Annotated in this window: 54 protein-coding genes and 1 pseudogene (1 of these 55 cut by a window edge); 39 read left to right on the top strand and 16 right to left on the bottom strand. The window is 60.7% G+C overall.

Annotated elements, in window-relative coordinates; genetic code table 11:
- The first annotated feature begins 22 nt into the window (after positions 1-22).
- The 5 genes from DTW90_RS07690 (at position 23) to DTW90_RS07710 (ending at position 5,886) form a co-directional block, all read left to right on the top strand.
- A complete protein-coding gene (locus DTW90_RS07690; RefSeq protein ID WP_149337475.1) occupies positions 23-1,132 on the top strand; it encodes a class I SAM-dependent methyltransferase in 1,110 nt (369 codons plus the stop codon).
- Positions 1,129-1,986 (top strand): RNA methyltransferase, encoded by an 858-nt coding sequence (locus tag DTW90_RS07695; protein ID WP_149337476.1) that lies wholly within the window; start codon positions 1,129-1,131, stop codon positions 1,984-1,986. The genes DTW90_RS07690 and DTW90_RS07695 overlap by 4 nt, the downstream gene beginning before the upstream one ends.
- Complete coding sequence (gene lspA, locus DTW90_RS07700; RefSeq protein WP_132520632.1) at positions 1,983-2,495, top strand: signal peptidase II; 513 nt, start codon at positions 1,983-1,985, stop codon at positions 2,493-2,495. The genes DTW90_RS07695 and lspA overlap by 4 nt, the downstream gene beginning before the upstream one ends.
- Before the next feature lie 55 nt (positions 2,496-2,550).
- Positions 2,551-4,884, top strand: coding sequence for an ATP-binding protein (locus DTW90_RS07705; protein ID WP_149337478.1), 2,334 nt, complete (start codon positions 2,551-2,553; stop codon positions 4,882-4,884).
- A 123-nt stretch (positions 4,885-5,007) separates the two neighbouring features.
- Entirely contained in the window at positions 5,008-5,886 is an 879-nt protein-coding gene (locus DTW90_RS07710; RefSeq protein ID WP_132520638.1) for a GNAT family N-acetyltransferase, read from the top strand.
- A gap of 54 nt (positions 5,887-5,940) precedes the next feature.
- Here DTW90_RS07710 and DTW90_RS07715 read toward each other — a convergent pair whose 3' ends face one another.
- Complete coding sequence (locus DTW90_RS07715; RefSeq protein ID WP_149337479.1) at positions 5,941-7,350, bottom strand: adenylate/guanylate cyclase domain-containing protein; 1,410 nt, start codon at positions 7,348-7,350, stop codon at positions 5,941-5,943.
- Positions 7,351-7,505: 155 nt separating this feature from the next.
- Here DTW90_RS07715 and DTW90_RS07720 point away from each other — a divergent pair, with 155 nt between their 5' ends.
- Positions 7,506-7,814 carry a type II toxin-antitoxin system RelB/DinJ family antitoxin gene (locus tag DTW90_RS07720; RefSeq protein ID WP_149337481.1) on the top strand — a complete coding sequence of 103 codons (309 nt, stop codon included), beginning with the start codon at positions 7,506-7,508 and terminating at the stop codon, positions 7,812-7,814.
- Positions 7,811-8,104 carry a type II toxin-antitoxin system RelE/ParE family toxin gene (locus tag DTW90_RS07725; RefSeq protein ID WP_149337482.1) on the top strand — a complete coding sequence of 98 codons (294 nt, stop codon included), beginning with the start codon at positions 7,811-7,813 and terminating at the stop codon, positions 8,102-8,104. Before DTW90_RS07720 ends, DTW90_RS07725 begins: the two co-directional genes overlap by 4 nt.
- 91 nt (positions 8,105-8,195) lie before the next feature.
- On the opposite strand, the gene DTW90_RS07730 is transcribed toward DTW90_RS07725, so the two are convergent.
- Positions 8,196-10,484 carry an NADP-dependent malic enzyme gene (locus tag DTW90_RS07730; protein ID WP_149337483.1) on the bottom strand — a complete coding sequence of 763 codons (2,289 nt, stop codon included), beginning with the start codon at positions 10,482-10,484 and terminating at the stop codon, positions 8,196-8,198.
- 321 nt (positions 10,485-10,805) lie between these two features.
- On the opposite strand from DTW90_RS07730, the gene mutS reads away from it, so the two are divergent.
- The 4 genes from mutS (at position 10,806) to murJ (ending at position 18,506) form a co-directional block, all read left to right on the top strand.
- On the top strand, positions 10,806-13,535 hold the full coding sequence (mutS, locus tag DTW90_RS07735; protein ID WP_132521628.1) for a DNA mismatch repair protein MutS: 2,730 nt from the start codon (positions 10,806-10,808) through the stop codon (positions 13,533-13,535).
- 17 nt (positions 13,536-13,552) lie between these two features.
- Complete coding sequence (locus DTW90_RS07740) at positions 13,553-13,846, top strand: hypothetical protein (RefSeq protein ID WP_132520650.1); 294 nt, start codon at positions 13,553-13,555, stop codon at positions 13,844-13,846.
- A 158-nt stretch (positions 13,847-14,004) separates the two neighbouring features.
- Positions 14,005-16,908, top strand: a complete 2,904-nt coding sequence (locus DTW90_RS07745) for a [protein-PII] uridylyltransferase (RefSeq protein ID WP_149337484.1) — start codon at positions 14,005-14,007, stop codon at positions 16,906-16,908.
- Positions 16,905-18,506 (top strand): murein biosynthesis integral membrane protein MurJ, encoded by a 1,602-nt coding sequence (gene murJ, locus DTW90_RS07750; protein ID WP_149337486.1) that lies wholly within the window; start codon positions 16,905-16,907, stop codon positions 18,504-18,506. Before DTW90_RS07745 ends, murJ begins: the two co-directional genes overlap by 4 nt.
- A 23-nt stretch (positions 18,507-18,529) precedes the next feature.
- On the opposite strand, the pseudogene DTW90_RS07755 reads toward murJ, so the two are convergent.
- A pseudogene (locus tag DTW90_RS07755) lies at positions 18,530-18,904 on the bottom strand (DUF882 domain-containing protein); the annotation flags it as partial.
- A gap of 502 nt (positions 18,905-19,406) precedes the next feature.
- Between DTW90_RS07755 and DTW90_RS07760 the strand changes: the two are divergent.
- The 17 genes from DTW90_RS07760 (at position 19,407) to DTW90_RS07840 (ending at position 34,061) form a co-directional block, all read left to right on the top strand.
- Positions 19,407-19,802 carry a VOC family protein gene (locus tag DTW90_RS07760; protein ID WP_149337487.1) on the top strand — a complete coding sequence of 132 codons (396 nt, stop codon included), beginning with the start codon at positions 19,407-19,409 and terminating at the stop codon, positions 19,800-19,802.
- A gap of 111 nt (positions 19,803-19,913) precedes the next feature.
- Positions 19,914-20,981, top strand: a complete 1,068-nt coding sequence (trpS, locus tag DTW90_RS07765; protein WP_149337489.1) for a tryptophan--tRNA ligase — start codon at positions 19,914-19,916, stop codon at positions 20,979-20,981.
- A gap of 248 nt (positions 20,982-21,229) precedes the next feature.
- Positions 21,230-21,721: a universal stress protein gene (locus tag DTW90_RS07770; RefSeq protein WP_132520665.1), complete on the top strand. Its 492-nt coding sequence runs from the start codon at positions 21,230-21,232 to the stop codon at positions 21,719-21,721.
- Between the two features lie 119 nt (positions 21,722-21,840).
- The gene (locus DTW90_RS07775; RefSeq protein WP_132520668.1) at positions 21,841-22,407 is read left to right on the top strand and encodes a NifU family protein; all 567 of its coding nucleotides are present in this window, start codon (positions 21,841-21,843) and stop codon (positions 22,405-22,407) included.
- A 101-nt stretch (positions 22,408-22,508) separates the two neighbouring features.
- Positions 22,509-23,165 (top strand): tRNA (adenosine(37)-N6)-threonylcarbamoyltransferase complex dimerization subunit type 1 TsaB, encoded by a 657-nt coding sequence (tsaB, locus tag DTW90_RS07780; RefSeq protein WP_149337490.1) that lies wholly within the window; start codon positions 22,509-22,511, stop codon positions 23,163-23,165.
- Positions 23,166-23,167: 2 nt separating this feature from the next.
- A complete protein-coding gene (locus DTW90_RS07785) occupies positions 23,168-23,662 on the top strand; it encodes an N-acetyltransferase (protein ID WP_149337492.1) in 495 nt (164 codons plus the stop codon).
- A 39-nt stretch (positions 23,663-23,701) separates the two neighbouring features.
- Positions 23,702-24,130 carry a Fur family transcriptional regulator gene (locus DTW90_RS07790; protein WP_149337493.1) on the top strand — a complete coding sequence of 143 codons (429 nt, stop codon included), beginning with the start codon at positions 23,702-23,704 and terminating at the stop codon, positions 24,128-24,130.
- 30 nt (positions 24,131-24,160) lie between these two features.
- Positions 24,161-24,958 (top strand): lysophospholipid acyltransferase family protein, encoded by a 798-nt coding sequence (locus DTW90_RS07795; protein ID WP_149337495.1) that lies wholly within the window; start codon positions 24,161-24,163, stop codon positions 24,956-24,958.
- 49 nt (positions 24,959-25,007) lie between these two features.
- Positions 25,008-26,405 carry a tRNA (N6-isopentenyl adenosine(37)-C2)-methylthiotransferase MiaB gene (miaB, locus tag DTW90_RS07800; RefSeq protein WP_149337497.1) on the top strand — a complete coding sequence of 466 codons (1,398 nt, stop codon included), beginning with the start codon at positions 25,008-25,010 and terminating at the stop codon, positions 26,403-26,405.
- A 29-nt stretch (positions 26,406-26,434) separates the two neighbouring features.
- On the top strand, positions 26,435-27,493 hold the full coding sequence (locus DTW90_RS07805) for a PhoH family protein (RefSeq protein WP_149337498.1): 1,059 nt from the start codon (positions 26,435-26,437) through the stop codon (positions 27,491-27,493).
- The gene (gene ybeY, locus DTW90_RS07810) at positions 27,493-28,002 is read left to right on the top strand and encodes an rRNA maturation RNase YbeY (RefSeq protein WP_149337500.1); all 510 of its coding nucleotides are present in this window, start codon (positions 27,493-27,495) and stop codon (positions 28,000-28,002) included. Before DTW90_RS07805 ends, ybeY begins: the two co-directional genes overlap by 1 nt.
- 5 nt (positions 28,003-28,007) lie before the next feature.
- Positions 28,008-29,186, top strand: coding sequence for a hemolysin family protein (locus DTW90_RS07815; RefSeq protein ID WP_149337501.1), 1,179 nt, complete (start codon positions 28,008-28,010; stop codon positions 29,184-29,186).
- Between the two features lie 91 nt (positions 29,187-29,277).
- Positions 29,278-30,879 carry an apolipoprotein N-acyltransferase gene (gene lnt, locus DTW90_RS07820; protein WP_132520695.1) on the top strand — a complete coding sequence of 534 codons (1,602 nt, stop codon included), beginning with the start codon at positions 29,278-29,280 and terminating at the stop codon, positions 30,877-30,879.
- Positions 30,880-31,034: 155 nt separating this feature from the next.
- The gene (locus DTW90_RS07825) at positions 31,035-31,454 is read left to right on the top strand and encodes a helix-turn-helix domain-containing protein (RefSeq protein WP_132520698.1); all 420 of its coding nucleotides are present in this window, start codon (positions 31,035-31,037) and stop codon (positions 31,452-31,454) included.
- A gap of 178 nt (positions 31,455-31,632) precedes the next feature.
- On the top strand, positions 31,633-32,886 hold the full coding sequence (gene metK, locus DTW90_RS07830; RefSeq protein ID WP_132520701.1) for a methionine adenosyltransferase: 1,254 nt from the start codon (positions 31,633-31,635) through the stop codon (positions 32,884-32,886).
- The gene (locus DTW90_RS07835) at positions 32,883-33,584 is read left to right on the top strand and encodes a tRNA (guanosine(46)-N(7))-methyltransferase TrmB (protein ID WP_132520704.1); all 702 of its coding nucleotides are present in this window, start codon (positions 32,883-32,885) and stop codon (positions 33,582-33,584) included. Before metK ends, DTW90_RS07835 begins: the two co-directional genes overlap by 4 nt.
- A 63-nt stretch (positions 33,585-33,647) precedes the next feature.
- The gene (locus DTW90_RS07840; RefSeq protein ID WP_132520707.1) at positions 33,648-34,061 is read left to right on the top strand and encodes a hypothetical protein; all 414 of its coding nucleotides are present in this window, start codon (positions 33,648-33,650) and stop codon (positions 34,059-34,061) included.
- A gap of 39 nt (positions 34,062-34,100) precedes the next feature.
- On the opposite strand, the gene DTW90_RS07845 is transcribed toward DTW90_RS07840, so the two are convergent.
- Together DTW90_RS07845 and DTW90_RS07850 are read right to left on the bottom strand one after the other, a co-directional pair.
- Positions 34,101-34,358, bottom strand: a complete 258-nt coding sequence (locus DTW90_RS07845) for a DUF1150 family protein (protein WP_132520710.1) — start codon at positions 34,356-34,358, stop codon at positions 34,101-34,103.
- A 46-nt stretch (positions 34,359-34,404) separates the two neighbouring features.
- Positions 34,405-34,836, bottom strand: a complete 432-nt coding sequence (locus tag DTW90_RS07850; protein WP_132520713.1) for an Hsp20 family protein — start codon at positions 34,834-34,836, stop codon at positions 34,405-34,407.
- Between the two features lie 373 nt (positions 34,837-35,209).
- Here DTW90_RS07850 and DTW90_RS07855 point away from each other — a divergent pair, with 373 nt between their 5' ends.
- A complete protein-coding gene (locus DTW90_RS07855) occupies positions 35,210-36,154 on the top strand; it encodes a nucleoside hydrolase (protein WP_132520716.1) in 945 nt (314 codons plus the stop codon).
- Positions 36,155-36,237: 83 nt separating this feature from the next.
- Here DTW90_RS07855 and DTW90_RS07860 read toward each other — a convergent pair whose 3' ends face one another.
- From DTW90_RS07860 to DTW90_RS07870, 3 genes are all read right to left on the bottom strand, one after another.
- Complete coding sequence (locus DTW90_RS07860; protein WP_132520719.1) at positions 36,238-38,580, bottom strand: methyl-accepting chemotaxis protein; 2,343 nt, start codon at positions 38,578-38,580, stop codon at positions 36,238-36,240.
- Positions 38,581-38,827: 247 nt separating this feature from the next.
- Positions 38,828-39,727, bottom strand: coding sequence for a ribokinase (locus DTW90_RS07865; RefSeq protein WP_149337502.1), 900 nt, complete (start codon positions 39,725-39,727; stop codon positions 38,828-38,830).
- Positions 39,728-39,775: 48 nt separating this feature from the next.
- Entirely contained in the window at positions 39,776-40,930 is a 1,155-nt protein-coding gene (locus tag DTW90_RS07870; protein WP_149338380.1) for a DNA recombination protein RmuC, read from the bottom strand.
- A 261-nt stretch (positions 40,931-41,191) separates the two neighbouring features.
- Between DTW90_RS07870 and DTW90_RS07875 the strand changes: the two genes are divergently transcribed.
- The 6 genes from DTW90_RS07875 to truA all read left to right on the top strand — a co-directional run bounded on the left by DTW90_RS07875 (position 41,192) and on the right by truA (position 45,808).
- Complete coding sequence (locus DTW90_RS07875; RefSeq protein WP_149337504.1) at positions 41,192-42,694, top strand: globin-coupled sensor protein; 1,503 nt, start codon at positions 41,192-41,194, stop codon at positions 42,692-42,694.
- Positions 42,695-42,773: 79 nt separating this feature from the next.
- The gene (def, locus tag DTW90_RS07880; protein WP_149337506.1) at positions 42,774-43,289 is read left to right on the top strand and encodes a peptide deformylase; all 516 of its coding nucleotides are present in this window, start codon (positions 42,774-42,776) and stop codon (positions 43,287-43,289) included.
- Between the two features lie 65 nt (positions 43,290-43,354).
- Complete coding sequence (locus tag DTW90_RS07885) at positions 43,355-43,642, top strand: plasmid stabilization protein (RefSeq protein ID WP_149337507.1); 288 nt, start codon at positions 43,355-43,357, stop codon at positions 43,640-43,642.
- Positions 43,639-44,061: a type II toxin-antitoxin system VapC family toxin gene (locus DTW90_RS07890; RefSeq protein ID WP_149337509.1), complete on the top strand. Its 423-nt coding sequence runs from the start codon at positions 43,639-43,641 to the stop codon at positions 44,059-44,061. The genes DTW90_RS07885 and DTW90_RS07890 overlap by 4 nt, the downstream gene beginning before the upstream one ends.
- A 20-nt stretch (positions 44,062-44,081) precedes the next feature.
- Positions 44,082-45,017, top strand: coding sequence for a methionyl-tRNA formyltransferase (fmt, locus tag DTW90_RS07895; RefSeq protein WP_149337511.1), 936 nt, complete (start codon positions 44,082-44,084; stop codon positions 45,015-45,017).
- Positions 45,017-45,808: a tRNA pseudouridine(38-40) synthase TruA gene (gene truA, locus DTW90_RS07900; protein ID WP_149337513.1), complete on the top strand. Its 792-nt coding sequence runs from the start codon at positions 45,017-45,019 to the stop codon at positions 45,806-45,808. The genes fmt and truA overlap by 1 nt, the downstream gene beginning before the upstream one ends.
- Positions 45,809-45,815: 7 nt before the next feature.
- On the opposite strand, the gene DTW90_RS07905 is transcribed toward truA, so the two are convergent.
- The 3 genes from DTW90_RS07905 to dapD form a co-directional block, all read right to left on the bottom strand.
- The gene (locus DTW90_RS07905) at positions 45,816-46,415 is read right to left on the bottom strand and encodes a hypothetical protein (protein ID WP_132520744.1); all 600 of its coding nucleotides are present in this window, start codon (positions 46,413-46,415) and stop codon (positions 45,816-45,818) included.
- Positions 46,402-47,592, bottom strand: a complete 1,191-nt coding sequence (dapE, locus tag DTW90_RS07910) for a succinyl-diaminopimelate desuccinylase (RefSeq protein ID WP_149337515.1) — start codon at positions 47,590-47,592, stop codon at positions 46,402-46,404. The genes DTW90_RS07905 and dapE overlap by 14 nt, the downstream gene beginning before the upstream one ends.
- Before the next feature lie 141 nt (positions 47,593-47,733).
- Complete coding sequence (gene dapD, locus DTW90_RS07915; protein ID WP_149337517.1) at positions 47,734-48,591, bottom strand: 2,3,4,5-tetrahydropyridine-2,6-dicarboxylate N-succinyltransferase; 858 nt, start codon at positions 48,589-48,591, stop codon at positions 47,734-47,736.
- 219 nt (positions 48,592-48,810) lie between these two features.
- Here dapD and DTW90_RS07920 point away from each other — a divergent pair, with 219 nt between their 5' ends.
- Positions 48,811-49,710: an LOG family protein gene (locus tag DTW90_RS07920; RefSeq protein ID WP_132520752.1), complete on the top strand. Its 900-nt coding sequence runs from the start codon at positions 48,811-48,813 to the stop codon at positions 49,708-49,710.
- Positions 49,711-49,781: 71 nt separating this feature from the next.
- On the opposite strand, the gene DTW90_RS07925 is transcribed toward DTW90_RS07920, so the two are convergent.
- Positions 49,782-50,429: a calcium-binding protein gene (locus tag DTW90_RS07925; RefSeq protein ID WP_149337519.1), complete on the bottom strand. Its 648-nt coding sequence runs from the start codon at positions 50,427-50,429 to the stop codon at positions 49,782-49,784.
- Positions 50,430-50,536: 107 nt separating this feature from the next.
- Positions 50,537-51,241 carry a pyrimidine 5'-nucleotidase gene (locus DTW90_RS07930; protein ID WP_149337521.1) on the bottom strand — a complete coding sequence of 235 codons (705 nt, stop codon included), beginning with the start codon at positions 51,239-51,241 and terminating at the stop codon, positions 50,537-50,539.
- Positions 51,242-51,375: 134 nt separating this feature from the next.
- Between DTW90_RS07930 and DTW90_RS07935 the strand changes: the two genes are divergently transcribed.
- Positions 51,376-52,140 carry an isocitrate lyase/phosphoenolpyruvate mutase family protein gene (locus tag DTW90_RS07935; RefSeq protein WP_149337523.1) on the top strand — a complete coding sequence of 255 codons (765 nt, stop codon included), beginning with the start codon at positions 51,376-51,378 and terminating at the stop codon, positions 52,138-52,140.
- A 16-nt stretch (positions 52,141-52,156) separates the two neighbouring features.
- Here the strand turns inward: DTW90_RS07935 and DTW90_RS07940 are convergent, their stop codons facing one another.
- The 3 genes from DTW90_RS07940 to argB form a co-directional block, all read right to left on the bottom strand.
- Positions 52,157-52,495: a DUF2147 domain-containing protein gene (locus tag DTW90_RS07940; RefSeq protein WP_149337525.1), complete on the bottom strand. Its 339-nt coding sequence runs from the start codon at positions 52,493-52,495 to the stop codon at positions 52,157-52,159.
- A gap of 70 nt (positions 52,496-52,565) precedes the next feature.
- Entirely contained in the window at positions 52,566-54,125 is a 1,560-nt protein-coding gene (locus DTW90_RS07945) for a DHA2 family efflux MFS transporter permease subunit (protein ID WP_149337527.1), read from the bottom strand.
- Positions 54,126-54,356: 231 nt separating this feature from the next.
- The gene (argB, locus tag DTW90_RS07950; RefSeq protein WP_132520770.1) at positions 54,357-55,244 is read right to left on the bottom strand and encodes an acetylglutamate kinase; all 888 of its coding nucleotides are present in this window, start codon (positions 55,242-55,244) and stop codon (positions 54,357-54,359) included.
- A gap of 173 nt (positions 55,245-55,417) precedes the next feature.
- On the opposite strand from argB, the gene DTW90_RS07955 reads away from it, so the two are divergent.
- Together DTW90_RS07955 and DTW90_RS07960 are read left to right on the top strand one after the other, a co-directional pair.
- Complete coding sequence (locus tag DTW90_RS07955; RefSeq protein WP_149337528.1) at positions 55,418-55,957, top strand: sigma-70 family RNA polymerase sigma factor; 540 nt, start codon at positions 55,418-55,420, stop codon at positions 55,955-55,957.
- Positions 55,954-56,660: the 5' portion of an anti-sigma factor gene (locus tag DTW90_RS07960; RefSeq protein WP_132520776.1), read on the top strand. It continues 1 nt past the right edge of the window; only the first 707 of its 708 coding nucleotides appear in the window; its start codon is at positions 55,954-55,956; the stop codon is cut by the window's right edge — 2 of its three bases fall inside, at positions 56,659-56,660. Before DTW90_RS07955 ends, DTW90_RS07960 begins: the two co-directional genes overlap by 4 nt.

Raw genomic sequence — 56,660 nt, forward strand, 5'->3', positions numbered from 1 at the left:
TTATTTGGACACGGAAGAGAACGTGAAACAGAAAGAACGCCGGCCGGGACAGAGAAATGCGGCTGCTCCCAGTGGCGGGCGGCGCACGGACGACCGTCAGAAGCGCCCGATCAAACCGGCAGCATCAACCGTCTCTGCGGGGAATACCAAGCCGGCTCCGGTTCGGGAAGCGGCGGCCCCCGCAGCGCCTGAGCGGCCTTTGATCGCCCGCACCGGCGAGCGGCCTGCCGAACGCGTGCCGATCATTCTGGAATCCCTCGGCGCCGGCGACTTTCATCTGATCGACAGCGGCAACGGCCTGAAGCTCGAACAATATGGACCCTACCGCATTGTTCGCCCCGAGGGGCAGGCGCTATGGCAGCCGTCGTTGCCCACCCATGCCTGGGAAAATGTCGATGCTGTCTTCACCGGCGACACCGACGAGGAAGGAACGGGGCGCTGGCGCTTTCCGAAGGCGGCGCTCGGCCAGACCTGGCCGCTGCATCTGCTCGGCGTCGATTTGCACGGCCGCTTCACCTCCTTCCGCCATGTCGGCGTCTTCCCTGAGCAGATCGTCCACTGGACCTGGATGAAAGATCAGGTCGAGAAGGCCGGCCGGCCGCTGAAGGTGCTGAACCTCTTTGGCTATACCGGCGTCGCCTCGCTGGTGGCGGCTGCCGCCGGCGCCGAAGTCACCCATGTCGATGCCTCCAAGAAGGCGATCGGCTGGGCGCGCGAGAACCAGGCGCTCGGCCGCATGGAGAAGCTGCCGATCCGCTGGATCTGCGAGGACGCGATGAAGTTCATCCTGAGGGAGGAACGACGTGGCAGTACCTATGACATCATCCTGACCGATCCGCCGAAATTCGGCCGCGGCCCGAACGGCGAAGTCTGGCATCTCTTCGAGCACCTACCGCTGATGCTGGATATCTGCCGCGAGATCCTGTCGCCGAAGGCGCTCGGCCTCGTCTTGACCGCCTATTCGATCCGCGCCAGCTTCTATTCGATCCACGAGCTGATGCGCGAGACCATGCGTGGCCGTGTTGGCGCCGTGGAATCGGGCGAGCTGGTCATCCGCGAAGCAGGCCTTGATGGAAAGACGCCGGGCAAGGCGCTCTCCACGTCTCTCTTTTCCCGTTGGGTGCCGAAATGAACGAATTCCAGGAGCGCGGTCCGCGCCGGGTGGGGCAGGTGAAGGAAGTTACCTCCCTTGCCAACCCGATCATTAAAGACATCAAGGCGCTGACATCGAAGAAGACGCGCGAAGAGACCGGCACCTTCATGGCCGAGGGCCTGAAGCTGGTCATCGATGCGCTGGAGCTCGGCTGGACCATCCGTACGCTCGTCTACGCCAAGGCAGCCAAGGGCAAGCCGCTGGTCGAGCAGGTCGCCGCAAAGACGGTGGCCTCGGGCGGACTGGTGCTGGAAGTGAGCGAAAAGGTCATTTCCTCGATCACCCGTCGCGACAATCCGCAGATGGTGGTCGGCATCTTCGACCAGCGCTGGACGACGCTGCGAGACATCCATCCGAAGCCGGGCGAAACCTGGGTGGCGCTCGACCGCGTCCGTGATCCCGGCAATCTCGGTACGATTATCCGAACCGCCGATGCGGCCGGCGCCTCCGGCGTCATCCTCGTCGGCGAGGCGACTGATCCCTTTTCGCTGGAAACCGTGCGCGCCACCATGGGATCGGTCTTTGCCGTCCCGGTCGCAAGGGCGACGGCAGAAGAGTTCCTCGCCTGGAAGAAGAGCGCCGGGGTGTCGGTCGTCGCCACCCATCTCGCCGGCGCGGTCGATTACCGGACTATCGACTACAAGAAGAAGCCCGTCGTCCTTCTGATGGGCAACGAGCAATCCGGCTTGCCCGACATGCTTGCGAAAGAGGCGGATGCGCTTGCCCGCATCCCGCAATCCGGCCGCGCCGACAGCCTCAACCTGGCAGTCGCGACAGCAGTGATGCTGTTTGAGGCCCGCCGCCACATCCTGACGCTCAGCGAGACCAGATGACCGAACTTCCGTCCACCGAGCCGCGCAAATCAGCATTGTTTTCCCGGCCGCTGCCGATCCTGATCTTCATCGTCATCGCCGTCATTCTCGACCAGGCGATCAAGATCGCGGTCGACCGCTTTCTGCCGCTGCAGGAGGCTGTTCCGGTCATTCCCATGCTGGCGCTTTACCGGACCTATAATGTTGGCGTCGCCTTCTCGATGCTGTCGGGCATGGACGGCTGGTTCATCGTCGGCATGCGCCTTGTCATCGTCGTTTTCGTGCTCTGGCTATGGCACCGCACGTCGAAGGACCGCTGGCTCGCCCATCTCGGCTTTGCGTTGATCATATCAGGTGCGCTCGGCAACCTTGTCGATCGTTTTCTCTACGGCCATGTGATCGACTATGTCCTGTTCCACACCGAGACATGGTCCTTTGCCGTTTTCAATCTCGCCGACAGCTTGATTTCGGTAGGCGCAGCGGCAGTCATTTTGGATGAGCTGCTGCTGCCAAAAAAGGCCAAAGGATAAAGTTTTAACGATATCTGGAAGGCATTTGGAAGGGTGCTCATGTTAGAGGGCTCACATGAGCGCTCTCGGAAATCTGCAGGACAGGCTGGCGTCCACCTTTGGTGACGGCGCGCGCAGATCTGGTGTCCCGCGGATCGATGCGCCTCCGCTTGCGCCGGAAAATCTGGCCGATGGCCATATCCCTGAAAATGCTGAAAATTCGCCGGTCCAGGCCAGATCGCCCCGACTTCCGGAACGGCTTCATCGCTATTGGCTGAGCGGTGGCGGTCTTGTCGCGGGCGTCCTGATGCTCTCCATCGGCTATGCCGGTGGCCCGCTGGCCCTGGCTGCCTTTCTCGTCCTTGTGGCCGTCGCAATCGCCGCGACCGATTTTATCCGACACAGCCAAGGCACGGCAGGCCGCGTTCATTCGTCGCAGCCGAAAACCTACAGCGAGCATCAGTATGACCGGCAGTGGGAGCAGGACGAACGCGCCATGCTTCTTGCGACAATACACGACCAGCTCGGCGACATCGCCGTGACACGAAACATGGATCGCCGCATCGTCCGCGCCAACACGGTCTTCCGGCAGATGACGGGCAGGCCCCATCCGGAAGGCATGAGCTGCGAAGAGTTGGGTCTCGCCTTCCGACCAGGCACCGAGCCCAATCGCTATGATGTCGAGATGTCCACGCCGCTCGGCCAACGCATCTTTGCCTGGCATGACGTCATGATCCGCGATCCGGCCTCCGGCGACCTGATGGTGCAGAGCATCGCCCGCGATGTCACCGACGAACGCCTGACGGCCCACGCCCGCGAGGAAGCCCGCCTGAAGGCGGAATACATCAATGCCGCCAAGTCCCGGCTTCTTGCGACTGTCAGCCATGAGATCCGAACCCCGCTGTCGGGCATTCTCGGCATGAGTCACCTGCTCAGCCAGACGAACCTCACCGCCGAGCAGGGCAATTATCTGGCGGGCATTCGCCAGTCCGGAAACGCGCTGGTGCAGTTGGTCGAGGACCTTCTCGATTTTTCGACGATCGAGGTCGGTCGGTTCGAGCTCCGCCCTCGCGCGGAACCCCTGCGCCAGCTGATCGAAAGCGTCGTCGAGATGCTGTCTCATCGGGCACATGAAAAAGGCATAGAGGTCGGAACGACTGTGTCCGCCGACGTCCCCGAACTCATGAATTTCGACCCCGCACGCCTCAGGCAAGTGCTGTTCAACGTCATCGGCAATGCAGTCAAGTTCACGCATCAGGGCGGTGTACTGATCCGAGCTGGCCTCGATGGAGCCGACCTGCTGATAACGGTAAGGGACAGCGGCCCAGGCATGACGCCGGCTGTACAGGCCCGGATATTCGGCGAGTATGAACAGGCCGGCGACGCGATCGAAAGAAGCGGAGGGACGGGCCTTGGCCTGCCCATCTCAGCCCGCATCATCAAGGAATTCGGCGGCTCGCTGACAGTGACCAGCGAAAAAGGCAAGGGCAGCGAATTTACGATCCGATTCCCCCTAAGCGTATCGCCGGAACACCGCAGTTCGAGCCGTCGTGGCCTGCTGAAGGGAACGCGCGTGCTGCTGCTTGCGCCGGATGGCCCTGCGAGCATCGGCATCGCCAGCACGATCCGCACGCTCGGCGGTCATTGCCAGCGGCTTGAACCGGGCGACATCGGCGGCTTTTCGCTGAGCGCGGTGGGCAAGGCGGACGAGCTGCCGACTGACATCATCGTCGATCACCGTATGGCTCCCTATTTCTTCCGCGAATTTTCGGACCGCGTCCAGATCGCGGCACCCGATCTGCGCAAGATCTTTCTTGTCAATCCCGAGGAACGCGCGATCCGGCCGCTTGATCTCTTCGATGCCTGGCTCATCCGACCGCTTCGTGAACAGTCGCTGATCGATGTGCTCAGCGGCCGCATGCGGGGCATGGAAAAGCGGGATGCGATCAACGACAACCAGCGTGGTTTCGGCCCGGCAGTACCGGAGGTGAAGCCCCCGGCCGGCCTCCGTATCGTTCTTGGCGAGGACGATCCCGTCAACGCCATGCTGGTGCGCGCAACGCTCGTGAAGGCGGGGCACAATGTCCAGCTTGTCGGGGATTTCGAAACCCTTCTCGGCATTGCAGCCGAGATGGGCGAGGACCGGCCGGATCTGATGGTCACGGATCTGTCCATGCCCGGCGGAGAAGGGCTGGATGTGCTTGCTCGGATACGCGCCGGTGAACGCCGCGACGGCCTGCCGGCCCTGCCGATTCTCGTGCTGACCGCCGACCATCGCCAGGAGACTCACAATAAGGCTCTCCTCAACGGAGCCGATGCCGTACTCGCCAAACCGGTCGATCCGGAGCGTCTGGTGACCGAGGTTCAGAGACTTGCAACCCGCGCTTTGGAGGCCGCTTCCGTCCACTGAAAACCGGCTTTGTGGAAGGTTTTGAACAGGCACGGTTCTTGCATTTCGCATTGCACCATGTCACTTTCCTGTCGTATACATTTGCTTAATGGCGTGTAACCCAACCCGTAGAGGGGAACCGCCATGTCTATCGAAATGTTGAATCGCGAAATTCAGGGCGAAGCAGTTCAGACGTCGAATAAAACCAGTGTGCCCGTGAGCGGCGATGTGTTTGGACGCATCGGCAATCTTGAGACGCGCCTTGCCCGTACGGAGCGCGAGATCGATGCCGCGCAGGCCGTGCGCTTTCGCGTGTTCGTCGAAGAGATGAATGCTCAGTTGCCGGCAGATGCGATGCGCCGCGGGCGCGACGTCGATGCCTATGATTCGATCTGTGATCATCTGCTGGTGCTCGACCGTTCGCTCGAAGGCGATTCGGAAGACCAGATCGTCGGCACCTATCGTCTGCTGCGCCAGGAAGTGGCCATGGCGAACGGCGGCTTCTATTCTGCTTCGGAATTCGCCATCGACGGGTTGCTCGCCCGTCACCCGGAAAAGCGCTTCATGGAGCTCGGGCGCTCCTGCGTACTGCCTGCCTATCGCAATAAGCGCACCGTCGAGCTGCTGTGGCAGGGTAACTGGGCCTACTCGCTGAAGCACGGCATGAGCGCCATGTTCGGTTGCGCTTCCTTCCCGGGTATCCAGCCGGAACAGCATGCGCTCGCCTTGTCCTTCCTGCATCACAATGTGCTTGCAAAGGACGAATGGACCGTTGGCGCGCTTCCGAATCTTGCCCGCACCATGGACCTGATGCCTGTGGAGGCAGTCAATTCCAAGAAGGCGTTGATGGCGCTGCCGCCGCTCATCAAGGGTTATCTGCGCCTCGGCGCGATGGTCGGCTCCGGCGCCGTCGTCGATCAAGCCTTCAACACGACAGACGTCCTCATCGTTCTGCCGATATCAAGCATTTCCGATCGCTATGTGAACTACTACGGCGCCGACGCTGGCCGTTTCGCCAGCTGATTTGCATCCCTGAAGGCTTTGAAACGTCTTCAGGGAGCCATTGCGCGGCTTTCATCACGGGATAGCAAAAACATCGATCTGGTTCGTGATGCCGCGAAGGGCGACATTGTGCGATACCGGCTTCAGGCCGTGCGTGCTCAATAGCTCTGCCGCCTGGGGATATCCAAGCACGGAACCGGTTGCGAAGATTTCATGCGACGTCGCGAGGTTCTGTACGCGGGAAGCGATGTTGACCGTCTGGCCGAAATAGTCCTGTCGTTCGTTCAAGCTGACGGCAATGCACGGGCCCTCATGGATACCGATTTTCAGGAGCAGGTCGTCACTGCCGCGCTCCTTGTTGAGGCTGAGCATCGCCTCGCGCATCCGCATGGCAGCCATGATGGCCCGGTCGGGCGTCGGAAAAGTGGCCATGACCGCATCGCCGATGGTCTTCACGACGGCACCGGCCTCGGCGCCGACGATATCGTTGAGGATGCCGAAATGGGTCCTCACCAGATCGAAGGCGGCAAGGTCGCCGACGCGCTCGTAAAGCTCCGTCGAGCCGCGCAGATCGGTGAAAAGAAATGTGAGGCTAGTGATCTTCAGCCGCTGATCGACGTCGATCGTGTCGGTGCGGTAGATGTCACGGAACGTCTGGTTGGAAAGCAGCCGCTTGGCCGTCAGGAAGGGCCGGCGATTGTGCAGCAGCGAATGAAGCGCGTCGTTGGCAAGGCAAACAGATGGAAGCGTGCGCACTTCCGTCCGGTTCTCGACGGAAAGGCGCAGAGGCCCGGGCCTCAGCTTAAGCACATCGCCATGTCGCTGCACGCGGTCAAAGACGAGGGAAAGGTTCTGCCGCTCCCTGGTCGGCTCGCCCTGCACGTCGATGAATTGCGCAGCATGCGTGACAGGCTCGAAGATCACGGTGAACTCTGCCGGCAGCTGTAGCGATATGACGGCCTTTTCCCCCGGCGGCAGTTCGAGCGATTCCAGCACGAACGCATCGACCTTTTCCTCGTAACCTTCTTCCGGAAGCTCGATGCCGGAGCCCCAATAGATCTGCCGGAAATATTCCGTGGGAGACAAGGAATGGGGATCATGCGCCGCGATATGGCGAACGCGTGGGCTGACCGTGAAGGTCACCTCGACCATCTCGTCCAGTGTCGGCTCATAGCCGGCGGCGCAGAGCGCGCAGCTATAGGTATCGCTCTGGATGGTCTTCAGTGAGGTATTGGCATCGAGAACTCCGCCGCAACCGGGGCAGAGGACATTCCAGGACATCTCGAACAGCCCGAGCCGCGCCGCATGCAGAAAGGCGTTGATCGTCAGGTCTTCGTCGAACCCGTGCTTGCGGGCAAAGGCAAGCGCATTCACGCGGCAAAGATGATGGTCGGGTGCTTCGACGACCAACCGCTCTATGGCATCCGCAATATCAGGCAGCGCCGAATGCCTAAGCGCTGCAAACAGGGGCATAGCGTCATCCATCTTGCGATTTTATACCGAAATCACGACTGCGGACAGCGTCTTTCTTTCATACGCGGCCAGGTCGGACACGCATGATCGAGATGGCTTTTGGAGGGAGATGGTGGAAATCGTCATTCAATTGCATTACACTCTATTCTGGTTGAAGGAGACAGTAGATGGCGTCGACCGCGCTTGTTCAGACAAGGATTGATCCGCAGATCAAGGAACGCGCTACTGCTGTTCTTGAGACAATGGGGCTGACGGTTTCCGACGCCGTTCGAATATTGCTCACCAGAACTGCCAATGAAGGCGCCTTGCCGCTTGAGCTTTTAAGTAATGGTGAGGCGCACGACACCTGGTTTCGAACCAAGGTTCTGCAGGCGCTTGCCGATACGCGGCAGGATATCGACGACGCGGACGTCGAAGCACATTTCGAAGAGCGGCGAGCCCAGGCGCTGCGGGAAATTGATGAGGCTGATCAGTGAAGCTCGTCTGGGCGCGCTATGCACTTTCCGATCGCGACGGCATCTTTACCTATATTCGAGCTGAAAATCCGAAAGCCGCAGTTTTAATCGACCAACAAGTCGCATCGGCAGCACGTCGTCTCCTAGAATTTCCCGAAAGCGGCAGGATCGGACGCATCGAGGGCACACGAGAACTTGTTGTCCCGCGAACGCCCTACATCCTTGCCTATATCATACTGCCCGATCGCATCCGGATCCTACGCGTTCTCCACGGAGCCCAGATGTGGCCGGATGAGCTTTCCACGGATTAAAACCCAGCGCCCGTCTGACCGGACATGCTGACAATCGAGCCAAAGGCTAGGCGACAGCGGCGGTCGGAAGGCCGCCGCTGTCGAGTTGAACTTACGTCCCAGCCCCATAGGCAGCGATCGCCGCCATGTTGACGATGTCGGAATCCTTGGCGCCCATGGAGGTGATCTGCACCGGCTTGTCGAGGCCAACGAGCAGGGGACCGATGACGGTGGAGCCGCCCAGTTCCTGCAGCATCTTGGTCGAGATCGAGGCCGAGTGGAAAGCCGGCATGATGAGCACGTTGGCGGGGCCGGAGAGACGGCAGAAGGGATATTGCCCCTCCATGATCTTGCGGTTTAGCGCAACGTCAGCCGCCATTTCTCCGTCATACTCGAAATCGACCCTGCGCTGATCGAGGATGGCGACAGCCTCGCGCACCCGCTCCGAACGTTCGCCCGAGGGATGGCCGAAGGTGGAATAGGCGAGCAGGGCGACGCGCGGCTCATAGCCCATGCGGCGGGCAAGGCTTGCGGTCTCCTCGGCAATCTCCGCAAGCTCGAGCGCCGTCGGCATATCGTGCACGGCGGTATCGGCAACGAAGACGGTGCGTCCGCGGGCCAGCACCAGCGAAACGCCGATCACGCGGTGTCCCGGCTTGGGGTCGATGCAGCGGCGCACGTCTTCCAGCGCGGTTGAGTAGTTGCGGGTAACCCCCGTCACCATGCCGTCGGCGTCGCCCATTGCCACCATGCAGGCGGCGAAATGGTTGCGGTCGTTATGGATCAGGCGAGTGACATCGCGCAAGAGATAGCCTTTTCGCTGCAGCCGCGCATAGAGGTAGTCGATATAGGCATCGACGCGTGTCGAGATGCGAGCATTGACGATTTCCAGCCCCGGCCGGTTGAGGTCGATGCCGGCCCGTTCCGCTGTCGCATGGATCAGGTCCTCGCGGCCGAGCAGGATGGCGGTGCCGAGCTGCTGGTTGGCGTAGGAGAGGGCCGCGCGCATGACCTGCTCTTCTTCGGCCTCGGCAAAGACGATGCGCTTCTGATGCCGGCGAACCCGTTCATAGAGCCGCGCAAGCGTGGAGGCGATCGGGTCGCGGCGGGCCGAGAGTTCCCGCGCATAGGCGGCCATGTCAGTGATGGCCTTTCGCGCAACGCCCGTCTCGATCGCCGCTTCGGCGACGGCGACGGGAATGGCCGAGATCAGCCTGGGGTCGAAAGGCACGGGAATGATATATTGTGGTCCGAAGCGCGGCCGGGCGCCCTGATAGGCGGCGACGACGTCGTCGGGCACATCCTCGCGGGCAAGACTGGCCAGCGCCTTGACGGCGGCGATCTTCATCTCGTCGTTGATGGTCGTGGCGCGCACGTCGAGCGCACCGCGGAAGATATAGGGAAAGCCGAGAACGTTATTGACCTGGTTCGGGTAGTCCGAACGACCTGTGGCCATGATCGCGTCGTCGCGGATGTGGGCCACTTCTTCCGGCGTGATTTCCGGGTCGGGATTGGCCATGGCGAAGATGATCGGCTTGGCTGCCATTGAGCGGATCATGTCTTCCGAGAAGGCGCCCTTCTGCGAAAGGCCGAAGACGACGTCCGCACCCTTCATCGCTTCTTCCAGAGTGCGCGTGTCGGTCTTTGCCGCATGCGCCGATTTCCACTGGTTCATGCCTTCGCTGCGGCCCTGGTAGATGACGCCCTTGGTGTCGCAGAGAATGATGTTCTCGGGATTGAAGCCCATCGCCTTGATGAGTTCGACGCATGCAATGGCCGCGGCACCCGCGCCGTTGCAGACCAGCTTCGTCGTCTTCAGGTCGCGGCCGGTCAGTTCCAGCGCGTTGATAAGGCCGGCAGCTGCGATGATCGCCGTGCCGTGCTGGTCGTCATGGAAAACCGGGATGTCCATGAGTTCGCGCAGGCGCTGCTCGATGATGAAACAGTCCGGCGCCTTGATGTCCTCAAGGTTGATGCCGCCGAAGGAGGGGCCGAGGTAGCGCACGCAATTGATGAACTCGTCGACATTTTCCGTATCGACTTCGAGGTCGATGGAATCGACGTCGGCGAAGCGCTTGAAGAGAACGGACTTGCCTTCCATGACCGGCTTCGATGCCAGCGCGCCGAGATTGCCGAGGCCGAGGATGGCGGTGCCGTTGGAAATGACGGCGACCATGTTGCCGCGGGACGTATAGTCATAGGCAGTACCGGGATCGGCGGCGATCGCCTTGACCGGAACCGCGACGCCCGGCGAATAGGCAAGCGACAGATCGCGCTGCGTCGCCATCGGCTTGGTCGGATTGATCTCCAGCTTGCCGGGGCGACCCTGCGAATGGAAATCGAGCGCTTCCTGATCGGTAATCCCGTTGGCTGGGCGCGGCTTGTCGTTCATCTCAGGCATATATCCTCCAAACCCTCTTGGCATCAGACCTTCATATCCGGCTGCCGCCATTTCCTATAATGACGGTTTTTTTGGCTGACACGACGCTTTTGGGAAAAGTCGTCCTGTTACAAACGATTAAAATTTCCGCCTCGGCCTCAGATCGACCGACATGTGCCCTATGAAGGACGGCCCAGGCTTTTCAGCCGGTTTGGACGCGTCCTTGAAACCTCCTGTGGGCGAGCGGCTCGCCTTTCCCGATTGCTGTTGTCTTCTATAGCGGCGCGTGGATAGGGTGGCACCTCATTTTTCAGGAAAAACTGCACTGCCGTGAACGAACGAATGATCGCCAGCATCGATGCCTTCTCGGCTGCCGAACTCGCCACCGACGAAAGCCGGGCCTCGGCCACGCCGATGATGGAGCAATATATAGAGATCAAGGCGAACAATCCCGGTTCGCTGCTCTTCTATCGCATGGGCGATTTCTACGAGCTCTTCTTCGAGGACGCTGTCGATGCCTCCCGCGCGCTCGGCATCACGCTGACGAAGCGCGGCCAGCACATGGGCCAGGATATCCCGATGTGCGGCGTGCCGGTGCATGCGGCCGACGACTATCTGCAGAAACTGATTGCGCTCGGTTTCCGCGTCGCCGTCTGCGAGCAGGTGGAAGATCCGGCGGAGGCAAAGAAGCGCGGCTCCAAATCTGTGGTCAAACGCGATGTCGTCCGGCTCGTCACACCTGGCACCATCACCGAGGAGAAGCTGCTCTCGCCCTCGGAATCCAACTATCTGATGGCGCTGACCCGCATCCGTGGCGCAGGTGAGCCGCAGCTGGCGCTTGCCTGGATCGATATTTCGACCGGCGTCTTCCGTCTCGCTGAAACGGAAGCTTCACGGCTGCTCGCCGATATCCTGCGCATCGACCCGCGCGAGCTGATCCTGCCCGATACGATGTTCCACGATGCCGAGCTGAAGCCGGTCTTTGACGTGCTCGGCCGCACCGCAGTGCCGCAGCCGGCCGTACTTTTCGACAGCGCCAGTGCCGAAGGCCGCATCACCCGCTATTTCGGCATTTCGACCCTGGATGGTTTCGGCACTTTCACCCGCGCCGAACTCGCAGCCGCAGCCGCTGCGATCGCCTATGTCGAAAAGACCCAGATTGCCGAACGCCCGCCGCTCGGCAAGCCGGAGCGCGAAAGTGGCGCTTCCACCCTCTTCATCGATCCGGCGACCCGCGCCAATCTCGAACTGGCGCGCACGCTCTCGGGCGACCGCAACGGCTCGCTGCTGAAGGCGATCGATCGCACGGTGACGGGCGGCGGTGCCCGGCTTCTCGCAGAAAGGCTGATGTCGCCCCTGACCGATCCGGCTCGGATCAACGAGCGGTTGGATTCGATCGGCTTCCTGATGGAAGAGCCCTCGCTCTGCAGCGATCTGCGCGATGCGCTGAAACATGTCCCTGATATGCCGCGCGCCCTGTCGCGGCTGGCGCTCGACCGTGGCGGCCCGCGTGATCTCTGGGCGATCCGCCAGGGTCTGGGTGCCGCTGCCCATATCGCCGGGAAGCTTGCAAATGCGATGTTGCCGGAAGAACTGTCCATTGCGCTCGCCGGCCTGCGGGCGCTTCCTGACGCGCTTGAAGCAATGCTCGCAGGCACGCTCGCCGACGAATTGCCGCTTCTCAAACGCGACGGCGGTTTCCTGCGCGAGGGCGCCGATGCCGAGCTTGACGAGGTACGTGCGCTGCGCGACCAGTCCCGGCGCGTCATCGCCGGCCTACAGCTGCAATATGCCGACGAAACCGGCATCAAGTCGCTCAAGATCAAGCACAACAATGTGCTCGGCTATTTCATCGAGGTCACCGCGGGCAATGCCGGCCCGATGACCGACACATCGGAAGCCAAGGCACGCTTCATCCATCGCCAGACCATGGCAAATGCGATGCGCTTCACCACGACAGAACTTGCCGATCTCGAAAGCCGCATTGCCAACGCCGCCGACAAGGCGCTGACTATCGAGCTCGCAGCCTTCGACCGCATGGTGACGGCCGTCGTCGGAGAGGCCGAAGCGATAAAATCGGGAGCCCGGGCGCTCGCGATCATCGACGTCGCATCCGGCCTTGCGCTTCTGGCGGACGAGCAGGCCTATTGCCGCCCGCAGGTCGATGGTTCGAAAATGTTTGCGATCGGTGGCGGCCGGCATCCGGTTGTCGAACAGGCCCTGCGCCGGCAGGCCGGTGGTCCCTTCGTCGCCAACAATTGCGATCTCTCGCCACAGGAAGACGGCAGGGATGGCGCGATCTGGCTGCTGACCGGCCCAAACATGGGCGGTAAATCGACCTTCCTGCGCCAGAATGCGCTGATCGCCATCATGACGCAGATGGGCTCCTTCGTTCCGGCCGCATCCGCCCATATCGGCATTGTCGACCGGCTGTTCTCACGCGTCGGCGCCTCAGACGATCTCGCCCGCGGCCGCTCCACCTTCATGGTCGAGATGGTCGAGACGGCGGCGATCCTCAACCAGGCGACCGACCGCTCGCTCGTCATCCTCGATGAGATTGGCCGTGGCACCGCGACCTTCGACGGTCTCTCCATCGCCTGGGCCGCGGTCGAACACCTGCATGAGGCCAACCGCTGCCGCGGCCTCTTCGCCACCCATTTCCATGAGCTGACCGTGTTGTCCGAGAAGCTGAACCGTCTGTCCAACGCGACTATGCGCGTTCGGGAGTGGGACGGCGACGTCATCTTCCTGCATGAAGTCGGACCCGGTGCTGCCGATCGCTCCTACGGCATTCAGGTGGCCCGGCTCGCCGGCCTGCCGGCCTCGGTCGTTGCCCGTGCCCGCGACGTGCTGACCCGGCTCGAGGATGCCGACCGCAAGAATCCGGCCAGCCAGCTGATCGACGACCTGCCGCTGTTCCAGGTGGCGGTAAGGCGTGAGGAGGCAGCCGGGCGTCGCGGCCCCTCGAAGGTCGAGGAGGCGCTGAAGGCGCTCGATCTCGATGATTTGACTCCGCGCGGGGCTCTCGATGCCCTTTACGAATTGAAGAAAAAACTCGACAAGACGATCTGACGACGGAGACGGTGCCGATGTTCATGGAAAGCCTGGTTGGCGAGGTGCGCACGCTTGCACAGCGGTTCACCTCGATGGAGGCCGCCCGCAAGGCCGAGCCCGATGGTGAGCCGGTAGCCTGGCATTCCGCCCGCGGCATGCTCGATCTCGTCATGGCCTGCAATCAGATTTCCGAACTCAGCAGCAAGATCGCCAAGGCCGGCTATTGGGAATGCGAGAAGGAAACGCTGAACGAAATCGGTGCGCAATCGCGCCACGTTCTCTACAATGCCAGCGACTTGAGACGTACGATTGCGTCGCTGAGGCCTTGAAACCGCCGATTTGTACAGCAATGGCGTCATCTCGGCGCCATGACGACCGGGTAGATCACTGGGCTTTTCGATCGCTCTAAATTTGGCATTCTGTCAAATTTAACGGATCTCGTTCCTATATTGCCTGTGTCAATCGCCGGACAGAGAGGCTATAGCGCATGCAGACGAAACGACGGGCGCGCCAGGAAGAGGCTGCAGCCATCCAAGAGGACTCCGGTCAGCGCAGCATGGCTATGCATGATCTCGATTTTTCCGGCATTCTTGATATTGATCTTCTTCGAAAGCAATGCGATGCCGCTGCCGAAGCAAACCGCAACAGGCCGGATGTCCTTCGCGCCGATCTGCTCGCCCTTCTGAAAAAAGCGAGCGCTGAAGGTCGCGAGAGGGCGAGGGAATTGCTGGCTGAGGACGGTAGCGGGCTCAATTGCGCCTACCGTATTTCCTGGCTGCAGGACCAGATCATCACGCTGCTCTACGATTTCTCGACGACGCATGTCTATCCCAAGCAGAGGGATCGCTTTGCCGTTGCTGCGACCGGAGGCTACGGCCGTGATACGCTGGCGCCTGGCTCGGACATAGATCTACTCTTCCTCTTCATGCCGAAGCCGGACGAGGAGGTCCACAAGGCGGTCGAGTTCGTCCTCTACATGCTCTGGGACATGGGCTTCAAGGTCGGCCATGCCACCCGCACGGTCGAGGAAAGCATCCGTCTCTCCAAGTCGGATATGACGATCCGCACCGCGATCCTGGAGACGCGCTACATCTGCGGCTACGAGCCGCTGGTGCGCGAAATGGAGGCGCGCTTCGACAAGGAGATCGTCACCGGCACCGGGCCTGAATTCATTGCCGCCAAGCTTGCCGAACGCGACGAACGCCACCGCAAGGCGGGCGACACGCGCTACGTCGTCGAGCCCAACGTCAAGGAAAGCAAGGGCGGCCTGCGCGACCTGCACACGCTCTTCTGGATCTCCAAATATTACTACCACGTCCGCGACCCCGCCGATCTGGTCAAGGTGGGCGTACTGTCGAAGCAGGAATATCGCCTTTTCCAGAAAGCCGAGGATTTCCTCTGGGCCGTGCGCTGCCACATGCATTTCCTGACCAACAAGGCGGAAGAGCGGCTCTCTTTCGACATCCAGCCGGAGATCGCAAAGGCGCTTGGCTATCATGCGCGTCCCGGCCTCTCGGCCGTCGAGCGCTTCATGAAGCACTATTTCCTCGTGGCCAAGGATGTCGGCGACCTGACGCGCATTCTCTGCGCAGCGCTTGAGGACCAGCAGGCCAAGGCGACGCCAGGCCTGACCGGCGTGCTTAGCCGCTTCACCCATCGTTCGCGAAAGATTCCCGGCACGCTGGAATTCGTCGAGGATCGCGGCCGTATCGCTCTCGCCAATCCTGACGTCTTCAAGCGCGACCCGGTCAGCCTCATTCGCCTCTTCCACGTCGCCGATATCAACGGTCTGGAGTTCCATCCGGATGCGCTGAAGCGGGTGACGCGCTCGCTGTCGCTGATTGACAATGATGTGCGCGAGAACGAGGAGGCGAACCGCCTCTTCATCTCGATCTTGACCTCCAAGCGCGATCCCGCGCTCATTCTTCGCCGGATGAACGAAGCTGGCGTGCTTGGCCGCTTCATTCCCGAATTCGGCAAAATCGTCTCGATGATGCAGTTCAACATGTATCATCACTATACGGTCGACGAACATCTGATCCGCTCGGTCGACGTGCTTGCCGAGATCGACAAGGGCAAGGCCGACGACATCCATCCGCTGGTCAACAAGCTGATGCCCGCCGTCGAAGACCGGGAGGCGCTGTACGTCGCGGTCCTGCTGCACGACATCGCCAAGGGACGCCAGGAGGATCACTCGGAGGCCGGCGCCAAGGTGGCGCGCAAGCTCTGCCCGCGCTTCGGCCTGTCGCCGAAGCAGACCGAGCTGGTGGTCTGGCTGGTCGAAGAACACCTGATCATGTCGATGACGGCGCAGACCCGTGATCTGACAGATCGTAAGACCGTCACCGATTTCGCCGATCGCGTTCAATCTCTCGACCGACTGAAGCTGCTTCTGATCCTCACCGTCTGCGATATCCGCGCCGTAGGCCCCGGTGTCTGGAACGGTTGGAAGGGCCAGCTTCTGCGCACTCTTTACTATGAGACGGAACTCCTGCTTGCCGGCGGCTTCTCCGAGGTCTCGCGCAAGGAGCGGGCGGCGTTTGCCGCCGAGGCGCTCTACAATGCGCTTTCCGACTGGAGCCAGAAGGATCGCAAGACCTATACGAAGCTGCACTACCAGCCCTATCTGCTGTCAGTGCCGCTGGAAGATCAGATCCGGCATACGACCTTTATTCGCCAGGCTGATAAGGCCGGACAGACGCTTGCGACAATGGTGCGTACCGACAGTTTCCACGCCATTACCGAGATCACGGTCCTCTCGCCGGACCATCCGCGCCTGCTGACTGTCATTGCCGGCGCCTGCGCTGCTGCCGGCGCCAATATTGCCGACGCGCAGATCTTCACCACCTCGGACGGCAGGGCGCTCGACACGATCCACGTCAATCGCGAATTCCCCAATGATGAGGACGAACTACGCCGCGCCGCGACCATCGGCAAGATGATCGAGGACGTGCTCTCCGGGCGTAAACGCCTGCCCGAAGTCATCGCGAACCGTACGAAGAACCGCCGCAAAAACAAGGCGTTCACCATTCCGCCGTCGGTCGTCATCTCGAATACCCTGTCAAACAAGTTCACGGTCATCGAGGTCGAATGCCTCGACCGCACCGGTCTTCTCTCCGAGATTACCGCCGTGCTGTCCGACCTGTCGCTCGACATCCAGTCGGCACGCATCACCACGTTTGGCGAGAAGGTCATCGACACATTCTATGTGACCGATCTCGTCGGGCAGAAGATTTCCAACGACAACAAGCGAGCCAACATCACCGCGCGGCTGAAGGCGGTGATGGCCGGCGAGGAGGATGAGATGCGCGAGCGCATGCCGTCGGGCATCATCGCTCCTCCTGCCACGCGCTCGCTGAACGCTGAAAAGAAAGCCGATTCCGCCGCATGAGTCTCGTCAAGAAATTCGTAACTGTCGGCGGAGCGACGCTCGGAAGCCGTGTCTTCGGGTTCGCCCGCGAAACGCTGATGGCAGCTGCCCTCGGCACCGGCCCGATGGCCGACGTCTTCTACGCCGCTTTCCGCTTTCCGAACCTCTTCCGCAGGCTCTTTGCCGAAGGCGCCTTCAACGCCGCCTTCGTGCCGCTCTTCGCCAAGGAGATCGAGGCCCACGGCATCGACGGCGCCAAGCGCTTCTCGGAGGAAGTCTTCGGCGTACTGTTCTCAGTGCTGTTCCTGATCACCGTCGTCATGGAACTGGCGATGCCGCTGATCGTGCGCTGGATCATCGCGCCGGGCTTTGCCGACGATGCCGACAAGTTCGACCTGACCGTTCGGCTTGCGGCCGTCATGTTCCCGTATCTCATGTCGATGTCGTTGACGGCGATGATGAGCGGGATGCTGAATTCGCTGCATCATTTCTTCGCGGCCGCCGTTGCGCCGATCTTCCTGAACCTTGTGATGATCAGCGCGCTGTTCTACGCGATCTACTTTGGTGCCGATCCCTTGGCCACCGCCTGGTATCTGTCCTGGTCGGTGCTCGTCGCAGGCGTGCTCCAACTGCTGGTGGTCTATATCGGCGTGCGCCATGCCGGCATCAACATCGGTCTGCGCTTTCCGCGCTTCACGCCGAACGTCAAACGGTTGCTTCTCTTAGCCGTGCCCGCCGCCATTACCGGCGGCGTCACCCAGATCAACCTCGTCATCGGCCAGGCCATCGCTTCGAGCAAGGAGGGCGCGATTGCCGCCCTGCAATATGCCGACCGCATCTATCAGCTGCCGCTCGGCGTCGTCGGCGTCGCCGTTGGCATCGTTCTTTTGCCGGAGCTTGCCCGCGCGCTGAAATCCGGCCACGTCAAAGAGGCGGCCAATCTACAGAACCGTTCGATCGAATTCGTTCTGTTCCTCACGCTTCCCGCCGCCGTCGCCATCTGGCTGCTGTCGGACGATATTATCCGCGTGCTTTACGAGCGCGGGGCCTTCACCCAGAACAACACGACCCTCGTCGGTTCCATCCTTGCCATCTTCGGCCTGGGTCTGCCCGGCTTCGTTCTGATCAAGGCGTTGCAGCCGGGTTTCTATGCGCGCGAGGACACGAAGTCACCGATGCGCTTTACCGCGGTCGCGGTCTTCGTCAATTCGGCGCTGTCGATCCTTCTCTTCCCGATCCTTCACGAGCGCGGCATCGCGCTCGCCGAGGCTGTTGCGGGATGGCTCAACGCGGTGCAGCTCTTCGTGACGCTCTATCGCCGCGGCCACCTGACCTGGGAATGGGCGCTGGCACGTCGCACCATTCTGCTGCTTGTCGCGTCAGGCGCCATGGGGGGCGTCATCGTCTACCTGCTTCATCGCTGGGAGCCGCTTCTTTCCTCCGCCTCGACGCTACTGACCAAGACCGGCACCTTGGCCTTACTGATACTTGTTGCGATGGTCGTGTATTTCGTCGTCGCCTTCGTGATCGGCGGAGTGGATTTGGCGATGGTTCGTCGCAACTTGAACCGCAAGCGCCCTGCCGAGTCGTCCGCCGAAGCGATCAACGGCGAACCCTGACGGAAGAAGTGCCGTCCGCGCGAGCAGTAGTTCCAGAAGCGCTTCGGGCCGATATCGACGTGGACGATGCCGTTGCAATAAGTGCCGATGCCGCCGATCTCAGGCGCGCTGGCCGCGGCTGCGATCACTGCCCGATAGGACGCGCCGGGCACGCGGATGTCTGCCGCCATGCAGCGCCGGTGCAGCGAGCCCGTTCGGCTTGCATGTGCCCTTAGGCCTGAGGTGACGACGGGCTCGTGATGGGTTTCGGTGGCAATATGGGAGAGGATGTTGCGCAGCTTTTCCGGAAAGCAGCCAGCCTGGACGCTTACCGTCTGCAACATGTAAGACCGGCTCACCTCTTGATGAGAGTCGCTTGCTTCCCGATGCGATTCGCCTGTCTCCTGCCGATTGCCCATCGCGTAACGGCGGACGGGTTCTGCGTTGCCTGTTGCTGCGGAAAATAGAACGACCAGAATCACGAACGCGATCGAATAGGCTCGTTGCATTGACCTACCTCCGAGGCGAGCGTCCCGCCCGATGACCTCGAAGGAAATGGTTTTCCGGCTAAAAAATCTATACGTAAAAATATACTAAAATAGTAGTAAAATTACTCGCTAATTATCATTAAAAAACGATTAAAATCAAAAAGTGAGAAATATTCACATAAATTATTGATGTGTGCGGAGAGCTTTACTGGCCTGCCGGAGATGAAGAGCGCGGCGCAGGTGACGGTGAACTTTCAGAGACTTGCGACATCTATTTTGCTCGTCCGCTCCCGCCTGACTTGCTCTGTTCCGTTGACAAAAACACTGCCGGCCGTGACAGCGATGCTCGATTGGCGTCAGTCGTCGAGGCGGTGCCGCCGATCTTGACCTTGCTTCGCGATCGCCCGACAACATGCTGACATCGGAGATCGCCATGCCCCAACAGCTATTCCTCGTGACGCTCGTCGTCGACGATTATGACCGCGCCAAGGATTTCTATTGCGGCGCGCTCGGCTTCGATTGCCTCCAGGATCAGCCATTGCCGGAGGAGAACAAGCGCTGGGTGGTGATCGCGCCGAAGGGCGGGCACGGAGCTTCTCTGCTGCTGGCGCAGGCAGCGGATGAAAAGCAGAAAGCGGCGATCGGCAACCAGACGGGCGGCCGTGTCGGTTTCTTCCTGAAAACCGATGATTTCGCCCGTGATCATGCTGCGATGGTCGCAAGGGGCGTTCGCTTTCTCGAAGAGCCTCGCCATGAGGCCTACGGCACTGTCGCTGTCTTTGCCGATCCCTATGGCAACACCTGGGATTTGATTGAGCATTCTTCTTGAGGAGCGGCACTTCGCCTCTTGATCGCGACCGTGGCGCCATGCATAAGCCGCGACGTTAGCTACATGGGCGCGAGACGCCCTGGGGCCCTCCACCAGCCTATTGAGGACGACATGACATCAGAATTCAAGCCGCTCGTATTCTCGGGCGTTCAGCCGACCGGCAATCTCCATCTCGGCAACTATCTCGGCGCGATCCGCAAGTTCGTGGCGCTGCAGGAAAACAACGATTGCATCTATTGCGTCGTTGACCTGCATGCGCTGACGGCGCAGCTGGTGCATGAGGACATGCCCGGCCAGATCCGCTCGATCACCGCTGCCTTTCTTGCCGCCGGCATCGACCCGAAAAAGCATATCGTCTTCAACCAGTCGGCCGTGCCGCAGCACGCTGAACTCGCGTGGATCTTCAATTGCGTCGCCCGCCTCGGCTGGATGAACCGCATGACGCAGTTCAAGGACAAGGCCGGCAAGGATCGCGAGCAGGCTTCGCTCGGTCTCTATGCCTATCCGAGCCTGATGGCTGCCGACATCCTCGTCTACCGCGCCACCCATGTGCCCGTCGGCGATGACCAGAAGCAGCATCTGGAGCTTTCCCGCGACATCGCCATGAAATTCAATCTGGATTACATGGAGCACATTCGCCGGACAGGTTACGGCATCGACATCACCGTCGGCGACGAGCCGGTGCATGCCTACTTCCCGATGGTCGAGCCGCTGATCGATGGCCCGGCGCCCCGCGTCATGAGCCTGCGCGACGGCACCAAGAAGATGTCGAAGTCGGATGCTTCGGATCTGTCGCGCATCAACCTGATGGACGACGAGGAAGCGATCTCCAGGAAGATTCGCAAGGCCAAGACCGATCCGGAAGGTTTGCCGAGCGAAATCGCCGGCCTTGCCAACCGCCCGGAAGCCGACAATCTCGTCGGCATCTATGCGGCGCTTGCCGACAGGTCCAAGGCTGATGTGCTTGCCGAATTTGGCGGCCAGCAGTTCTCGGTCTTCAAGCCGGCCCTGGTCGATCTTGCGGTTCACACGCTTGCGCCGATCAATGCCGAAATGCGCCGCCTGATGGCCGATCCCGGCCATATCGACAGCGTCCTTCGCGACGGCAGTGAGCGCGCTCGCGCCCGCGCCGAAGTCACGATGAAGCAGGTGCGGGATATTATCGGCTTCATTTACTGAGGCTGAAAACCCCTTCCCAACCCCTCCCCACAAGGGAGAGGGGCTAAACCCGCCGCACCCTCGCAGCTCATGACCGGGCGAGTGGTCGCCGCGAGTCTTCTCCCCCCTTGTGGGGGAGATGCCCGGCAGGGCAGAGAGGGTCTTTCTAAAACGCCAGAGCTGCCTGAGGTGCCAGCAGGTTAATCCGCCGGCGCCCGACAAAATCGGGGGCTTGCAAAACCTCAAAATCAGGTGTCAGAGTCGCGCCCATGGTATCAACGCGACTCTCCAGGCTCGAAGGTCATCGCCGGAAATTCATGGCGGTGATCGACGGAACGCCCGAATGCCAGCGTGCCGTCCGCTATGCCGGCCGGCGGGCCAAAAATTCCAATGGCGGGCTCGTTCTGCTCTACGTGATCCCCGAAGGCGATTTCCAGCAATGGCTGGGCGTCGAGGAGATCATGCGGGCCGAGGCTCGCGAAGAGGCCGAGGCCGTGGTTGCCAAATCGGCCCAGCAGGTGCGCGAGACCATCGGCATCGATCCTGAGGTGGTCATCCGCGAAGGTGCTGTCACCGAGCAGATCAACGCCGCGATTGAAGAAGACCGGGACATTGCGATCCTTGTCCTCGCTGCCGGTTCCGCCAAGGAGGGACCCGGGCCGCTGGTCTCCTCGGTGGCCGGACGTGGTGCCGCCTTCCCGATCCCCGTGACGATCCTGCCGGACACGCTGACGGATGAGGAAATCGACGCGGTCGGTTGATTGCATTCCCTGCATTTCTTGAGTGTAAGGCTCTTGAATGCGGGTCTGAATAGGCATATCTCTTTTGAAGAATTCTAAAGATCGGGCAGGGTGGACGCGCCCGCCGCACGGAGACGACGATGTTCATACAGACCGAAGCCACCCCGAACCCGGCCACCCTGAAGTTCCTCCCCGGCAAGGTGGTGATGGAATCGGGCACGGCCGAGTTCCGCAACGCTGCGGATGCCGACGTTTCGCCGCTTGCTGCCCGTCTGTTCGAGATTCCGGGCGTCACCGGCGTCTATTTCGGCTATGATTTCATCACCGTCTCCAAGGAAGAGCAGGAATGGCAGCACCTGAAGCCTGCCATCCTCGGCTCGATTATGGAGCATTTCATGTCCGGCAAGCCCGTCATGGGCGCTTCGTCTTCGCGTGAAGAGGAACTCGATGCCGGCGGCGAATTCTTCGATGAGGGCGATGAAACCATCGTCCTGACCATCAAGGAATTGCTCGACACCCGCGTTCGTCCGGCGGTGGCCCAGGATGGCGGTGACATCACTTTCCGCGGCTTCCGCGATGGCAAGGTCTATCTGAACATGAAGGGGTCCTGCGCCGGTTGCCCGTCGTCGACGGCGACGTTGAAGCACGGCGTGCAGAACCTGCTGCGCCATTTCGTGCCTGAAGTTCAGGAAGTCGAAGCCGTTTAAGGCAATTCCGGAAAAGCGCGAAACGGCTTCCCATCCGGATCGCGTGAAAATTCGGAATTGCATGAAAACCAACTGAAGCCGGCCTTTCGGATATTTCTTAAATGATCGTACTGGCGCTCGACACGGCAGGTGTTGATTGTGCTGTCGCTGTGTATAATAGCGATGGAGATTCTGTGCTTGGGGAGGTCACGGAAACGATCGGGCGAGGGCATGCTGAACGTTTGATGGCAATTCTCGACGAGACTTTGGCGAAAGCCGGTCTCGGTCTGGACGCTGTTGATCGCATCGCCGTGACGATTGGCCCCGGCTCCTTCACCGGCATTCGCGTTGGCGTCGCTGCAGCCCGCGGTCTCGCCTTGTCCCTCGGCATTCCGGCAGTAGGCGTGACGACTCTGGAAACCATGGCCGCCGCTGCACTCGAGCAAGCGCCCGGCCAGCCGGTTCTCGCAGCCCGAGATGCCAAGCGCGACGAAATCTATCTCCAAACCTTCGACGAACACGGTGCGCCCACCAGCGAGGCACAGGCGATGTCTGTTGCCGACGCCCGGACGCTTGCTGGCGGGTTCGACGGTACGGTCACAGGCTCTGCCGTTCCGCTCCTCAAAGGTGAGCCGGCGAATGATCAGCCCGACAGTTTCCCGATCGGCCTCGTCGCCCGGCTGGGGGCGCTGAAACCCGTCGGCGAAAAGCCGAAGCCGATTTACCTACGTGGACCTGATGCCCGGCCGCAGGCCGGCTATGCCGTTGCCCGGATATGACCATGCTCGAATCCTATCTCACCCTGAAGCCCGAATTCGAGATCGTGATGATGGAGCCGCAGGATTGCCACGCGGTGTCCGTCCTGCACGCCGAGCGTTTTCCAAGAGCCTGGAATGACGGCGAGTTTCATAGCCTTTTGAGTCAGGAGCCGGTCTTCGGTTTCGTCGCCCGCCAGACCAATGCCTTCCTGAGGAAGCCGCTTCCGGGTTTCGTGCTCGCAAGGCACGCCGCCGGTGAAGGTGAGATCCTGACGATCGCCGTGCAGCCGAAGCTCGCGCGGACGGGGCTCGGCTGGCGGCTGATGCAAGCGGCCCTGCGCGAAGCCCAGGCTCGCGGCGGCGAGACCATGTTCCTCGAAGTCGATGGCGGCAATGCGCCGGCGCTCGGCCTCTATCGCAAGCTCGGCTTTGAGAAGGTCGGCGAGCGAAAGGCCTACTACGCGGATGAGAAAGGCGCAAAATCGACGGCGCTTGTCATGCGCCGCGTTCTTCGCTAGTCCCTATCGGAAACGAAATAGCCGCGAAGACCGCCTGCCATGACCGATCCCACCAAGACCCTGGAGGAGCTGTGCGCCGAGCGCGGGATGCGCATGACCGACCAGCGCCGGGTGATTGCCAGGATATTGCAGGAATCGGAAGATCATCCTGACGTCGAGGAGCTTTATCGACGCTCCGTCGAGGTCGACAGCAAGATCTCGATCTCCACGGTCTACCGCACCGTCAAGCTTTTCGAGGATGCAGGCATCATCGCCCGCCACGATTTCCGCGACGGCCGCTCCCGCTATGAGACACTGCCGGAAGAGCACCACGATCACCTCATCGATCTGAAGAATGGGACCGTCATCGAATTCAGCTCTCCCGAGATCGAGGCGCTGCAGGAGCGCATTGCGCGGGAGCATGGCTTCCAACTGGTGGATCATCGGCTTGAGCTCTACGGAATTCCGCTGAAGAAGGACGAGCGTTGAGGTGATGCCGGAAGCCCGGGAGACGACATATTGACTTATTGGCTGCGCATGGCCTGTGCCGCCATCGTCATATCGGTCGTCAGTCTGTTCATGCTGCCGCTGCAGATGCTCTGCCTCCGTTTCGGCTGGAAACTGAGCCGCTATCTGCCACGCATCTGGCATCGCGTTCTCTGCTATTGGCTCGGCATCCGCATCCATGTCATCGGCACGCCTGAACGGCGCCGGCCATTGATGCTCGCCTCCAACCATTCGTCCTGGCTCGATATTCTCGTCCTCTCGGCCGTCGCCGACGTTGCGTTCATCGCCAAGATCGAGGTGCGTGACTGGCCGATCTTCGGTCTCCTCGCCCGGCTGCAAAACAGCGTCTTCGTCGTCAGGGAGCAGAAACGATCGACCGGCAACCAGGTAAACGAGATTGCCGAGCGCATGGCAGGCGGCGAGATCATGGTGCTGTTTCCCGAAGGGACAACCTCCGACGGCAACCGGTTGCTGGAGGTAAAATCCTCGCTCTTCGGAGCCGCGGCCGCAGCTTTGCCAGGCGCGCCGAACGGCACGGTTTATGTCCAGCCGGTCGCCGTCGCCTATACCCGCATTCACGGTCTCGCCATGGGACGTTATTATCGCCCCGTTACCGCATGGCCCGGCGATATCGAGCTGCTGCCGCATCTGAAAGGTATCCTGGCCTGCGGCGCGATCGATGTGGATGTCTGCTTCGGCGAGGCCGTTGAATATCGCGCCGACAGCAACCGCAAGGAAGTCAGCGCCACCATCGCCAGCCGCATCCGCACCATGCTTACAAGCCGGTTGCTGGGACGCGAGATCGACTGATCTCAAGATTTCGATTTTCACCGAGATTAAAAACCACTAAATAGCGGCCATGACCCAGGAAAGCGCAGTTCTCGACGCCCCGGATACCGTTGTCCGTGATGGCTCCAACACCCGTAAGGTCTTCATCAAGACCTATGGTTGCCAGATGAATGTCTACGATTCCACGCGCATGAGCGATGCGCTGGCTAAGGACGGCTACGAGCCGACCGAAGACATGGAAGAGGCCGACCTAGTCCTGCTCAACACCTGCCATATCCGCGAAAAGGCCGCTGAAAAGGTCTACTCGGCGCTTGGCCGCCTGCGCGACATGAAGAAGCGCAAGGCAGCCGACGGTCGCGCGATGATGATCGGCGTGACCGGCTGTGTTGCCCAGGCCGAAGGCGAGGAAATCCTGCGCCGCGCGCCTGCCGTGGACGTCGTCATCGGCCCGCAGACCTATCACCGCCTGCCCCACGCGCTGCGCCGCGCCAAGGAGGGCCAGCGGGTCGTCGATACGGAATACGCGCTCGAGGATAAGTTCGAGCATTTGCCGATCGCCGAGAAGGGCAAGATCCGCTCGCGCGGCGTCACGGCTTTCCTGACCGTCCAGGAAGGCTGCGACAAGTTCTGCACTTTCTGCGTGGTTCCTTACACTCGCGGCTCGGAAGTATCCCGGCCGGTTCAGCAGATCGTCGAAGAGGCTGAGAAACTTGTGGACGGAGGCGTCCGCGAAATCACGCTTCTCGGCCAGAATGTCAATGCCTGGCACGGCGCCGGCCCGAACGGTCAGGCCTGGAGCCTCGGCGACCTGCTCTACCGTCTGGCGGAAATTCCAGGCCTTGCCCGGTTGCGCTACACGACCAGCCATCCCCGCGACATGGACGACCGCCTGATCGGCGCCCATAGCGATCTGCGCAAGCTGATGCCCTATCTGCACCTGCCGGTCCAGTCGGGTTCGAACCGCATTCTGAAGGCCATGAATCGTCGCCATACGACGGCAGAATATCTGGCCTTGATCGATAAAATCCGCTCTGCACGCCCCGATATCGCCCTTTCGGGTGACTTTATCGTCGGTTTTCCGGGGGAGACAGAGGAGGATTTTGCGGATACACTAAAGCTCGTGGAGGATGTGCGTTACGCTCAGGCCTTCTCGTTTAAATATTCAACGCGCCCTGGTACACCCGGCGCGGAACTGAAGGACCAGGTGCCCGAAGAGATCAAGGCTGATCGGCTGGAACGTCTGCAGGCGCTGCTTCTGAAGCAGCAGCAGGAGTTCGCCGAGGCCTGTGTGGGCAAGGTCATCGATCTCCTGCTCGAAAAGCCCGGCAGAATGCCCGGACAGTTGATCGGCCGATCCCCCTGGCTTCAGTCTGTGAATGTTGATGCAAAAGCATCGCAAATCGGTGACATTATTAACGTGCGAATCACCGGAACCAGCACGAACAGCTTATTTGCTGACGTGGTATAGGTTTCGGACAGCCAAAGGAGCCTGACCGCTTGAACGGACAAGAATTGGTTTCTTCCTCATCGCGCCAGCCACGCATCGCGAGCGACGCCAATCACTTCGTCCTGACGTTCGAGAACAATAGGTTCGCCAGCGAGCTATTTGGTCAGTTCGATCAGAATCTGAAGCTTCTTGAAGAGCGGCTCGGCATCGATGCCCGCGCCAGGGGCAATTCCGTTGTCATCACGGGGGATGTGCTCACCACCAACCAGGCGCGTCGCACGCTCGACTATCTCTATGACAAGCTGCAGAAAGGCGGGAGCGTGGAACGATCCGACGTCGAGGGCGCAATCCGGATGGCGGTTGCCACCGATGACCAACTGAGCCTGCCGACCATGGAAAAGAAGGCAAAGCTCACCATGGCGCAGATTTCCACCCGCAAGAAGACCATCGTTGCGCGCACGCCGACGCAGGATGCCTATATGCGGGCGCTGGAACGCGCCGAGCTCGTCTTCGGCGTCGGTCCGGCCGGCACCGGCAAGACCTATCTCGCCGTCGCTCATGCCTGCCAGCTTCTGGAGCGCGGCGCCGTCGAAAAGATCATCCTGTCGCGTCCGGCCGTGGAGGCCGGCGAGCGTCTCGGCTTCCTGCCAGGCGACATGAAGGAAAAGGTCGATCCCTATCTGCGCCCGCTCTATGACGCGCTTTACGACATGATGCCGGCCGACAAGGTCGACCGTGCCATTACCGCCGGCGTCATCGAAATCGCGCCGCTCGCCTTCATGCGCGGCCGTACGCTTGCCAACGCGGCCGTCATCCTGGACGAAGCGCAGAACACGACCTCGATGCAGATGAAGATGTTCCTGACGCGTCTCGGCGAGAATTCGCGGATGATCATCACCGGCGACCCGAGCCAGATCGACCTGCCGCGTGGCGTGAAGTCCGGCCTCGTCGAGGCCTTGCACCTACTCCACGACATCGAGGGCATCTCGATCGTGCGCTTCAAGGATACGGATGTCGTCCGTCATCCGCTCGTCGGCCGCATCGTCAGGGCCTACGACGCCACCTATGCGGCGCCGGCTGATGGCATCGAGGTCGACCGACAGAACTGATGCCGCAACTCGATATCCAGATCAGCGTCGAAGAGGGCGACTGGCCCTCTGAGGAGACGCTTCAGACGCTTGCAGAGCGCGTTCTCGGCACGGCCGCGACCTACCTGCACAAGGTTGCCGGTCAGCCATTCCCCGAGGTAGCGCCGGAGCTTTCGCTGGTCTTTACCGACGATGCCTCGATCCGGGAGATCAACGCGGAATGGCGCAGCCAGGACAAGCCGACCAACGTGCTCTCTTTCCCGGCCTTTCCACTTCAGCCCGGCAGCAAGCCGGGGCCGATGCTGGGTGATATCATCATCGCCAGGGAGACGGTGGAGCGCGAGGCGGTCGAACTGGAAAAGAGTTTTGACGACCATCTGACGCACCTTATGGTGCACGGCTTCTTGCATCTCTTTGGGTACGACCATATGAATAATGCAGAAGCCGAAACTATGGAGGGCCTCGAGACTCGCATTTTGGCGAACCTTGGCCTATCTGATCCCTATGCGGGGCAAGACCCGATCGATTAGGAACCATGAGCGACTTTACAGCGAAGCCGGCCACCGAGGCCAAAGACGGTGCCGACGCCTCCTCCGATGAGGGTGGCAGTAGTAGCAACGGCAAGCACGTCAACCGATCATCCTTCTGGACCCGGGCAACTCGTATCTTGCGTCCGGCGCAGGGTTCCCGGTTGCGCGAGGATCTTGCCGATGCGCTGATGACCGATGCGGCAGGCGACGATGCCTTCTCGCCCGACGAAAGGGCGATGCTGCACAACATCCTGCGCTTCCGCGAAGTGCGCGTTGCCGACATCATGGTGCCGCGCGCCGATATCGAGGCGGTGGACCAGAACATCACCATCGGCGAACTGATGATCCTCTTCGAGGAATCCGGTCGCTCCCGCATGCCGGTCTATTGCGACACGCTCGATGATCCGCGCGGCATGATCCATATCCGCGATCTTCTTTCCTATGTGGCAAAGCAGGCGCGCAACAAGCGACGGGCGCCTGCGAAATCGACAAAGGCAGCGCCGGCGCCGATCGTCGAGATCGTTGCCGAAAACATTCAGAAGGCGCCGCGATCGGCCAAGCCGAATTTCGATCTCGCCCGGGTCGATTTGCAGAAAACCGTCGCCGAAGCCGGCATCATCCGCAAGATCCTCTTCGTGCCGCCCTCGATGCTGGCTTCCGATCTCCTGCGCCGCATGCAGGTCAACCGCACGCAGATGGCGCTGGTCATCGACGAATATGGCGGCACCGACGGCCTCGCTTCTCATGAGGACATCGTCGAAATGGTCGTCGGCGATATCGATGACGAACATGATGACGAAGAAGTGATGTTCAAGCAGGTGTCGGAGGATATGTTCATCGCCGATGCCCGCGTCGAGCTGGAAGAGATCGCCGAGGCGATCGGCCCTGATTTCGACATCAGCGAACAAGTGGACGAGGTCGACACGCTCGGCGGCCTGATCTTCTCTGCACTTGGCCGCATTCCTGTTCGCGGCGAGGTGGTTCAGGCCCTTCCGGGCTTTGAATTCCACATTCTTGATGCCGACCCCCGGCGCATCAAGCGCGTGCGCATCACCCGCAAGCGCCACGCCGTCCGCCGCCGTCCGGCCAAGACGGATGGTGATGGCAGCACGCCGGACCGCGAAGCCCCGACGCCGGACAATCTTCCGGACGATCCGGCTGCCGGACGGAGCGCTGCCGGCTAAGCCGGCGGCTTCCCTTACGAAACACGACAAGACGCCGCTTTTTTGAAAGACTGCGCATCAGGTGATTCGCGGCAAAGATAGGAGCGCGCGCATGGAATGGCTTGCGGGCAGGATCATTCTCGCATGGGGTTTCAAGCGCGCATTATTGGCCATTCTCGCAGGGGCGATCGGCGTTCTGGCATTGCCGCCCTTCGGCTTCTTCGCCGCCATGTTCGTCTCCTTCACGCTGCTGGTCTGGCTGTTGGATGGGGCGGCAGCGGCGCCCGGCAGCGGCTTCCTGCGGCGGCTCTGGCCGGCCTTTGCCACCGGCTGGCTGTTCGGCTTCGGCTATTTCGTCGCTGGCCTCTGGTGGCTCGGCCATGCGCTTCTGATCGATGCCGATGAATTCGCCTGGGCCCTGCCGCTGGCAATCCTCGGGCTGCCTGCCTTCCTTGCCATCTTCTATGGCGTGGCGACGGCGCTCGCCCGACTGGTCTGGTCCGACGGCATGGGGCGGATCGCCGCCCTGGCCCTCGGTTTCGGCATTCTCGAATGGCTGAGAACTTTCGCCTTTACCGGCTTTCCCTGGAACGCCATCGGCTATGGCATCATGCCGATCCCTCTCATGATGCAGTCGGCGCATCTGGTCGGGATGCTCGGAGTGACGGTCCTTGCCGTGTTCGTCTTCTCGGCCCCCGCCCTTCTCGGCACCCGCCAAGGCGCCGCGCCGGGGATCGGCCTTGCCATCATCTTTTTCGCCGCCCATCTCGGCTATGGCTATTACGCCCTGCATCAGCCGGAGCCGCCGGCCGATGCGGCTGGGAAAGCGCCGATCGTGCGCATCGTTCAGCCGGAGATCGATCAGGAAGACAAGATGGATACGGATGCGGACCGCGCTGCGATCTTCGAGAAGCATCTGTCGCTGTCAGCGCAGCCGCCGAAGGACGGCGGCAAGAAGCCCGATATCATCGTCTGGCCCGAGACTTCGATCCCCTTCATCCTGACCGATAACCAGGACGCCCTGACGCGCATTGCCGACGTCCTTGATGACAACCAGATCCTGATTGCCGGAGCCGTCCGCGCCGAGGACATGGGGCCGGGTGCGCCGCCGCGCTACTATAATTCCGTCTATGTCATCGATGGGAAAGGCCAGATCATAGGTGCCTCGGACAAGGTCCATCTCGTGCCCTTCGGCGAATACGTGCCTTTCGAGAACATCCTGCAGAACCTCGGCATAGAGAATGTGGTCGAAATGCCGGGCGGCTTTTCCGCCGCCTCGCGCCGGTCGCTGCTGACGCTGCCAAGTGGGGTGAAGCTCTATCCGCTGATCTGCTACGAGATCATCTTTCCGGACGAAATGACGCCGGATATCACAAAAGCGGATGCTATTCTTAACGTTACAAATGATGCCTGGTTTGGCGAGACACCCGGACCCTTTCAGCATTTCCAGCAGGCGCGCGTCAGGGCTGTCGAGCAGGGGTTGCCGCTGATTCGCAGCGCCAATACCGGGATCTCGGCGTTTGTCGATGCTCACGGACGTTTGATTTCCGGAATCGATTTTAATCAGCAAGGATTTGTCGACGCTACTCTGGGTAGTGCAACTCATTCGTATATCAACGATAAGGAAAGGAGAATATACTTCTGGTTGATTGTGGGAGGTATGGGTTTGATCGCTCTGATTTCACGTCTGGGTTTTATTTCAAGGGCGAATTGACCAAAAACCCCTAAAATTGCATAGTGGATTTCGTGGACCTTCTTAACGTAAATTAGAAGGCTGTAAGCACCTCATGTACAACGTGGCGTTATGGGGTGCTTCAAGGGCGGGCCGGGTCGCAGGATTACAATTCAACCGTTTGTTAGGGCTAAATGATGATTGAGAATAAAAAGAAGCCGAACCCGATCGATATCCATGTCGGCAGTCGGATCCGCCTCCGGCGCACTATGCTTGGCATGAGTCAAGAAAAATTGGGCGAAAGCTTGGGAATTACGTTCCAGCAAATCCAGAAGTATGAGAAGGGCACCAACCGCGTTGGCGCCAGCCGTCTGCAGAACATCTCGAGCATTCTTAACGTTCCGGTTTCCTTCTTTTTCGAGGATGCGCCGGGCGAGCAGTCCGGAGCGCTGACCGGCATGGCCGAGGCCTCCAGCTCGAACTACGTTGTCGACTTTCTGTCCTCCTCGGAAGGTCTTCAGCTCAACCGCGCTTTTGTGAAGATTTCCGACTCCAAGGTCCGCCGCAAGGTAGTGGAACTGGTCAAGGCTTTGGCCGCTGAGGCCGACGCGGAATAATTCATTCATATTTGAATATGCAAAAGGCGGCCTATTTGGCCGCCTTTTTTGTGTTTTCTGCAAAAAATTACCAATATCGGCCCCATATAAAGATATATTTATGTCCTTCTGTGCCTTGTCTTTCCGTCGCGAACTGACTAACACTGAAGGAAGATTTGTTCTTTGAGGGGAATCCCACATGCGCGCGAATTACCTGTTTACCAGCGAGTCAGTTGCCGAAGGTCATCCGGACAAGGTTTGTGACCGTATCTCCGACGAAATCGTCGATCTTGTTTACCGCGAAGCCGCCAAGACCGGCGTCAACCCCTGGGGCGTGCGCATTGCTTGCGAAACGCTGGCCACGACCAACCGCGTCGTCATCGCCGGCGAAGTTCGTCTTCCGCCGAGCCTGATGAAGAAGGACAAGAACGGCAACGACGTCATCAATCCGTCGAAGTTCAAGGCCGCCGCGCGCCGCGCCATCAAGGATATCGGCTACGAGCAGGACGGCTTCCACTGGAAGACCGCCAAGATCGACATCCTGCTGCATTCGCAGTCGGCTGACATCGCTCAGGGCGTCGACAACGCGTCCGACCAGCAGGGTGACGAAGGTGCCGGCGACCAGGGCATCATGTTCGGCTACGCCTGCAAGGAAACGCCGGACCTCATGCCGGCTCCGATCTACTATTCGCATAAGATCCTGCAGTTGCTCTCGATCGCCCGCAAGAAGGGCGAGGGCGAAGTCGCCAAGCTCGGTCCCGATGCCAAGAGCCAGGTCACCGTTCGCTACGTCGACGGCAAGCCTTCGGAAGTGACCTCCATCGTGCTCTCCACCCAGCACCTCGACGAGAGCTGGGATTCTGCCAAGGTTCGCTCCGTCGTTGAGCCCTATATCCGCGAAGCTCTCGGCGATTTGCCGATCGCTGCCGATTGCAGCTGGTACATCAACCCGACCGGCAAGTTCGTCATCGGCGGACCGGATGGCGATACGGGCCTGACGGGCCGCAAGATCATCGTCGACACCTACGGCGGTTCGGCAGCCCATGGCGGCGGCGCATTCTCCGGCAAGGACACGACCAAGGTCGACCGTTCGGCCGCCTATGCCGCACGCTATCTCGCAAAGAACGTTGTTGCTGCCGGCTTTGCCGATCGCTGCACGATCCAGATCGCTTACGCTATCGGCGTTGCTCAGCCGCTGTCGATCTATGTCGACCTGCATGGCACCGGCAAGGGTGTAACGGAAGATCAGGTCGAGTTCGCGATCCGCAAGAGCATGGACCTGTCCCCAACAGGCATCCGCCGTCATCTCGATCTCAACAAGCCGATCTACGCCAAGACCTCTGCTTACGGCCATTTCGGTCGCAAGGCTGGCCGCGACGGCTCGTTCTCCTGGGAGCGCACGGATCTGGTAAAGGCGCTCAAGGAAGCGCTGAACACCCGGGAAGCTGCATGACGGAACCGGAGCGCCGGAGCCGGGCGACGGAAGCATTCTACGGCCGGCGCAAGGGAAAACCCTTGCGCGAGCTGCAGGCCGAAAAGCTGAAGACGCTGCTCCCGGCATTCCTGATCGACCTCTCAGCGGCTCCCCCGGAGCCGCTGAGCAAGCTTTTCCCGGTGCCGGTCGAAAGATTGCGCCTGGAAATCGGCTTCGGCGGTGGGGAACATCTGATCCATCGTGCGCTGGAGCAACCTTCGACCGGCTTTGTCGGCGTAGAGCCCTTCGTCAATTCCATGCAGAAGCTCTTGTCGCGCATCGACGATACGGGCGCGCGCAACATCCGCGTCTATAATGACGATGCGACGCAATTGCTGGACTGGCTGCCGGACGCCTGCTTCGATCAGATCGACCTGCTCTATCCGGACCCGTGGCCGAAGCGGAAGCATTGGAAACGGCGCTTCGTCTCGAAGGTCAATCTGGACCGCTTCCATCGCGTCCTGAAGCCCGGCGGTCTATTCTGCTTTGCGTCTGATATTGATACCTACGTCAACTGGACGCTGCAGCACTGCCGCGACCACGGCGGTTTCGATTGGCTGGCCGAAAATGCAGCCGACTGGCTCACTCCCTATGAGGGTTGGCCGAGCACGCGCTATGAGGCCAAGGCCCGGCGCGAAGGGCGATCGTCCGCCTATCTGACGTTCCGCAGGATCTGATTTCCACCTTGCCTCGAAGCATCGCCTGCGATCTATTCGCCGGCGTCAACGGGGGAAGGCACCATGAGCTTTGAAGTCTACCTACAGCGTTTCGAGAATGGCAACACCGCGAGCTTCGCGCGCAGCCATGTCGAAGAGGTTTTTGGCCCTCGCATGACCCGGGCAGTCAACGAAGCGGGAATGATTGAGCTGACCTATCCGGAAGGAGGCGGCGGAACACTTCATGTCGGCATCGGACCGCAGATATCGAACATTACCATCTTCCGACCCGGCGGCGCCGAACTCTTTGACGATCTGTTTGTCCTGATGACGCGGGTTGGCGCGGTGCTCTATTGGCCCGACGAGCCGCCCTGCTTGGCAATTGCCACGAAGGATGCGGACGCTAACCTGTCAGCCGACATGCTGGCGGCGCTTGGGGCGGGTATTCTGGTGCATTCCGGCCGTGATATCATTGCAGCGATCAAGAGGATGATTTGATCGGAGGCGGCAGATGGCCGCCTCGTCAGGCATTTTCAATCAGTGAAGGCTGACGGTCTTCAGTTCGTCTTCGGCTGCCTTGTAGAAGGTGCTAGAGCGATTGTCGGTCAGAAGGATCGGCGTGCCGTCGGCGCCGAAAAGTGCCCAGAGGTCAACATCCGGATCGATATCCGGCGCTTCGGGGAAGCAGCGCGAGACCTCTTCGGAACGCATTTTGCGGATGTAACCGACTTCGCCGCTGCCCAGATGGGCAAGTTCGGTTTGTGTCAGTCGACCAGTGACTTCTCTCAGCAGCATTCGCGTGCCTCCAGCATGAGGGACCCAGCGGCATTGAGCCGTTGTCCTACTGTGAGACCGAAATGTTAATTTTTTTCACCATGCGGGCCGGTTCCGGTCGAATGAGGTCGACCGAAAGCAAACCATTTTTGAGACCGGCGCCGAGAACCTGCATGCCGTCGGCCAGCATGAACATGCGCTGGAACTGTCGTGCGGCGATACCGCGATAGAGATAGTCCCGCTCTTCGTGTTCGACCTGTCGGCCACGGATGATCAGCTGGTTCTCTTCCGTCGTCACATCCAACTCTTCCTCGGAAAAGCCGGCGACGGCCAGCGTGATGCGCAACCGCTCGGGCTCGCCGGAGATGCGGTCGGCGCGCAGGCGTTCGATATTGTAGGGAGGGTACCCGTCGCTGACCTTGGAGATCCGCTCAAGCGTCTTCTCCATTGCGTCGAACCCCAGAAGGAGTGGGCTGGCAAAAGGCGTAATTCGGCTCATCGTCTTTTAAGTCCTTGGGGGCAAGCGACCTTCCCGGACCTCGTATCGAGCATCCGGATAATGCTAATATGGGCATCGGCCCCAGTAAGCGCAAGACGACGGTCTTCCGTCGGGTGAAATCTCTGTGGTTACATTTATTCTGGCCGGCTACTTCCCGGAGCAGGCTTTGCTGTTGCTTGACAAAGGCGGCAACGGTCCCCATCAAACCATACTGGCGATGGCAAAACGCAATCCGGCTGTGGGCTAATTGCGATTCGTCTGGCCCAAAGGGTTGCTGACAGCGGCCTCAAAATGCTCCCTTTACGGAGTTAGGGAACAGCGCAGAAGGCGCCTTCGGGCGCCAATGCAAGGAATTGAAAGAGACCCAGGGACCATGGCCGAGCCACGAAAGATTATCATCGATACCGATCCGGGACAGGATGATGCCGCCGCAATCATGCTGGCCTTTGGCAGCAGGGAAGAGCTCGAGGTGCTGGGCATCACGACGGTCGCCGGCAACGTGCCGCTGTCTCTGACCAGCCGCAATGCGCGCATCATCTGCGAGCTGTGCGACCGCCGCGACATCAAGGTCTTTGCCGGCGCCGACAGGCCGATCGCCCGCAAACTGGTGACCGCCGAACATGTGCATGGCAAGACGGGTCTCGACGGCCCTGAACTCGCCGAGCCGACCATGGCGCTGCAGGCGCAGCACGGAGTCGATTTCATCGTGGAGACATTGCGCAACGAGCCGGAAGGTTCCGTCACGCTCTGCACCCTAGGCCCCTTGACCAATGTCGCCATGGCTTTCCAGAAGGCGCCCGATGTCGTCGGCCGGGTGCGTGAGCTTGTCATGATGGGCGGCGGCTTCTTCGAGGGCGGCAACATCACGCCGGCTGCCGAGTTCAATATCTACGTCGACCCCGAAGCCGCCGATATCGTTTTCCGCTCCGGTGTTCCAATCGTCATGATGCCGCTCGATGTCACGCATCAGCTGCTGACGAAAAAGGATCGCGTCCAGCGCATGGCCGATATCGGTACGCCGCCTGCCATTGCCATGGTCGAGATGCTGCAGTTCTTCGAGCGTTTCGATGTCGAGAAGTATGGATCCGACGGCGGCCCGCTCCACGACCCGACGACGGTTGCCTATCTCTTGAAGCCGGAGCTGTTTCAGGGCCGGGAGTGCAATGTCGAGATCGAGACCAAGTCGGAACTGACGGTCGGCATGACCGTGGTCGATTGGTGGCACGTGACCGACCGCAAGCGCAATGCCAAGGTCATGCGCAATGTCGACGCCGACGGCTTCTTCGCGCTCCTGACCGAGCGATTCGCCAGGATTTGACGTCACAGACGAGATATTTGTTTGCATGAAAAAAGCCGCCGGATCGCTCCGGCGGCTTCTTAACTTCGGCAGCTTATCGTCTCTCAGAATTCTTCCCAATCATCCTGAGCAAGCGCGGTTGCGCCCTGGACCTGCGGCTGAGGGCGGCGAGCCGGTGCCGGCGCGGGAGCCGCGCGGCGGACCGGCGTGGGTGCGCGCATCTGCTGGGCCGCAGCGCGCAGCGCGGCGATAGGCTGAGCACCCTGGCCGGAGATGCGGAAGCGGGTGACCAGCGCCTTCAGGGTCTGGGCCTCGTCGTTCAGCGCGACGCTGGCGGCAGTCGTTTCTTCCACCATGGCAGCATTCTGCTGGGTGACCTGGTCCATCTGGTTCATCGCGGAGTTGATCTCCTTGAGCCCGATTGCCTGTTCGCTGGCGGATGCCGAGATCTGGCGGATGAGGCCGTTGATCTCCATGACCTGCTCGGCGATTTTGTGCAGCGCGCTGCCGGTCCGGCCGACGAGATCGACGCCTTCCTTGACCTGACCGGCCGAGGTGTTGATGAGCGTCTTGATCTCCTTGGCGGCATTGGCCGAACGCTGGGCCAGTTCGCGCACTTCCTGGGCAACGACCGCAAAGCCTTTGCCGGCTTCACCGGCGCGGGCCGCTTCGACGCCGGCATTCAGCGCCAGCAGGTTGGTCTGGAAGGCGATCTCGTCGATGACGCCGATGATGCGCGAGACCTCGGTCGAGGATTGCTCGATACCCTGCATGGAGGCGATCGCCTTCTGGACGATCCCGCCTGATTTCTCGGCATCCTCGGATGCTGCATTGACGCTTGCCGCAGCCGTGCGGGCGTTCTCGGCGCTGGAGTTGACCTGGGCGGTAAGCTCATTCAGCGCTGCGGCAGTTTCCTCGAGGCTTGCTGCCTGCTGTTCGGTGCGGCGGGCGAGATCCGAAGCGCTGTTGCTGATCTCGCCGGTACCGTTGCCGATATTGCCGACGCTGAGGTTCATCGTGCCGATGGTCTCTTCGAGGCTGGCGAGCGCATTGTTGAAGTCTTCCTTCAGCTGGGCATACTCGCCCGGGAAGGTCTCGGCGATGCGATAGCCGAGATTGCCATGCGAGAGCTCGGCCAGGCTTTCACCCAGCGTCGAGACGATGCGCCGCTGCAGCGCGACGGAGTCGTTGCGTTCCACTTCAGAGCGGGTGCGCTCGGATTCGGCGGCGTGACGCTGCTCGTTGGCTTCGCTTTCTAGCCGCTTCGTGTCGGCAAGCGCAAAGCGGAAGCCTTCGAGAGCCTTGGCGACTGAGCCGATTTCGTCTGCACGATCCTGGCCGGCAACCGGCTCGGCGTAATTGCCGGCGCTGAGGCTGCCGACGCTGGCGACGAGACCGCCGAGCGGGCTCTGCACGAAGGAGCGAACCGCGAAGTAGAGTGCGAGCATGACGGCAGCGAGCACGATCAGGCCGGCAATGATCATCGTATAGGTCTGGTCAGTGACCGGTCCGGCGACGGCGCTGTGCGGCACATCGACGAGAACGACCCAGGTGGCGTTCAGGCCGGGGACAGCGAAGGGATAAACAACGCGGTCATAGGGCTCGCTGGTATCCTTGCCGAGATCCTTGATGAGGCCCGGTGTCTGTGAGCTCAGCGCGGACTTGACCTTCTCGATGCCGTCGCCCTGATAGTCCTTCATCAGCAGCTTGGCATCGGGCGCAACCAGCCACTTGCCACCCTGGGAAACCAGCATGACGCGGCCGCTGCCGAAGGGGTGCAGCTTCTGCAGCTTGTCCGAAAGCGAGGCGAGCGAGATGTCGACGCCGGCAACACCGATCATCTTGCCGTTCGACAGGACCGGATAGGCGATCGAGCTCATGAGGGTCGGAACGTCGGTGCCCTCGGCCATATAAGGCGCAGTGATGGCGCCCTTACCGCTGTCGGCGGCGAGCTTCCACCATTCAGCCGTATAGTCGTTGTCGAAGGTGGAGAACTGGATGCCGCCATCCTTGGTCTTCGACCAGTAGGGCGTGAAGGCACCCTTCTCGTTTACGCCTTGATCCTTGTTGTTGGCCAGTTCCATCGTCTTGCCGTCGAAGGTGCCAAGCTGTTCGCAGAACCAGCTGCCGAAGGCGAAGGCATTCTGCTCAACATTTGCCTTGAGGATGTTGATGATGCCCTTGCGATCGAGATTATGTCCGGCATGTGCGCGGCCGACAATGCCGGCCATCGAGCGGGCGGCGCTGGCGAGTTCGCCGATATTGGCGGCGATCTCGTTGGAGATCGACTTGGCTTCCGAATTCGCCTGATCCATGGTCAGGGTCTGCACACGGTCGCGTGTTTGAGAGATCAAATAGAAATTCGAGATGAAAAGCACGAGCGCAATCGCGACACCGGTCACCAAGATGAGCTTGGCCGCGAGCGACTTCATACGGAAGATGGACATCATTCCCTCGAGAAAACGATGCTTCGGATGACATTATCCGCGGGCAAGGTCGGTACAGGAGGATCCCATCATGGGATCGCCGGGGGATCCGTCAGCACGATGATAGGTGCCGCAGGCTGCACCAAATATGGTCCACAACCGCAAAAATTTGATTAATTGCACCTTTATTGAACGCTCGGAAACGCCGGAAAACCGGCGTTTCGCTCAATGCGACGCATCCTGTTTCAACCGCGACCTTGGGGCCGTCTCAGAGCTTGGCGGCGACTTCGGATGCGACAGGAATCGACGGCTGCGCGCCCGCCTTCAGGCAGGCAAGCGATCCGGCAACGGCGGCGCGACGGAGCGCTGCCTCGAACTCCAGTCCGTCGTCGAGGCTGGCTGCGAAATAGCCGCAGAACGTATCGCCTGCCCCGACCGTATCGACGGGTTCGATGACGAGCCCCTTTGCCCTGGAGATGTGGCCGTCGCGAATGGCGATGACGCCGTCGCCGCCGAGTGTCACGATCAAGGTCTGGCCGGTCTCGCCGTGCAGCCGCTTGAGCGCCTCTTCGCGATCAGCAGCAGTCATGCCTTCTTGCGCCGCCAGCCGTTCGAACTCGGTCTCGTTGGCGATCACGATGTCGGCCAGCCGACCGAGGCGGGGCGCGTCGGGAATGAGTGGCGCGAGATTGAGGATCGTCGTAACACCCTTCGCCTTCGCTTCCGACAGCGCCTGCTCGACGGCAGCGACGGGGATTTCAAGCTGAAGCATGAGAGTATCTTCAGGCTGAAGCGCTGCGACGGCCGCCGTGGCATCCGCTGATGTCACCGTTCCATTTGCGCCCGGGACGACCGCGATCATGTTTTCTCCGTCGCCACCGACGAGGATGAGCGCCGTACCTGTTGGCTCCGACACACGCTTGACGGCGGAAAGGTCGGTTCCGGCGCCATCCAGCAATTCAAGGGCGGGGCTCGCAAATCCATCCTGACCGACGGCTCCGGACATGCGCACCGACGAACCGGCGCGGCGGGCGGCGAGCGCCTGGTTGGCGCCTTTGCCGCCGGCTGCCGTCGAGAAGCCGTTGCCGGCAACGGTCTCGCCGGGCTTCGGCAGGCGCTCGGTGGTGGCGATAAGGTCCATATTGATGGAGCCGAAAACAGTGATCATGGAATGGGTCCGCCCTAACTGATTTTGGCGCGACACTGCCTGAAGCGGTCAGTCCTCGTCAACCACCCGAAGCTTCAGAAGTCCCGTCCGGCTCTCCACAGTCTTCGGCGCCTCGGCCACGGTTTCCGATTTCGGACCGGCTTCGAATTCCAGCGCCTCGATCCTCTGGCCACGGCGCGTCAGTTTGTCCGCTGATGTGACGATCATGTCGACATCCTTCTGTGCCATGGCGAAATGCCCCTGCAGCTTGCGGACCCGCTCGTCGAGCCGGGAAAGGTCGTCCATCAGATGCGCCACTTCGCCCTGGATCAGATGCGCCTGCTCGCGCATCCGCTGATCCTTGAGAACGGACTGGATGACCTGGATCGACAGCATCAGCAGCGACGGCGAAACGATGACGATCCGCGCCCGATGCGCCTTTTGCACGATCGTTTCGAAATTCTCGTGGATTTCGGCGAAGATCGATTCCGATGGCACGAAGAGGAAAGCCGTGTCCTGCGTCTCGCCCTGGATCAGGTATTTCTCCGACACATCACGGATATGGACATCCATGTCGCGCCGGAATTGCTGGGCCGCCGCCTTGGCCTGCTCGGGACCGCCGGCGTCTCGGATGGCATTCCACGCCTCCAACGGAAATTTCGCGTCGATGACCAGTGGCGGCAGGCCGTTCGGCATCTGGATCGTGCAATCCGGGCGCGATCCGTTCGAAAGTGTCTGTTGAAAGGTATAAGCGCCCATCGGCAGTCCGTCCGCAACGATCGTCTCCATGCGCGACTGGCCGAAGGCGCCGCGGGTCTGCTTGTTGGACAGGATCGCCTGAAGCCCGACCACATCCTTCGCCAAAGACTGGATATTGGTCTGGGCGGCATCGATGACGGCAAGACGCTCCTGCAGCCGCCTCAGGTTTTCATGGGTCGTCCGCGTCTGTTCGCCGATGGTGGCGTTCATCCGCTGCGTCATTCCGTCGAGCCGCTGGCCTATCGATTGGTTGAGTTCCGCCTGCCTCGATCCGAACACCTCGGCCATGGTGGCAAGCCGGCCCTGCATCTCGGCCTGGACCCGCAGCAGCTCCGCCATTCCCCTCTCGCTGTCTGCGGCGCGATCCGCCGCCTCCTGCGATCGCCGCCTGACAGTCGCGGCACAAAAGATTAAGACCGCCACGCAAAGGGCGAGAGCGCCAGCCGAGACGAGCAATGTCGTCATCGGAACGGCATGGCCAAGAATGAGGATGGTTTCGGCAGGAGCGTTCGCAGGGTTCATGGCGCGAGCATAACAAAATAAATCACAATATCCAGATCAAAACGTGAACAAAGTTACCGGAGCGAGAGATACTTACCGAACTTCACTTTTTGAGAGGCTACTTAACCAATGATCAACGATATTCGCAGAAGTGTATTGCCAAATGACATTTTCTTCGTTCGCCACCCATTCGGGCCCCGCGTTTACCAGAATAGAGATTTGACAATGAAGTCCGAGACATCAGAGACCGCGCTGAAAGAACGCCTGGATTTCATTGAGATGGACGAGGCGACGCGCCGGACCCTTCGCGATCTGCGCCCCACGTTGACCGGCTTGTTGGGCGGTGCTCTCGACAAGTTCTACGACAAGATGGGCCGGACGCCTGCCGTTTCCCATTTCTTCCGCGACAAGTCGCATATGGCTGGGGCGAAAAAGGCGCAACAGGGCCATTGGGGCAATCTTTCGAACGGCAATTTCGATCAGACCTATGTCTCCGGCGTTACGACTGTCGGCAAGACCCATGCCCGTATCGGCCTTGAGCCCCGCTGGTATATCGGCGGCTATGCGCTGGTCATGTCGGAACTGGTCAAGGGCGTCATGGAGAAGCAATGGCCCTTCATGTTCGGCAGGCAGCACGCCAAGGCACTGGGCGAGAAGCTCTCCGCCGTGATCAAGGCCTCTCTACTTGACATCGACTATTCGATCTCCGTCTACCTTCAGGCCATCGAGGAGAAGCGCCAGGCGCTTGAGGCAGAACGTGCCCGGGCCGAGGCCGACCAGCAGATCGCCATGGACCATCTGCGTCGCGGCCTAGACGCTCTGTCGAAGGGAAATCTGGAAGCGACGCTGCCGGAGGACCTGCCGGGCAACTTCCGCCAGATGGCGGCAGACTACAACAACGCCGTTGCGTCACTGCGTCACTCCATCGTCTCGGTGCGCAAGCGCTCCGACGGCATCATGAGCGGCACTGACACGATTACCAAGGCAACTGATGATCTTGCCATGCGCACCGCGCAGCAGGCGGCAGGCGTCGAGGAAAGCTCGGCGGCCCTGCAGCAGCTTTCGGTCAGCGTCGGCCAGACGGCTGCGAACGCTCAGAAGGCCTCGGCTGCCGTCAGCGACACCCAGCATCAGGCAAAGAGCTCGGGCGAACTGGTCACCAGCGCGGTTTCCGCCATGGCCGAGATCGAAAAATCCTCGACCGAAATCTCCAAGATCATCGGCGTCATCGACGAGATCGCCTTCCAGACCAACCTTCTGGCGCTGAATGCCGGCGTCGAGGCAGCACGTGCGGGGGATGCGGGCAAGGGCTTTGCCGTGGTCGCGCAGGAAGTTCGCCAGCTGGCGCAACGCTCGGCCGAAGCAGCCAAGGAGATCAAGAACTTGATCTCCCAGAGCTCCGCGCAGGTCGATGCGGGCGTCGATATCGTCTCGAATACTGGCACGGCGCTGACCGACATGATCAGCCGCATCGACGGCATCAACCGCTTCGTCGCGGACATTGCATCAGCCGCCAAGGATCAGGCGCTGGGCGTCAGCGAGGTCAGTGTCGCCATCCGCAACATGGACACCATCACCCAGCAGAACGCGGCCATGGTCGAGCGTACCTCGGCCGAGACGAAGCAACTCCGTACCGAAGTGGACAATCTGATCGACCTGCTGAGCGGCTTTGCAACGCGCCTCGACGGGAAAGCGATCGAGCCGGTCACGGACCGCCGCGCAGCCTGAGCGCGGCTTTCGGCAAAAAACACTTTGCCCGCCAAGTTGATAATTCCCTCCCGTAACAAGATGCGTTATGGGAGACTTCATGACGATCAAGCCTCTTATCATTCTGCCCGATCCCCTGCTGCGCCAAGCGTCCACTCCGATTGAGCGCGTGGACGTTGATATCAAGCGCCTTGCCGACGACATGCTTGAAACCATGTACGATGCCCCTGGTATCGGGCTGGCCGCCATCCAGATCGGCGTACCCCGCCGCATGCTGGTTATCGATGTTGCCCGCGAGGGCGAGGAAAAGCAGCCGCTCGTCTTCATCAATCCGGAAATCCTTACCTCTTCGGACGAGCGTTCGGTCTATGAAGAGGGCTGCCTGTCGATCCCGGATTATTATGCCGAAGTCGAGCGGCCGGCGACGGTAAAGGTCAAGTATCTGGACCGCGACGGCAAGGAACAGCTGGTCGATGCCGATGGCCTGCTCGCCACCTGCTTGCAGCACGAGATCGACCACCTGAACGGCGTTCTCTTCATCGACTATATCTCGCGGCTGAAGCGGGAAATGGTGATCAAGAAGTTCACCAAGGCGGCCAAGACCAAGGCGCTCTGAGTCGGCGGTTGAAAATGCCGCCTGCCATCCCTATGATATCGCTGATATCAAAATAGGAGGTGCTTATGGGTGATCTTCTGATCCGCAATGTGCCGGAAGCAATGAAGCTCGATATTGCCGAGCTCGCCGAGAAGAACGGCAACAGCCTTTCGGATGAGGCAAAGAACCTTTTGCGAAAGGGCATGATCGCGACTCACGCAGACATGGAGCCGAACGGCGGTTCCACCTTCGACGCGATCCGTAGGGCGTTTGTGGATGCGGGCGCATCGGGCGACGAGTTTGCCAAGATCATGGATGAGATCGAGGCTGAACGTAAGACTGACTTCGGCAGGCCCGTCGAGGACTTTGAATGATCGTTCTCGATACGAACGTCGTTTCGGAATTGGGAAAAGAGCGTCCGCAAGAGAATGTCCTGAGCTGGATCGCCCGAGAAGATAATTCCAGCTTCTATCTCTGTTCCGTCGTCGTGATGGAGCAGATTTATGGGGCCGAAAAGACCTTCCTCAAGTCCGGCTCTGATCGTTTCTACCGCGCCCTCGACAATCTGATGACGGGTCAGTTTCGAAATCGCGTTCTGGAGTGGAACATTGTAGCCGCGATCGAGACCGGAAGGCTGCGCGCCCGACGAGAAGCCATTGGCCGGCCGATCTCGGTTCAGGACGCCATGATCGCCGCGATCTGCCTCGCGCATGGCGCGACGCTGGCGTCGCGCAATACAAAAGACTTCGAGGGGCTTGATCTCAAGCTCGTAAACCCGTTTGAAGGCGCCTGAACAAAATAGTGGACGCTTGAATGTCGCTTAGCATCATCTTCATGGGTACGCCCGAATTTTCGGTCCCGACCTTGCGCGCCCTGGTCGATGCTGGCCACAGGATCGTCGCCGTCTATGCGCAACCGCCACGTCCAGGCGGGCGGCGTGGCCTCGATCTGCAGAAATCTCCGGTGCATCAGGCGGCAGAGTTGCTGGGCCTGCCCGTGCTGACGCCCATAAATTTCAAAAATCAGGAAGATCGTCAGCGTTTCATTGACTTCAAGGCCGACGTTGCAGTTGTCGTCGCCTACGGCCTGCTGTTGCCACAGGCGATCCTCGATGGCACGCGCCATGGCTGCTATAACGGCCACGCCTCGCTATTGCCGCGCTGGCGCGGTGCCGCCCCCCTGCAACGTGCGATCATGGCCGGCGACAAGAAGACCGGCATGATGGTCATGAAGATGGACAAGGGTCTGGATACCGGCCCGATCGCCCTGACGCGGGAGGTCGAGATCAGCGAGGCCATGACCGGGGGCGAATTGCACGACAAGATGATGTTTGTCGGCGCCAAGGCGATGGCCGAGGCGATGACGAAGCTCGAACTGGACGAATTGCCCCTGACGCCGCAGCCGGCGGAAGGCGCGATCTATGCCGCCAAGATCGACAAGGGCGAGACGCGTATCGATTTCGCCAAGTCGGGCGTAGAGGTGCACAATCACATTCGCGGCCTTTCGCCTTTCCCCGGCGCCTGGTTCGAGGCGGCGATTGCCGGGAAACCTGAGCGGATCAAGGTGCTTGGCTCGCAGGTTGCGGAAGGCGTCGACCAGCCCGGCGAGGTGCTGACGGATGATCTCGTCATCGCCTGTGCGAGCGGTGCCGTGCGCCTGACGAGACTGCAGAGGGCCGGCGGCAAGCCGCTCGATGCGGCCGATTTCCTGCGCGGCACACCGATAGCGCCGGGCACGAGGCTTGCCTGATGCCGCGATACCGCATGACCGTCGAATATGACGGTATCCCCTATGTCGGCTGGCAGCGTCAGGACAATGGCCCTTCGGTTCAAGGCGCGATCGAAAAGGCGATCCTGTCGCTGACATCAGAGACCGTGTCCATTCGCGGTGCCGGCCGCACCGATTCCGGCGTGCATGCCATGGGCCAGGTAATGCATGCGGATCTGTCGAAGGAGTGGTCGACCTTCAAGCTGCAGAATGCGCTGAACGCCCATTTGAAGCTCGGCGGAGAGCGGGTCTCGGTCTTCGATGTCAAGGAGGTCGATGCTCGCTTCGACGCCCGTTTTTCAGCGCTGCGCCGGCACTATCTCTATCGCATCATCAGCCGCCGCGCACCGCTCGCCCTCGAACTCGGCCGTGCCTGGTGGGTCGCAAAGCATCTGGACCACGAGGTCATGCATGCCGCGGCGCAGACACTGGTCGGCAAGCACGATTTCACCACCTTCCGCTCCGCCCATTGCCAGGCAAACAGTCCTGTCAGAACGCTCGACCGGCTGGATGTGACGCGCAGCGGCGATCTGATCGAAATCCGCGCCACGGCCCAGAGTTTCCTCCACAACCAGATACGTTCCTTTGCCGGCACGCTGAAAATGGCGGGCGAAGGCAAGTGGACGCCCGATGACGTAAGAGCGGCGCTGGAGGCTCGTGACCGCAAGGCCTGCGGCCCTGTCGCTCCGCCGGAAGGGCTTTATTTCATGCAGGTGGATTATCCGGACGATCCGGATTTCTGCCCCGTCTCGCTTGACGAGGCAGACGAGTGATCGCTCTTCAGCTTGGCGGATAGATGCCGAGGAAGCGCTGCAGGAAATCGGTGAGCAGCATGGAAGGTACCAGAAGCACCAGCGTCAAACCACCGACGAAGAGCGGATACGCGCCGCAGATCATCCGCAGGATGCGGGCGAGCACAAAGATCAGCGCCAGCATCAGCGCGTACCAGAGTATGGCGGTCAGCCCTTCCGATCCCGGCACGAAAGCGACGAATGCGATCAAAAGCGCATTGAGATAGGACAGCGGCAGGCCTAGCCAGTTGACGGTCACCACGATCGGCGCGAATTTTTCGCCCGTCTTGAAGATGAGCAGCATCACGCCGGCGAGGATCAGCGGCACCAGCCAGCTTGCCGCTTCCACCAGTCCAAGCCGAAAGAAGAATGCAGGCCCGACCGAGCTTTGGGGCGGCATGGCAGCCAGATAGAGACGCTCCCACCATATCCATGTAATACCCATCGGTGGGATGCACCAAAGGATCGCCCAGAAGGAGCGCAGGACGCCGCGATCGGAAATATCGAGATAGCGAAAGCCGCGCTGGTCCATGCGAACCAGCAGCCAGAGACCGGCGAGATAATATTGGACCTCCTTAAACGACGGCATTCGCAAACCATCGTTCGATGAAGGTTTCATAGATCACAGTCAGCGTCTCCATGTCCGAAAGCGCGACGCGCTCGTCGACCATGTGCATGGTCTGGCCGACAAGCCCGAACTCCACGACAGGGCAATAATCCTTGATGAAGCGCGCATCCGAGGTGCCCCCCGTCGTCGACAGTTTTGGCGCTTGGCCGGTGACCGTCTGGATCGAGGAGGAGAGCGAGGCGATCAGAGCGTTGTTGCGCGTCAGGAAGACATGGCTCGGCCGGTCCGCCCAGATGATTTCATATTTAGCCGGCTCACGGCCAGGGCGAAGTGTCTGGTCTGCTGCGGCCTTGTCCAGCCGCGCAATGATCTCCGCCTTCAGCGTGTCTGCCGTCCAGGTGTCGTTGAAGCGGATGTTGAAGCTCGCCGTTGCCTTTGCCGGAATGACATTGGTCGCCGCGTTGCCGACATCAACTGTCGTCACCTCGAGGTTCGACGGCTGGAAATTCTCAGTCCCGTGATCGAATGGCGGGTCCATCAGCGCCTGGGCCAGCGCCAGCATGCCACGCACCGGATTATCCGCCAGGTGCGGATAGGCCGCGTGACCCTGGACCCCATGAACGATGATCTTTCCCGAAAGCGAGCCGCGACGGCCGATCTTGATCATGTCACCGAGCCGGTCCGGATTGGTCGGTTCGCCGACGACGGCAGCGTCCCAGCGCTCACCTTTCTCGGCGGCCCATTGCAGGAGCTTGATCGTCCCGTTGATCGCAGGGCCTTCCTCGTCGCCGGTTATCAGGAAGGAGACGGAGCCTTTGGGCGCGCCATGCTTCTCGATGTAGCGGGCGACAGCCGCCGCAAAACAGGCAATCCCGCCCTTCATGTCGACCGCGCCACGGCCGAAAAGCTCGCCGTTGGCAATGTCAGCCGCAAAGGGCGGATGGCTCCAGGACGCTTCGTCGCCAACCGGAACCACATCCGTATGTCCGGCAAACATCAAATGCGGGCCGGCGTTTCCGAGCCGCGCATAGAGGTTTTCGATGTCGGGCATTCCGGCCTCCGATGCCGTCATGCGATCGACCTTGAAGCCGAGGGGCAAGAGCATGTCTGCAAGCGCAGAAAGCGCCCCGCCTTCGGCCGGCGTGACGGAAGGGCAGCGAATCAAAGTCTGAAGATTGGCAACGGGATCTGATGTCATCGGGGGCGGATTATCCGGCGGGAAATGGCAAAGCGATGGCAAGTCTGGAAAGACGTCATGAAAATTATCGCCCGTGAAAAATGGGCTCGGCGTCCTCCCATAAGAGGCGCCGCGAAACCGTGGCGCCTCGGTCTTCAGCGCTTAGTCGCGCAGCAGTTCGTTGATGCCGGTCTTCGAGCGGGTCTGCTCGTCGACACGCTTGACGATGACGGCGCAGTAAAGGCCGGGGCCGGGCTGGCCGTTGCCCATCGGCTTTGCCGCCGGCAGCGAGCCGGCGACGACGACGGAGTAGGGCGGCACTTCGCCATAGGTGATCTCGCCGGTGGCGCGATCGACGATCTTGGTCGACTTGCCGATGAAGACGCCCATGCCGAGCACGGATCCTTCACGAATGATGCAGCCTTCGACCACTTCCGAACGGGCGCCGATGAAGCAATTGTCCTCGATGATCGTCGGGCCGGCCTGCATCGGCTCCAGAACACCGCCGATGCCGACGCCGCCGGAAAGATGCACGTGCTTGCCAATCTGGGCGCAGGAGCCGACCGTCGCCCACGTGTCGACCATCGTACCTTCGCCGACATAGGCGCCGAGGTTGACGAAGGAGGGCATCAGGATCGCGTTCGGCGCGATATATGCCGAACGGCGGACGACGGCGTTCGGCACGGCGCGGAAGCCGGCTTCCCGGAAGCGGTTTTCGCCCCAGCCTTCGAACTTCGACGGTACCTTGTCCCACCAGGTGGAACCGCCCGGGCCGCCGTCGACGATCGCCATGTCATTCAGGCGGAAGGAGAGAAGGACCGCCTTCTTGAGCCACTGGTTGACGGTCCAGTTGCCGTCACTGCCCCGCTCGGCCACCCGCGCTTTACCCCCGTCGAGCAGTTCCAAAGCAGCTTCGACAGCGTCGCGAATTTCGCCGCGTGTCGACGTATTCACATTGTCGCGATTGTCGAAAGCAGCTTCGATGGTCTTTTCAAGCGAGGTGAGATCGGTGGCGCTCATGGGAAATCCTTAAACTTCAATGGATATCGTGCATGCCGGAGAATATCCGGAAATACTGTCGGTTGACCGGTGTTCTGCTCTACAGCAAGGCCCCGGAAAATGGAATGATTTTTCGGATTGGATTGTACTTGGCTTCAAGGCTTCAGGCGGCATATGAATCGAGAGGCTGTCCCGCAAATGCGGTGACGGGCCGGATTATCTATTGAAAGGCATTCTGAAATGGCAAAGGCGAAGAACGGCAAATTGCGGCGCAAGGACGGGGTCTGGGATCCGTTGAAGACGAGTTCCGCCGACAAGCAACGCGCCGAGGCCGTGCCGAAGACGCCGCAGTCGCTATCCCCAGCCTACCGCCTTGCCTATGCCGACGAGGATTTCCTCTGCCGCGAGGAATTGCGGCCGATCCGCCTGCAACTGGAGCTGTTGAAGACGGAAATGCTGCTGACGGAGCGCGGCATCAAGTCGACCGTCGTCATGTTCGGCGGCGCGCGTATTCCGGCGCCGGGCCAGGCCGCCTGGGCAGCGCGCAACGAGACGCAGCGCGCCAACCTGGAAGCGGCCTCGATCTATTATGATGAGGCACGCAAGTTTGCCCGTCTCTGCTCGAAATATTCGGCTGGCTTTGATTTCCATGAATATGTCATCGTTACAGGCGGCGGCCCTGGCGTGATGGAAGCGGGCAATCGCGGTGCAGCCGAGGTGGGAGCGCCTTCGATCGGCCTCAACATCGTTCTTCCGCACGAGCAGGCGCCCAACGTCTACGTGACACCGGAGCTGAGCTTCAATTTCCACTATTTCGCGATCCGCAAGATGCATTTCATGGTGCGGGCCAAGGCCATCGCGGTCTTCCCCGGTGGTTTCGGCACGATGGACGAGTTCTTCGAATGCCTGACACTCATCCAGACGGGGCGCATGGAGCGCCTGCCGCTCATCCTTTTCGGTGCCGCCTTCTGGCATAAGGTCATCAATTTTGAGGCACTGGCGGAGTTTGGAACGATTGCGCCTGACGACGTCAAGCTGATCAGCTTCGTCGAGACCGCCGAAGAAGCGTGGAAGATCGTCGCGGATTTCTACGAGCACGCAGGCGAGCACGACCTCAGCCCCGAGGCCGTCGAGCCCTGATATGAATTAGGCCCGCCATCGCGATGCGAGGCGGGCCTTTCCGACGGGGAGGAGCGCCGGCTTTCGAATGCTTACGGGAACGGCCGATCCGGCATGTCGTCGATCGAAATCACGCCGTCATGGTTGCGATCCATCCGGTCGAAGACCTTGTTGGCAAAGGCTTCTGCCTCAGCCTTGCTGATCTGGCCGCTGCCGTCAGTGTCGACGCGGGCAAACATCATGACTTCCATCATGCGGGCTTCGCGCATCCAGGGGCCGTGACCGCCATGGCGGCCGTGGTGAGGCCGGGCCTGGTCGCCGTCGCCCGGCTTGGCGGTCTGGTCGCCATTCTGGTCGTTCTGCGCCGTGTCGTTCTTGTGCGCGTCCCGCCAGGCCTTCATCTTGTCCTGGCGATAGGTCTTGAGTTCGGCAGGCGTGACTTGGCCGTCGTGGTTCGCGTCGATCTGGTCGTAGATCTTGTCGATGCCGGCGGTGAATTCTTCCTTGGAGACCTTGAAGTCGCCATTGGTGTCGAACTCTTTGACCATGCGGATGAAGATGACTTCCGGCGGCGGACCCATGCGGTGCCAGCCCTGGCGGCCGTCGCGGCCCTGATGCATCTTGCCGTGATGGCCCATCTTGCCGTGATTATCGCCGGTCGCGGCCAGTGCTGCGGTCGCGGCTGCGCCGACCAGCAGGGTCGAAGAAAGCGCCGCGATCAGAATCTTTTTCCCGTTCATCTTGTTACCTTTCGTTGCCGAGTGGACAAAATCAAAGGTAGGCCTCACCCATCGTAAGGACCAGTTAAACTCCTGTAAGATGGATGAAACTTTTGTAATCCAGCGGCTTAGATAATTTCGTTAAGAAATGTGGTCAGATCGTCGGTGATGTAGTCGACGTTCCTGTCCTCGTCGCTGTGCCGCTCCCACCATTCGGTCACGGTGTCCTCGAGGTTCTGCGGCACGAGCAGCACGGTGCGCATGCCGAGTGCTTTCGGGACCGTGAGATTGCGCGGCAGGTCCTCGAACATGACCGCCTTTTTCGTATCGACCCGGTTGAGCGCCTTAAACTTGTCGTAGGTGGCGCTTGCGGGCTTGGGAACATAGCCGGCCGCAACGATATCGAAGATATCGTCGAAATGATCGAGGATACCGAGCGCTCCGGCCGTTGCCTGAGCATGTTTGACACTGCCATTGGTGAAGATGAACTTCCGCCCCGGAAGCGCCTTGATGGCTGAAGCCAGTTCCGGCTGCGGCATCAGGTGCGAATAGTCGATGGCATGCGCCTTTTCGAGGAAGTCGTCAGGATCGACGCCATGATGGATCATCAGCCCCTGCAGCGTCGTGCCGTGGTCCAGATAGTACTGCTTCTGCAGTTTCCGCGCCTCGTCGCGCTCCATCTGCAGCAGCGTCGACACATAGGCCGTCATGTTCTTGTCGATCTGCGAGAAGAGATCGACGTGATGCGGATAGAGCGTGTTGTCGAGATCGAACACCCAGTCGCGGATATCAGCGAAATCGGCCTTGGCGGGCTTGGTCTTTGTCTGTGTCATGACGGGCGTTATGGCATGGGTATCAGGCGAGGGAAATGGAAATATGTCTGCCCATGCTGTCAGTAGCTGTCATTGCCGACATGTATGGCGGGCGCTATGACGTAAGAGCGTCGCAAATTCGGGGAGGAAATGGGATGAGTGAGGTCGAGAAGGCAAAGTCGTTCGCAGCGCTGCATGTCAAAGGCAGCCCGGTAATCCTCTATAACATCTGGGATGCCGGGACGGCAGGCGCGGTCGCTGCCTCAGGCGCCAAGGCGCTTGCGACCGGAAGCTGGTCGATCGCCGCCGCCCACGGTTTCGGCGATGGCGAAAACATCCCCTTGCCGTTCCTGGCCGAGATCGCCCGGCTGATCGCATCGAGCGTCGATCTTCCGCTTTCCGTCGATTTTGAGGGCGGCTATGCCGTGGCGTCGGACGATGTCGCCGCCAATGTCTCCAAGATCATCGATGCCGGCGCCGTCGGCATCAATTTCGAGGATCAGGCTGTCGGCGGCACAGGGCTTCATCCGATCGCGCTGCAGGCCGAGCGTATCCGTGCAATCCGCGCGATGGCCGACCGCCGCGGCATGCCGCTTTTCATCAACGCACGCACCGACATCTTCCTGCAGGAGGCGGATACCGCAAAACATGCCGGCGTCATGGACGAAGCGCTCGATCGCGCCAAAGCCTTCGAAGCCGCCGGAGCCAGCGGCTTTTTCGCGCCCGGCCTTGTCGACCCTGACTTGATCGGCGGGCTATGCGAAAAAGTCGCCCTGCCGGTCAACATCATGGTCCGCCCGACGACGCCCGACAATGCCACCATGGCCAAACTCGGCGTCAGCCGCATCAGCTACGGCCCGGGACCCTATCGTGCGATGATCGAATGGCTGAAGGCCGAGGCCGCGGCGGTCTACCGCTGACCGCGCTCATGCAGCATTAGCGGCGCGTCCAGGTCTGGGACTTGCATAGCACGTTCATCGCGCAGCCCGTCAGCTTTATGCTGTCGCCCGACACCTTGAGCGTTCCGCTATAGGTCCTGTTGGTCTGCGGATCGGTGATCTTGCCGCTGTAGCTGTCATCCTTGCCGCTGAACGTGCCGATCTGCCGTCCCGCATATTGTCCGGTCTTGGCGGTGATGCAGTAGCCTGAACCGCAACGGCTGATTTCCGATGTCTCGCCGTTTTGCGTCTTCCAGTTTCCAAGCAGGGGGTCGGAAGCATTGGCGAGGCCGGCCATCGTCAAAAACGTTGCCGCCAGGATCGATAGGGTCCTCATTGGAAATCTCCGCATTCCGTGGTCGCGACGGTATTCCGATGGCCGCCATATTTCATGCCGTCCGGCGAGTTCATATACTTTGAATCTCGCTCTGCGGCATCGCTTTTCTCGCAAACGGCACGCAGAGGATGGCGCAGGCGGTCAGGATCGCGATGGCGAGCCAGGCCTCGTTGATAGCCTCGACGCTGGCGGCGGTCTGAACGAGCGGATCAAGCGTTGCCGTCACATCGGCATCAAAGGCGCCGGTGTGTCCGATGACAGTTTGCGCCGGCGCACCGATAAAGGCCGCCGTGTCGGTGTCGCCGCTCTGCAGCCGCTCCCACAGCCTTTGCCCGAGCGGCTCCGATCGGGTGTAGATGACCGTATCGATCAGCGCGATCCCGATGGCGCCCCCGAGATTGCGCATCAGATTGAAAAGGCCGCTGGCATCGGGAATGCGCTCCGGCGGCAGCGTGCCGAGCGCCAGGCGCGTCGGCGGCAGCAGGCAGAACATGATGGCGGCGCCGCGAATGACCTGCGGCCAGAACATCGCATCGTAATCCGATCGCGGGTCCTGGAAGGTGCTCATTCCAAGCCCGAGCGCAAAAAGCGCAAAGCCGATCGCCGAGAGCAGGCGCGCGTCCATGCGCTTTTCCAGCGCGACGGCGATCGGCGCCGTAATCAGTTGGACGATGCCGGTGACCAGCATGGTCATTCCGATCTCCAGCGCATTGTGTCCCCTGATGAAAGCGAGGAAAACCGGCATCAGATAGACGGAACCGAACAGGCCGATCCCAAGCACGAAACTGAGAATGCAGCCCGCCACGAAATTCCGGTCGCGGAAATTATGAAGATCGACGACAGGATGCCGCTTGCGGCGCGATCGCCGGACGAAAAAGGATCCGGCAGCAAGAAACAGTGCAAGCGGGCCGATTACCCAAGGCGATATCCAGCCGTTGGTCGGCGCCTCTTTCAGGGAAAGCTCCAGGCTTGTCAGCGCAATTGCCATCACGACCAAGGAAAGGACGTCGAGCTGCCTGAGTTCGGAAAAGTCGACCTGTCGTCGGGGCAGGAACCATCCCGCAACAAGAGCCGCGGCAATACCTGGAAGAATATTGATGAGAAACAGCCAGTGCCAGGAATACGTCTCCGTGAGCCAGCCTCCAACGATCGGCCCGACCGTTGGAGCAAGAACCGCAAGGACGCCGGCAATGGTCGTGGCGACAGCCTGCCGTCGCTCGGGAAACAGGATGAAGACGGCAGAAAACACCGAGGGTATCAGCGTTCCGCCGGAAAAGCCTTGCAGCACGCGCCATGCGACGAGCTCACCGAAACTTCCGCTGGACGCGCAGCCTGCAGAGGCGAACACGAACAGGCCGAGCGCCGTGACGAAAAGCCAGCGCATCGACAGCAGCCTCGTCAGAAAGCCGGTCAGCGGAATGGCGACCACCTCGGCGATGAGATAGGCGGTCTGTATCCAGCTCATCTGGTCGGGATCGATGTCGAGGGCAGACTGGATCGTCGGCAGGGATGTGGCCACGACCTGGACGTCGAGTATCGCCATGAACATGCCGGCGCACATGGCGATGAAGCCGGCCCAGACGACGGCCGACGTTCCTTCGGGATGCACGGCTTCGGACGATTTCGACATGTGATGATTCCGGCCAGGGCGGCGTTGTCGGCCCTTGCAAATGACAGCGCGACCCTGCCGGCCGGCCTGTCGGATGCCACGGCTGAGGCATGCACCGCTATTTCGGCGGAGACAACATCACAGTTCGAATGAAGAAAGAAGCCGGATGGACCGGTTGCGGCGCGTTTTTCCTGCGGCAACACGATGATGTGTATCGCATTGCCGCCGCCGTAAGCCTCTGGAACCGATCGCTCAGGGAACGATCAATGTTCCGACGCCGTGCTCGGTAAAGATCTCGAGAAGGACCGAATGGGCCGTCTTGCCGTTCAGAATGACGACGCCCTGGACACCCGCCTTGATCGCGTCGATGCAGGTCTCGACCTTCGGGATCATGCCGCCGGAAATCGTGCCGTCGGCGATCAGGGCATGCGCCTGGGCGACGGAGAGTTCCTTGATGAGATTGCCCTGCTTGTCGAGAACGCCGGGAACATCCGTCAGGAAGAGCAGGCGGGTGGCGTTCAGCGCACCGGCGATGGCGCCGGCGAAAGTATCGGCGTTGATGTTATAGGTCGCGCCGTCGCGGCCGGGAGCGACCGGGGCGATGACCGGGATCATTTCCGAGCGGGCAAGCAGGTCGAGCAACGTGCGGTCGACCTCGACCACCTCGCCGACGAAGCCGAGATCGAGCACCCGCTCGATGTTGGAATCCGGGTCCTTTATGGTCTTTCGCGCCTTTTCGGCGAAGACCATGTTGCCATCCTTGCCGCAGAGGCCGATCGCCCATTCGCCGGTCTGGTTGATGAGGGCGACGATCTCCTTGTTGATCGAGCCGGCAAGAACCATCTCGACGATTTCGACCGTCTTGGCGTCGGTGACGCGAAGGCCGCCTTCGAATTTCGATTCGATGCCCATCTTGCTCAGCATCGCGCCGATCTGCGGCCCGCCGCCGTGGACGACGATCGGATTGACGCCGGATTGCTTGAGGAGAGCGATGTCGCTGGCGAAAGCCTTGCCGAGTTCGGGGTTGCCCATGGCGTGGCCGCCATATTTCACCACGATCGTCTTGTTTTCGTAGCGCTGCATGAAGGGCAGCGCCTGGGCCAGAAGACGTGCTTGGATTTCGCTCTCGGACTCGTTCATGGCATACCCCTTGGGAATTGATCGCGGCCTTTTATCTCAACTTTTTGACAGATGGAATAATGATCTCGGGATTAGTTTTCTGCGTACTAGAGGCTGTGGCGACGAGCCTGCATGGCTTGCTGTCCATGTGATTTTACGAATATGATCAACTTTGGACGCATTCGAGGGATTTGATGGCCAGTGACGATATAGCCATGCTGATCAGCCGCGTTGCCCTGCAGGATCAAAATGCGTTTTCCGATCTCTACAAGAAAACAAGTCCGAAACTCTTTGCCATATGTCTCCGTATCCTGAAAGACAGGACCGATGCAGAAGAATCTCTCCAGGAAACTTACGTGAAGATCTGGCAGCGCTCTGATCGTTTTGCCGCATCCGACAACCCGGCCATGCCGTGGTTGATGGCAATCGCGCGCAATCAATCGATTGATATGATACGCTCAAGAAAGCCTGTGGCGGATGAAATCGACACGGTCTACGATCTGGCGGATGCCGAGCCGGGGCCCGAACGCCAGGCGGAGATAAAGGGAGAGGGAAGGCGGATTGACAGGTGCATGGAAGAGTTGGAAGCTGATCGTGCACAGGCTGTTAGAAGCGCCTATGTCGAAGGTCTGAGCTACCAGGAACTTGCAGAGCAATATGCGGTTCCGCTGAATACGATGCGCACATGGCTGCGCCGAAGCCTGATCAAACTGAGAGAGTGCATGGACCGATGACCACACCGGATCAAAGCAAAGGGGGACGCTCCCGCGACGAGGTGCTCGCCGGTGAATATGTGCTTGGAGTGCTTTCGCTGGAAGATCGGCAGAAGGTGGAAAAGCGGATGCGCAGCGACCGGCAGTTTGCCGCGATCGTTACCCGCTGGGAACAGAACCTTTCCGGCTTCAATGAGGAATATGAGAGCATCGTGCCTTCGGCGGCGGTCTTTCCGAAGATCGAGCAGCGGATATTCGGCGAGTATCGCGCGGGCGGAAATCTTTGGAATTCCTTGCTGCTCTGGCGCGTCGTGGCGCTTGCCTCTCTCGTGTTTGCTGCCGGCGTCGTCATTTTCAACGCCAACCTCATCAAGCCTCAACAGGGCGGCAAGCCGTTGGTAGCGGCCCTCTCGGCTCAGAACAGCGCCATTGCCTTGATGGCGAGCTATAACGCCCAAAGCGGCAAGCTGCGCGTGACACCCGTGGCCTCGGGCCAGCCTGAGGAAAAATCGCTGGAGCTGTGGCTGATCAAGGGCAGCGATCCCGCGATCGCCCTTGGCGTCCTGCCGCAGACGGGCGAGGGCGAACTCGCGATCCCGCAGAATATTCGCGGCCAGATCTCCGAGGGCGACGTGCTTGCCGTCAGCATCGAGCCCTTCGGCGGTTCGCCGACCGGCAAGCCGACCGGCGACGTCGTGGCCTCGGGCACCGCGCGTATCCCCTG

Source organism: Neorhizobium sp. P12A (genome assembly GCF_008365395.1).
Lineage (GTDB): Bacteria > Pseudomonadota > Alphaproteobacteria > Rhizobiales > Rhizobiaceae > Rhizobium.

Coding starts and splice junctions, on each gene's coding strand:
- DTW90_RS07695 (WP_149337476.1), top strand. CDS start 1,129: ATGAACGAATTCCAGGAGCGCGGTCCGCGCCGGGTGGGGCAGGTGAAG.
- lspA (WP_132520632.1), top strand. CDS start 1,983: ATGACCGAACTTCCGTCCACCGAGCCGCGCAAATCAGCATTGTTTTCC.
- DTW90_RS07705 (WP_149337478.1), top strand. CDS start 2,551: ATGAGCGCTCTCGGAAATCTGCAGGACAGGCTGGCGTCCACCTTTGGT.
- DTW90_RS07710 (WP_132520638.1), top strand. CDS start 5,008: ATGTCTATCGAAATGTTGAATCGCGAAATTCAGGGCGAAGCAGTTCAG.
- DTW90_RS07715 (WP_149337479.1), bottom strand. CDS start 7,350: ATGGATGACGCTATGCCCCTGTTTGCAGCGCTTAGGCATTCGGCGCTG.
- DTW90_RS07720 (WP_149337481.1), top strand. CDS start 7,506: ATGGCGTCGACCGCGCTTGTTCAGACAAGGATTGATCCGCAGATCAAG.
- DTW90_RS07730 (WP_149337483.1), bottom strand. CDS start 10,484: ATGCCTGAGATGAACGACAAGCCGCGCCCAGCCAACGGGATTACCGAT.
- mutS (WP_132521628.1), top strand. CDS start 10,806: ATGATCGCCAGCATCGATGCCTTCTCGGCTGCCGAACTCGCCACCGAC.
- DTW90_RS07740 (WP_132520650.1), top strand. CDS start 13,553: ATGTTCATGGAAAGCCTGGTTGGCGAGGTGCGCACGCTTGCACAGCGG.
- DTW90_RS07745 (WP_149337484.1), top strand. CDS start 14,005: ATGCAGACGAAACGACGGGCGCGCCAGGAAGAGGCTGCAGCCATCCAA.
- murJ (WP_149337486.1), top strand. CDS start 16,905: ATGAGTCTCGTCAAGAAATTCGTAACTGTCGGCGGAGCGACGCTCGGA.
- DTW90_RS07760 (WP_149337487.1), top strand. CDS start 19,407: ATGCCCCAACAGCTATTCCTCGTGACGCTCGTCGTCGACGATTATGAC.
- trpS (WP_149337489.1), top strand. CDS start 19,914: ATGACATCAGAATTCAAGCCGCTCGTATTCTCGGGCGTTCAGCCGACC.
- DTW90_RS07770 (WP_132520665.1), top strand. CDS start 21,230: ATGGTATCAACGCGACTCTCCAGGCTCGAAGGTCATCGCCGGAAATTC.
- DTW90_RS07775 (WP_132520668.1), top strand. CDS start 21,841: ATGTTCATACAGACCGAAGCCACCCCGAACCCGGCCACCCTGAAGTTC.
- tsaB (WP_149337490.1), top strand. CDS start 22,509: ATGATCGTACTGGCGCTCGACACGGCAGGTGTTGATTGTGCTGTCGCT.
- DTW90_RS07785 (WP_149337492.1), top strand. CDS start 23,168: ATGCTCGAATCCTATCTCACCCTGAAGCCCGAATTCGAGATCGTGATG.
- DTW90_RS07790 (WP_149337493.1), top strand. CDS start 23,702: ATGACCGATCCCACCAAGACCCTGGAGGAGCTGTGCGCCGAGCGCGGG.
- miaB (WP_149337497.1), top strand. CDS start 25,008: ATGACCCAGGAAAGCGCAGTTCTCGACGCCCCGGATACCGTTGTCCGT.
- ybeY (WP_149337500.1), top strand. CDS start 27,493: ATGCCGCAACTCGATATCCAGATCAGCGTCGAAGAGGGCGACTGGCCC.
- DTW90_RS07815 (WP_149337501.1), top strand. CDS start 28,008: ATGAGCGACTTTACAGCGAAGCCGGCCACCGAGGCCAAAGACGGTGCC.
- lnt (WP_132520695.1), top strand. CDS start 29,278: ATGGAATGGCTTGCGGGCAGGATCATTCTCGCATGGGGTTTCAAGCGC.
- DTW90_RS07825 (WP_132520698.1), top strand. CDS start 31,035: ATGATTGAGAATAAAAAGAAGCCGAACCCGATCGATATCCATGTCGGC.
- metK (WP_132520701.1), top strand. CDS start 31,633: ATGCGCGCGAATTACCTGTTTACCAGCGAGTCAGTTGCCGAAGGTCAT.
- DTW90_RS07835 (WP_132520704.1), top strand. CDS start 32,883: ATGACGGAACCGGAGCGCCGGAGCCGGGCGACGGAAGCATTCTACGGC.
- DTW90_RS07840 (WP_132520707.1), top strand. CDS start 33,648: ATGAGCTTTGAAGTCTACCTACAGCGTTTCGAGAATGGCAACACCGCG.
- DTW90_RS07845 (WP_132520710.1), bottom strand. CDS start 34,358: ATGCTGCTGAGAGAAGTCACTGGTCGACTGACACAAACCGAACTTGCC.
- DTW90_RS07850 (WP_132520713.1), bottom strand. CDS start 34,836: ATGAGCCGAATTACGCCTTTTGCCAGCCCACTCCTTCTGGGGTTCGAC.
- DTW90_RS07855 (WP_132520716.1), top strand. CDS start 35,210: ATGGCCGAGCCACGAAAGATTATCATCGATACCGATCCGGGACAGGAT.
- DTW90_RS07860 (WP_132520719.1), bottom strand. CDS start 38,580: ATGTCCATCTTCCGTATGAAGTCGCTCGCGGCCAAGCTCATCTTGGTG.
- DTW90_RS07865 (WP_149337502.1), bottom strand. CDS start 39,727: ATGATCACTGTTTTCGGCTCCATCAATATGGACCTTATCGCCACCACC.
- DTW90_RS07870 (WP_149338380.1), bottom strand. CDS start 40,930: ATGACGACATTGCTCGTCTCGGCTGGCGCTCTCGCCCTTTGCGTGGCG.
- DTW90_RS07875 (WP_149337504.1), top strand. CDS start 41,192: ATGAAGTCCGAGACATCAGAGACCGCGCTGAAAGAACGCCTGGATTTC.
- def (WP_149337506.1), top strand. CDS start 42,774: ATGACGATCAAGCCTCTTATCATTCTGCCCGATCCCCTGCTGCGCCAA.
- DTW90_RS07885 (WP_149337507.1), top strand. CDS start 43,355: ATGGGTGATCTTCTGATCCGCAATGTGCCGGAAGCAATGAAGCTCGAT.
- DTW90_RS07890 (WP_149337509.1), top strand. CDS start 43,639: ATGATCGTTCTCGATACGAACGTCGTTTCGGAATTGGGAAAAGAGCGT.
- fmt (WP_149337511.1), top strand. CDS start 44,082: ATGTCGCTTAGCATCATCTTCATGGGTACGCCCGAATTTTCGGTCCCG.
- truA (WP_149337513.1), top strand. CDS start 45,017: ATGCCGCGATACCGCATGACCGTCGAATATGACGGTATCCCCTATGTC.
- DTW90_RS07905 (WP_132520744.1), bottom strand. CDS start 46,415: ATGCCGTCGTTTAAGGAGGTCCAATATTATCTCGCCGGTCTCTGGCTG.
- dapE (WP_149337515.1), bottom strand. CDS start 47,592: ATGACATCAGATCCCGTTGCCAATCTTCAGACTTTGATTCGCTGCCCT.
- dapD (WP_149337517.1), bottom strand. CDS start 48,591: ATGAGCGCCACCGATCTCACCTCGCTTGAAAAGACCATCGAAGCTGCT.
- DTW90_RS07920 (WP_132520752.1), top strand. CDS start 48,811: ATGGCAAAGGCGAAGAACGGCAAATTGCGGCGCAAGGACGGGGTCTGG.
- DTW90_RS07925 (WP_149337519.1), bottom strand. CDS start 50,429: ATGAACGGGAAAAAGATTCTGATCGCGGCGCTTTCTTCGACCCTGCTG.
- DTW90_RS07930 (WP_149337521.1), bottom strand. CDS start 51,241: ATGACACAGACAAAGACCAAGCCCGCCAAGGCCGATTTCGCTGATATC.
- DTW90_RS07935 (WP_149337523.1), top strand. CDS start 51,376: ATGAGTGAGGTCGAGAAGGCAAAGTCGTTCGCAGCGCTGCATGTCAAA.
- DTW90_RS07940 (WP_149337525.1), bottom strand. CDS start 52,495: ATGAGGACCCTATCGATCCTGGCGGCAACGTTTTTGACGATGGCCGGC.
- DTW90_RS07945 (WP_149337527.1), bottom strand. CDS start 54,125: ATGTCGAAATCGTCCGAAGCCGTGCATCCCGAAGGAACGTCGGCCGTC.
- argB (WP_132520770.1), bottom strand. CDS start 55,244: ATGAACGAGTCCGAGAGCGAAATCCAAGCACGTCTTCTGGCCCAGGCG.
- DTW90_RS07955 (WP_149337528.1), top strand. CDS start 55,418: ATGGCCAGTGACGATATAGCCATGCTGATCAGCCGCGTTGCCCTGCAG.